The following is a 57,671-nucleotide window of genomic DNA, read 5'->3' as shown; positions in this document are numbered from 1 at the left end:
TTTTTCAACGTACGGTATACTTTCATAGCCGCTTCTAATTCAGCTGCTTCCGGTGAATTTGGAATCACGATATCTGTTTGTTCTTTCTGATCACCTGTTTGAATGAAAGGTGAAGGGAAGCTGTCTAACGTCACGTCTTTCGTTTGAGTTCCTTTGAAAGCCAGCTCACTTTCAGGATATACTTTCAGCCAGTTGGCAGGTGTCTCTTGGTTGATACACACACCTTCTTTTAACACGCCATAAAATGCGAGCTGAATTTGATGAGAACCTTTTTTCAATTGCGATTTGTTCAGTTTGATTTGAATCGACTTCTTTTGTTTTTTCCCTGTTAGAGGAATGGTCTTTTCAATCTCTCCATCGATCATGACTGTGAACGAAGATGGCGAAATGAGTAATGGTGAAGCCTCTATATTCAATGTAAGGGTGCTAGACTCTACTTTTTCTTTTTCTATTTGATAAGAAAATTCAGTGCGGTCTTCTTGTCCATACAAGGTCACTACATCTTCTGATAAGTGCTGCGTTTCTGTCTGGCTTCCTTTAGATGAGCGAATCCAGTCATCTTTCACTTGTACTCGATTTGATTGCGCCATTGCTAGACCTGCCATGAAAAAAGGCTGAATGGCAAGGGATATCACCAATATAAAAATCATCCATTTTACCGATTTCAATTTGTCACCCGCTTTTCTTTTGTTGTTGATCGTAACGCTCAGTTTTGTACCATTTTACTTCTTGTTTGAATAATCGGCTCTTTGCCTCTACACATAAGGAGTACACGACTAGCGCAATCCATACTTGAGAATATGTGAAGTACATGAGCGCCACAATGAGTATATTTTGTTTGGTGAGCTCTGTTTTCTCAATACTTAGTGTAATCATCACTTCTGTTAGAAAGAGGAAGAAGGCCAATCCCCACAGGATCAGTGCAACAGCTCCTACAGATAAGTGAAGGTCAACAAATAGGTTCACGATAAAGATCCCATTTGAGAGCAGGACACCGAAGAAAAATAAGAAATACGTAAAGAAGAAATAAAACAAATCAAAAATCATTCGTTTTCGTTTCAGCTTCATAAACTGTTTTAAAAATTTGAGTACAACATATTGATTGCCTCGTGCCCAGCGCGTTCTTTGCCGCCACCAGACCTTCCACGTCTCAGGCTCTTGTTCCCATGTAATCGCAGCCGGGAAAAATCGAATGACATAGCCAAGGTTATAGACACGAATCGTTAATTCGGTGTCCTCAGCCAGCGCATGAACATCCCAGCCGCCAAGTTCTTCTAAAATGTGCCGGCGGATGGCGAAGTTGGTGCCTGGTATTGTCGCAATACCAAACCACTTCCATCTTCCGCCCTGCGCCATCCATTGGAAGCAGATGGTCTCAATATTAATAAATTTGGTCAGGAGATTTTTGGCTGCATTGATAACCCTGAATTTCCCGACAACAGCGCCTGCCTTCGGATCATTCAATAAACCAAGAACCAAATGATAGACGGCCTTTTGTTCAGGCATGTTATCTGCATCGTATACGCAGATGACTTCTCCTGTTGAAGCCTTTAAGCCTTCATTCAGTGCAGTGGATTTTCCCTTTCCTGCAAATGGCGGCTTCGTTTCAATCATATGGACATGATCATATTGCTCACTGAATGACTGCACGATGTCCCCTGTGCCATCAGAGGAATTGTCATTAATCACAATGATTTCAAGAAGATGTTTAGGATAGGATAGCTGGACCATTGCTTTTAGCGTTTGCCGGATGACAACTTCTTCATTATGAGCAGGAATTAGAATGCTGACAGTTGGCAGCTCTTTCCCTTGTTTCGTCCATTCAGGCAGCACTTTTTCGTAGGTCAGGTAGTGCTGAAAGCCGCCCTGCATGAGAAACATGTGGTATAGGAGCATGATCCAAATCAATATTAATGAAAGATAAAATAAGACATCAGCCACCTAATTTTCTCTCCTTAAAAATTCGTTTTTTCATTGTCAGCCTTAAATACAATGTGTAAAAAGCAAATGCCGCAATAAACAGCATCACCACGACGGTGAGAATTCGCAGCATATTTTCCATGCCGCTTCGTTTAACTGTTTTGGTTTCTGCTCTATTGGATTGTTCTACTTGAATATGTCCATTTCCTGATGTTTTGATTTGTACATGTGGTGTTTGGACTGTTTGTTTTGTTTTCTTTAAATCCAGCCATTCACTAGAAGGAATTGCATCCATCAGCGTCATCAGATTCTGCAATCCAGTTATTCCGGATTCCACATCATAGGACAGCCCGATTGCGGGTGATTGAAGATGCTGGATGGATTGAATCTTTTGCTCTGTTAAAATATTTGAACCTTCTTGGTCAGACGCTGGCTCTACTGATTGCTGAGGATATAAGGTCATGCCATGAAGCATAGCGGGCTTCGTCACGAGCGGCGGAGCACCGGCTGTTTTCCACGTATGGTCCGACAGCTGTACCTGTCCAAACAGACTGGACACATGCCTTGATATCACTTCATAGCCTTGTTGAGATATGGCATCATGCGGCACCTCGAATGCCAGTGGATAGAGACCTTGCTGCGCAAGAAGCTCAATGCCTTTTGTCAGTTTTTCTTCTGTGTAGATGATTTCTTGCTGCTTAATCGAATTCGTATAAGCATGGAAGTCTTTTTCATTCGAGAAATGACTTGCACTTTGCTTCTTCTCGGCTTTTTTTGGGTCATTTGACGTAATGGACTGATCATTCTTTGCATCCCAGAACTCAAAGTCCTGACCAGAATCCTCTGTTCGATACGTACGGCTAAATCCATGAAGAATAATGCTGGCTCCATTACTTTGCAATTGTTTTAACACTTTTACGAGCTTCGGGCGGTCACTCAGTATCACTTCATCGCCTGTTGTTCGATCCACCCAAACAGGGGTTACCGCTATCAGAAACGGGATATGCCGAGTGGATACATATTGTCCAAGCTCAAGCAGCTTCTTTTCGTCAGTGACAGGACTGATGTTCCCAAGCCTTAAGTACTTTATGGTCAGCTGATTAGAAGAAGGCAGGTTTTTTTCTAGCACTTCTGCAAGTAGCTCGCTGTGCTGCACGACATTTAAGATTCCAATATAGGCGGCACCTTCCTTTGTTTGAATCACAAATGGAAGAGCAGCTTTATGTTTCTTCAATAAAAATTCCTTTTGCAAGTCTGCCCCTTGAACCGTTAACGCACTGATTCTTTTCTCTAGCTGACGGTAAGTGGGATCATCTGTATATTTAATTTGACTTGTATGATCTTGTTTGTGAAAAGTAAGCTTGGAGAATGGGCGAAGCTGTTCCGCATTATATCCAATAGCTATTACCTTCTGTGCTTCGTTCATCATACGAAGGGTCTGCTTCGGTAAGGTTCTTTTTACTTCCCCTAGATAGATGACTTGCTGAAATTCGCTGATCTTCTTTTCAGCCAAATGTTCATCAGATACAATCGTCGTCTGTTTGGAAAAATGTCCGGCGAGTAGATCCAGCATATGCACTGCTGGAGTCGCTTCTCCCGATTCTGTTGAATAAACGATCAGGGTATCTGGCTTGGCAAGAGCGTCGGCTGAAGCCATGTATTGAAACGAAAGAATCAAAAAAAGAGCCATCATCAAACAGCATTTCATCAAAGAATTAAAGTTCATTCATCATCATCTCTTTTTCTAGTTCTTCTAAAAATTGCTCTGGCGTACGATAATCCGAACTGCTTGTTAAATGACAGACATGAAAAGTCAGGGTGACTTCACGACCGTTTAACAGCACATGCTTTTGCAATTTATCTTTTAGCTTCTCAAGGACGACAGAGACATTCTCTTCTGGTGTGTGAGTAAGCAGCAAGCCTATCCGTTCTTCGGATAATCGAAATTTCTTATCGGTTTCTCTGACACTTTCGCGGATCTTGATACTTAATTGCTGAAATAGGTGCTGCATTTCTTTTTCTCCATATAACGATTTGAATTCCGCTGCATAATGGATATGAAGAAGGATAAAAACGAATGGCTGTTTGTAGCGTTCTGCCCGTTTCATTTCCTCGGATAATTCCAGCTTCATCCGATCTGCATTGTCAAATCCAGTTGTCGAGTCAATCGCCACAAATTGTTTCATCGCCTGCTTTTGTTGTTCTATGGTGTGACGCATCGTCTTGATTCGCTCATGCAAGCTTCCTGCTGAAATCGCGAAAAAGAGAAGAGCTGCGCCCCAAATCACCACATCCTGCAATGTTTGTTTGGAAAAGAAGGGATTTGTGTGACCAAGCTCTGTAAAGAACATAGCGCTTCCTATAAAAAACAACATCAGCAAAGTAAAAATTAATGCTGGTAAGATGCCAAATAAAATCCCGCATCCTAACACGACAAAAGTCAGTGTGATCATCAAAAAGCTCTCTGCATCATGTACACCAAGGTAGCCCATAAATAAAATAAGACCTGCAAACGTGAGGAGCAGAGAATAATATAAACGATACGTATTACTGAATAACCGATTCATTAAAAAGCTCCCTTTCTGCAATGAGAGGCAATAAGTTGTCAAATGAGTGTGTGTCTTTTTCGTTCATGTACCCTCCATAATAATCCTCGAGAGGATCTTGAATTTGTAATTCTTTCATGCGGTCATACACCTCTTTTGCGAATTCCGGTTCGTTTCGTTTAAGAGCATACAAGATGACCAGCGCATATACAGAAGGCGATTCATACGTCACTGATGGCTGCAATGTGCTCAGTTTATATCTACCGTACAGCTTTCCTTCTTTTTTAAAAGTCGTTTTAAGCCATTTCATGATCGCGGACGTATTCACCTTTGCACGATCGGCATGTAAAGCCGTATAGAGTTGATCAATCATATTGATTTCTCGATCAAATGAATAGGCTTTTTTCTTTATGTCATAGGATTTAGGAAAGAATCCTTTTTTTCTCGGTGCTTGTTTTAGAATGGTCAATTGGTTACTCGTCATTTGTTTCGTGAATATTTTGAGGGATTCCAATTCTTTGATTGCTTTTGGGTCTAAATATGAGAGTGTGATTGTGTGTGAAGTTCGATTTGTTGATGCATCATAATAATCGGACAAGATGCCCCTATACATATTCTTGTCTTTTAACGCTTGTGCGATTTCTTTTGCTGTGGTTTGATACGCTGCATTCTTCCATAAACGATCTGCCTTTTGAAGTGCCGCCACTATCCGTAAATCATCAACTAAGGCATTGGCCTTACTTTTTTGATCAGATTCGATTTGCCAGCTGAGAAGATGATGGTCTAGTAAAAATTCATCTTGCAGGACACCAAATTGTTGGTCAAAAGAATTTTGGTCTTTTTTTCGAACAAGATAATCCATCCAAAGCCCAAGCGATTCAGATAAGTAGATATGCTGCTCTGCAAATGAAGTGCGAATCATGCCTTGATCTGTCATGAGGTGATGAGTAATAAAATATTCTCCAGGCAATACAGGCTGTGGTGATACTGGATCAGCTGATTCCTTCTGCTGTTCCCAGGTACATCCGCCTAATAAAAAAACAATGAGTAAAACAATAGCCGTGCGATGTATGGCTGTAACCATTCGTGTCCCCTTTCAACTCCCGTTCTCTTAGCATTCCAACGATTTATTATAGATTGTTTCTGTTTAAATTTAAATAAATATTTTATACCAAATTACGAGTCTTTTCGCATAGACATTCCCATTTTCAGAAAAACAGTATGTCGATATGCTTGATTACATTGGAAAACCCATGCGTTTCCGCATGGGTTTTTATAATACTATTGATCTAATTTTAATTTCTTTAATTGCTCAGCCAGTGCGTTATTGATTGGTTCTTCCACTTTCTTTTGTTTCTTCATATATTTAGACACATCATGCTTACTGGCTCTCTTTTGATTGGATTGTGATTTACGTTTTTCGAAAACAGACAGTTTTTCTCTATGACCGCACACACAAGCAAAGATTTTGCCATCGCCTTCTCCGCGCAGCTCGAGCTTTTTATGGCAGTTCGGGCAGCGTGCGTTTGTTTTCTTCGCCACATTTTTACGGTGGCCGCATTCTCGGTCTTGGCACACGAGCATTGTGCCATGTTTTCCGTTCACTTTCAGCATAAGTTTTCCGCAATCCGGACAATGGGTGCCAGTGACATTGTCATGCTTAAAGGTTTGGTTCGTCTGTTTGATTTCAGATACGGCTTGTTTTGCATAGGACTTCATTTCACTCATGAATTGAGAAGCCTTCAGCTGTCCTTTTGCGATTTTAGAAAGCTTTTGTTCCCACTCCGCTGTTAAAGCTGGAGACTTTAAGCCTTCAGGCACTAAGGAGAGCAGCTGCTTCCCTTTCGATGTGATGAAAATATCTTTGCCCTTTTTCTCGATTAAGAAGCTGTTGAACAGTTTTTCAATGATATCGGCTCTTGTGGCTACTGTCCCTAGTCCGCCTGTTTCACCAAGGGTTTTCACTAAGTCCTTTTCCTGATTCTGCATAAATGCCGCAGGGTTCTCCATAGCAGATAGCAAGGTTGCTTCATTAAAACGAGCAGGAGGTTTCGTTTCTCCTTTTGTTTCTTTCAGCTGGCGCACTTCAAGTGATTGCCCTTCGGAGAGTACCGGCAGATGCTGATCTGCTTCGGCTGATTCCTCGTCTTCATAGGATTCATCATACACGGCTTTCCAGCCGGCTGATTGCACGGTTTTCCCTTTTGCTGTGAATGTTTCACTGCCTATTTTGGCGATCACCGTTGTTTCCTCGTATTCAAAAGGATTCATGAGTACAGCAAGGAATCGTTTTGCAATAAGATCATACAATTTACGCTCTTTATCACTTAATGCACCAGGATACAGCTCTTCCTCGGTTGGAATGATCGCATGGTGATCTGACACTTTTGCATCGTTGACGAAGCCTTTGTGCGCTTTCACGCCTGATTGTAAAATGCGGTTCACATGCTGTGCGTACGGTCTGACGTTCATTCCTTTTAAACGATCTTTTAATGTAGGAACGATATCCGCTGAAATAAATCGTGAATCTGTACGCGGATATGTCACAAGCTTATGCTGCTCATACAACCGTTGAAGCGTAGATAATGTTTCTTTTGCTGAGAATCCGTAGCGTTTATGCGCATCACGCTGCAATTCAGTCAGGTCGTACAGCCCTGGAGCAAAAGCTTTTTTCGCTGTTTTTTTCAATGCATCGATCACTGCTGGTTTTCCTTTGCAGCCTGCCAAACGCTCTTTTATAATATTCTCTTGGAATGTGCGGTTTTGCTTTGTTTTGGCATCCTGCCACGTCAAGGTGAGTCCATCTACTTGTGCAGTCATTCCATAAAACGGCTTCGGCTGGAATTGCTGAATGTCTTCTTCTCGTTTGGCGATCATGGCAATCGTTGGTGTTTGTACCCGTCCGCAGGAAAGCTGTGCATTGAATTTGGTCGTCAGCGCCCTTGTTGCGTTGATCCCTACAATCCAGTCTGCCTCTGCACGTGCAACCGCTGAGCGATACAGATTATCATATTCTCTGCCGTCTTTTAGTCGTTTGAAGCCTTCTTGAATGGCTTTGTCCGTAACAGATGAGATCCATAGTCGTTTTAGGGGCTTTTTCACATGTGCTTTTTCAAGAATCCATCTTGCGACAAGCTCCCCTTCACGTCCAGCATCTGTTGCGATGACAATGTCTTTTACATCTTTTCTTGTAAGCTGTGCTTTTACTGCTTGAAATTGTTTACCTGTCTTTTTCATGACGACAAGCTTTAGCGGCTCTGGAATGATCGGCAAATCCTCTAAACGCCAGGATTGAAATTCTTTTCCGTAGCCTTCTGGATCAGCCAGTGTGACCAAATGGCCAAGGGCCCACGTTACAATGTATTGATCTCCTTCTAAAAAACCATTTCCTTTTTTATGACACTTCAGTACACGTGCTAAGTCACGTCCTACTGAAGGTTTCTCTGCTAATACAACTGTTTTTGACACTAAATTTCACATCTCTTTCTTCTATCCATCCTTTTATTATAGCAGACGTGGAGATGTGGTTCTAATGACGGATTATTTCTTCAAGCGCTTGATGATTTCGTTTGTGATTTCTTGTGTTTGATAAGCCCCGCCGATGTCTGCCGTTAAAAAGCCGTCTGCTGTGACTGACTCGATGATTTCAAGCAGGTGTGTACCCAGTTCTTCCTCACCGAAATGATCAAGCATGAGTTTAGCGGTCCAAATTTGACCGATTGGGTTGGCGATTCCTTTTCCTGCAATGTCTGGGGCTGATCCGTGTACAGGCTCAAACATGGATGGATATTTGCCATTCACATTGATGTTGGCGGCAGGCGCCACGCCAATACTTCCCATAATCGCAGCCCCAAGATCAGTTAAAATATCGCCAAATAAATTGCTGGCAACAATCACATCGAATTTCTCTGGTCTTGTCACAAAGAAGGCTGAGAGCGCATCAATGTGCTGCGAGTCTGCTGTCACCTCTGGATAATCCTTGGATACGTCTTGAAACACTTCATCCCAAAATGGCATTGTATGAACGATTCCATTCGATTTGGTTGCACTTGTCACATGCTTTCGTCTTTTTTCTGCTAATTGAAAAGCAAAGCGCATGGCTCGCTCTGTCCCTTTTCTGGAGAAAACAGCATTTTGAATGGCAAGCTGATCTTCCCCTTGATAGATGCGGCCACCGATTTCACTATATTCACCTTCACCGTTTTCTCTTACAACAAGAAGATCGAAATCCTTTGGCTGAGCAAGCGGGGAGCGAATACCGCTCAGCTGTTTTGCAGGTCTAACGTTAATCACCTGCTCAAATTCACGTCTAATTTTAATCAGCAATCCCCAAAGCGATACATGATCCGGCACTAAATTGGCATCTCCGACTGCCCCTAAGAAAATGCTGTCAAAGGCTTTCAGTTGTTCCAATCCATCCTTTGGCATCATTTCGCCATGCTCTAAATAATATTCACAGCTCCACGGAAAATCCTGAAAGGTGAAAGACAGACCGCCATGTACATCTGATATCGCTTTCAAAACTCGGATGGCTTCAGGTACAACTTCCTTTCCAACCCCGTCTCCTGGTATTGCTGCAATTGAAACATGCTTCATTGATTTTTCCCCCTTCGTCATCGGTCGACCGTCGACCATTTAATTCGAGTTTACTAGAGAGTGTCTGTTCTTACAATGGACAAAAGACGCTTTTTTGATCAAAGCGCCTTTTTATCCTGCATCAGCACATGGGGCTTCTGTTTCTTTCTTCCTGTACTTTTTTTATCTGAAAGCAGCAAACCTCCTAAGGTCAGTGCCGTTCCAAGCGCAGACATGAGGGTCAATCTCTCGTGAAGAACGATCATTGAAATGACCATCGTAATAATGGGCACTCCATAAATATACACACTCGATTTCACCACACCGAGCGTTTTCACAGAAAAGCTCCATGTCAGAAAACAAATGGCAGATGCGAAAAGGCCTAAAAACAGCAAGTGGAAGGCAAACGATGGATTCGTCAATCGTTCCCAGTCTAAACGAATTTTAAAATGCCAGATCAGTGGAATCATCCATAGCAGTCCGTAAAAGAAGACACGCCTTGTTACCTGAATGATATGGTAGCCATATTGGTTGATCATCTTCGATAAAATGGAATAGAATGCCCAGACGATGGTGGCCGTTAAAGCTAACGCATCACCGAGTGGATTCAATTGAAACGTGGTCATTCCATTCATGCTGATCAGCACGATTCCCGTCATTGCGATGAAAAAGCCTATGAAAAACCGGCTGTGCAGCGGCTCATCTTTTAATAAAAAATAAGCCAATAAAAAGGAGAAGAAGGGGACAACGGAGCTGATGACACCTGCATTCGAAGCGAATGTATAAGTAAGTGCGACATTTTCTAAAAAGTAATATAAGACCACACCGCATAAACCTGCCAGCGCAAACATCCCTTCATGCTTTTTACTTCGCACCTTCATGGTGACTGGATAGATGATCATCAGAGCCAAGTACCCTATAAAAAAACGGAAAAATAAAATCTCTGTTGGAGAAAAAGCCGTTAATAATATTTTGGTAGAGATAAAGGTAGATCCCCATAAAAAAATGGTGAACATGGCCGCCAAATGACCAAGCAGCTGTTTATTTTTCATCAGCAGTTACCTGCTTTACAAAAATTTGCTGATACTGCCCTGGCGTAAGCCCAATAAATTCCGAAAAGAAATGAGTCAAATGACTTTGATCAGAAAATCCAGCGGCAGCAGCAGCATCTACAGGCTTCACTCCTTGGGCGAGAAGCTCCTTCGCATAGTTCACCCTGACTGTCTGTAAATAACGATACGGCGTGATGCCTCTGAATTTTGTAAAAGCACGCAGCAATGAATATTTGTTCATGGATACAAGCTCACCTAAGTCATCTAACGAGATATTTTCCGTGAGGTGTGTTTCGATATATTGCTGTACGTCTCGGACTTTTTGTTCGTTGGCACGTGCGGGTGATGCTTTTTCCTCTGATGTATAAGCATAGGCTTCAATCAATTGTTTCATAAAGAAATAAAAGGTTTCCTGTTTATTCAAAGCAGGAGCTTCTTCTGTGATCATTTGATGTAGATCATATAATGGCTTTGTTAGTTCACTTTGTGAAAACACAGGGGCTTTAAAATGCGGTTTGTGCTGAAAGACCTTCTCTAGCACCTCTGCTTCAATATTTAAGCAGCGATAATCGAGTGTCCTGTGATCAATTTGTTCACATGCGTGATTATCATACGGATTGAAAAGAAGGATATCACCCTTTTCAATGATGTATTCTTGATTTTGGCAGATCAAACGTCTTTGACCATCTTCAATAAATCCAATCACATAATATGTATGAAAATGATTCGGGAACTTTTGCATGATGCCATGAAAGCGATACGCTTCTATTTGCAAGTTTTGATCAAAATGTACAGTTCGTTCCTCTTGTGTGTTCATATCGATCCCTCTTTTCACTGAACTGATCATAAGTGTAGCACACCCTTTTTCTCTTGGATTGTACGATATTGACTTTTCGATGGAGGCTTGCCTAGAGGGAAGAACTTGGATAACATGAGACAAAAGATGATGTATAAAAGAGGGAACGATGGAATGAATTCATTCGAGTTGGAAAAACCAGCACCGTATCACATGCAATTTTATGAACAGCTGAAGCAAATGATTTTTGATGGCCAGTTTCAGCCAGGCGAGCGTATCAACGAAACACAGCTTGCCAAGCAATTTGGCGTAAGCCGATCACCGGTAAGAGAGGCCATGAGGCTGTTAGAAAAAGACGAGCTTTTAATCGCGGATCATCGCTCAGGCTATTCCGTCTATACGTTAACAGAAAAAGATGTTGAGGAGCTTTATCAAATTCGGGTGGCCTTAGAAACACTTGCTGTTGAGCTTGCCTGTAGGGAAGCCTCGCAAAGAGAAATGGATGAAATTGAGAAGGTTCTCACGCAGGCGGATGAAGCGATCAAGCAGCAGCTGCCATCTAAAGAGATCGTCCAGTTACATGAAGCCTTTCACCAAAAAATCATTTTAGCGAGTCACAATGACCGTTTATCCAAACAATTGAAGCACGTGAATGCACTCATTCACTATTGCCGCATCTTCCATTTTAGCGGCGGGGCCCGTGCTGAAACCATTCAAAGGGAGCATACAGCCATCTATTCTGAAATAAAAGAGCGCCGCTCCACAGAAGCGGTTCAAGCAATGAGGGAGCATTTATTACATGATGTCATGCACTTAAAGCAAGTACTCTCTAAAACAAACAAAGAGTAAAGGACTTTTCCCATTTTTTAAGCATTCCATGAACATATTTTGAATTTTTCGTAGATTTCAGCATGTCCAGACGATCTTTCGTTTATATTAGAAGATGAGAAACTAGCTTTTATACAGGAGGATTTGTATATGCATACAAGTATTAGCCGTCTTCGACAGGCGGGTTTTATTGAGGGTATGTCTCTTTTAACCCTTCTTTTAATTGCCATGCCTCTAAAATATTTTGCGGATATTCCGATGGCAGTCACTATTGTAGGCTCTCTTCATGGCGCATTGTTTGTCATCTATATGCTCATTTTGGCATATGTGACTTTTAAGGTTCGCTGGCATTTGAAATGGTCCATCGCTGGTTTTTTTGCGGCTTTCATTCCTTTCGGTAACTTCGCCTACGATAAGGTGCTCCGCCAATATGATACAAAAGCTTAATCAAAAAGGGCTAAAACGACATTCGTTTTAGCCCTTAGTCTTCACGCTGAAGCGTCCTGATAAAGGAACGCTTTTTTATATTGATGCATATTTCACAATGGCTGCTCGACGCGTCATGTCGTGATACGCCACCCATAATTCATCACCAGGCAAGACGCTAGTGATTGGATCGATTGGCTGCTTCACTTCATACATCATGCCATTTCTCTCAACCTGAATGATCGCTAACGGCAGATTGCCGATGACGCCCGCAAATTCAACATTAGTCACTTTTGCACTTCCTTGTTTCTCTTGCATGAGACCCATTTCTCTATCCAGCTCTTCTTTCTTTGTCTGGATCGTGATTTGAGTGCCCGCTGCGACCTGCATGTGATCAGGGATAAACTGGCTGACCGTTTTTGTGATGGACTCCTCTCCGTTTGAAACCGTCACATCAAGCTGAATAGGCTTTTGTTCATGGATGGCAATTGGATATTGCTTCACACGCTGGATCGTTCCTGTTAACGTCACATCTTTCCACGATCGATTCCGCACTTCATGGCCATAGGCTGCCATTTTGAGCTGGCCGTTGATGTCGACGAGATCGGCTTTTTCTCCTGTTGTAAATTCAAAACCAGCGGCTTGAATCATTGGAATGATATACGTTTTCTGATCCAATTCAAATGTGAGTGATAAGACAGTGCCTCGTCCTACGGTTCCATATGATTCTATATTTCTTAAAACAGCGCCTTTGATGAACTTTGGCTGACTTGTCTGGGAGAAGTCTCCCTCTTTTAAGAGCATTGCCTTTTTCTTCTGCGGATTATAGAGAATGGCGATACGCTGACCTGGCTGTGGTATCTGGGTATAAGATACAACCGTTTTAACCGTCTTCTCGATATTTTGCCCATCATATTGAAATTGCAGCTGCATTTTGATAATCGGCTGTTCGTTGAGGTAGGTGCCTGTTTCTTTGACAGATACAATATTGGCTTCTAATGTGACACTGTCTTTGATTTTGTTGTTTCTTACCAATCTCAAAATCGGCGGCAGGAAGATGGCTAGTACAAATAACAGCAATGGAATAAACAGCCATATTGCCCAGTTGAGAATGAGCGGTCCGCCTTTCATGACATATTGCATAAAGGTGTCAAATGATGTTTGGTGAGCAGGGCTTGCGTTTTCGATTGAGATGACTTTTTGCAAAGGAAATTCCTTTAGCTGTTTGCTTTTCGTCTCAAATGCACCCGTTAATTGATTTTCGAATGAATAATAGATCCAATCACTATTCACATTTTTATGAAAAAATAGTCCTTCTCTGTTTAAAATTTCATATGAAAACGACTGAAAAAGCTTGCTGACAGACGTCGTCTTATTCGTGCGGTGGTTGTAAATATAACCAGTCAGCTTGCCTTTTGCTTCGTCCTTTGCTGTAGAGCCTACAAGAAGAACTTCTTCTTCATTAAGCTGGTAGATAAAGGTTTGATAAATCGGTTTTGGTGTTGGGACGACTTCTCCAAGCCCTCCATCTGCATTCACTTTCCTTGGTCTTTTTGGATAGTTAGATTCGACAGCGACGGCAAAGTTTTGGGATGTTCCGATTGTTTTTGCTAGCTGCTTCTCCACTTTATCTTTAATGAGGCTAAACGGTTCAGCGTTTTTGGAGACATAGACCCCAAGCTGATGCTTATCGTTTGAGACTCCGCTGACATATGCTTTCTGGTCATTTTTTAAAGTCAATTCAAATATAGGTATAGGCGTCTGGCCTCTAAAGGAGTTCATGACGGCATCGATGGAAACGGGTCTTGCTGGCAGCTTCAGTTTGTTGAGATTGTGCACATGAAAAAACTGACCATTCTTTAGCTCACCTAGGACTGTAGCGGCACCTTCCATTTCTCCTGTAAATACGAGCCGTCCATTCCATTGGTATGTATTCGTTTTTAAAAATGAGGGAATCTGCAAGTTTTGTTTAATGAGCTCTTTCTTTTCTCCGCTAGGCGTTAGTTTCTCGATCAAAAGCTGCCCCTCTTTATTTTTTAAAGCAAGTAAGAGATTGTTACCTTGAATGGATGGCACCATTTCATTAAACGTATCGCTTTCCGTGGACCATTCACTGATTATTTTTTCTGATTGAGGATCATACATTACAAAATGGAGTTGCTGGTCTTTTGATACAGCACTCACCACTCGTTTCCCTTCATCAAATGTAAATATTCGTCTGACGTCATATTGCGTCGCTTTCCCTGCTGACAAATCATCTTGGTAGTGGTTCCACACCAAGAAACTAAGAATGATTGCTGGAATAAAGAAGACAATATACCTGAGGAAAATCACTGGTACTCTTTTCACTTGATCGCTTCCTTTCATGAGGTTCCTTTCACTTATACGTCAGTACAGCGAAAATGTTTCATGCTAGAAGAATACCATCAAAGCCTCTAAAATCCATATTTTACAAACTTTGTTGTTTACGATAAAATCCAATCAGATTCAAAAAAGGAGTTATCTCATTGGATAAGCTATCATCAATCATTCTAGCAGCTTGGCTGCGTGTCCCTCGCTGGTTCAAACAATGGGTACTCGTATCCATTTCCATTTTCTTTTTTTATATGTGTTTTGTAAAGGGGCTGACTAGCTGGCACACCTTGCCGCCTGTCACTTTGCTCTCATGTGTGATTGGTTCCTTCATCATTTGGCTGATGTGGCTTAAGGGACAAAAAAATAAGTGAAAAGAGGACAATAATGAAAAAATCCATTCTTTATTTTGTGATCTCTTTTGTTCTGCAATTCGTTTGGTTTGGTCTTGTGCACCCAAATAGAGGCGTGACACTGCTGGATATGTTCATGTTTTCTATTTTGTTTGCGGTCATGTTCTTTTTTATTGAACGAATTTGGCGGTATCAGAAGAAAGGACAAAGTAAATGATCATGAAGCCCGCTTTATTCACTCTGATGATCTGTGCATTTATCGGCCTGCTGTTAGTATCGAACCCTTTTGGAGCGGACGCTATGCGAATGGTTGCGACCTTTGTTTTTCCTTTTCTTGTGCTCATTGGTTTCGGGGTTCTATTGTTTGACCTAATGAAAAAGGCTGCCAAATAGATGGCAGCCTGTTCCTTACTCTTTTCATGCAAATAAATAATCAATGTTTAATCTCCGTTACGGAGTGTATGAATTAAGATTCGATCATATCAGTGTGTCATATGTGTTCCGAGTGAACCTACGTTTGAAAGTAAACGCCATGGAAGTTCTGGATAACAAGACAACGAAAGCCCTACCTCTCATTCGTCCTTACGGCTCCGAAGCCGCGCCAGTGTGAATTGTAAATCAAAACGTCTTTTTTCCATTCTTCCGCTTATATAGGGGGGCGGGTGCAGAAGGAAAAGAATAAGTTTGTTCGCTTTGACAGCGTCTCGTTCTTATCAAGTAGAAGCTCTATTGCTTCTCATTATGTCATAGAAAAAAGAAAGTTTACTTTCTTTATTTATTTGCTTATTTCAACACTTAATATCAAAATATAACACATTCCCCCTGCTTACGCAAGTGTTAAAGTGATAATTCTGCTGGTGTACGGCTTCCTTCATTCATATAACGAATGGAGGTTGGCTCAATCTTCAGAATCACTAGATTCGGATCCTCTTTTCCTTTAAACCATTTCTCCATCTCATCAGACCAAAGACGGTCGATCAGTTCCGGATCGTCGGTTAATGTGGCGTTGCCTGCAATCTCTGCATAAGTATCACCAAATCCTTCGCCTGAATATCCAATGAGAATATGAACATTCGGATTTTTTTCAATTTCTTCTGCTTTATGTGTTTCTTTACTCGTTGGTGTATATAACGTCAGCCCTTCATGAAAAAAAGTCATATAGCGGGTATGCGGCTTATCCTGTTCAACAGTCGCTAGTGTTCCGACCTTTTGTTCATCTAATAGGTTTAATACCTTTTGTTTTAATTCTTCTTGAGACATATCGTTTCACTCCTTCAAAATTTCATCCGTATACGTAGGTTTCCACGACAGCCCATTCATTAAACAAAGAAATGTGTTTTTCATAAAAAGAGACCTTCTGGCTGATGCTATAGAAAACAGGTTCAATGAAGGGAGAAATTGAACATGCATCATGAAACGATGTTCCATTTGAGTTCACTTGTCATTGCGGCAGTTGTTGTAGGCATTATCGTATGGTCTGTCATATCTGTGCAGAAAAATCGCAAGAAATACTAAAAACACCGCCCAATCAAAGCTGGGCGGTGCCGCGGTAGATCATGTATTCATAAAGGAACCGCCGTTGACATGAAGTGTTTGTCCTGTCATATAAGACGATTCATCAGAAGCCAGCAGGACAAAGCAGCCGACATGCTCAACAGGCTGTCCTGGTCTTCCCATTGGGGTTTCTGCCCCGAAGCTTTCCACACTGTCTTCATCAAATGTAGATGGAATGAGCGGCGTCCAAATTGGACCTGGCGCTACACCGTTCACCCGAATCCCATCTTTCACAAGCGATTGTGCCATAGAACGCGTAAAGCCGTTAATGGCTCCTTTTGTCGCCGTATAATCAATCAGCACTGGGTTTCCTCGATATGGGTTAATTGATGTTGTATTAATGATGGAGCTTCCCGGTTTTAAATAATCCAGTGCCTTTTTCGTAAAATAGAAATAGGAATAGAAGTTGGTTCTAAAGGTTTGGTGAAGCTGTTCACTCGAAATATCTTGAATACGTTCTTGCGGATGCTGTTCAGCCGCATTATTTACTAAAATGTCTAATTGACCAAAGGCTTCAACTGTTTTTTCTACTGCTTTCTCACAAAAGGCTTCGTCACCGACATCTCCTGCAATCGTTAAGCATTTAACGCCTTCCTGTTCTACACGTTTTTGCGTATCCTCTGCATCCTCATGTTCATTTAAGTACACAATGGCAACATGTGCACCTTCCTTTGCATAGGCAACAGATACTGCCCGTCCAATTCCACTATCTCCACCTGTAATCAGTGCCACTTTTCCTTTTAGCTTGCCAGAACCTTGATATGATTCATCCTCAAAGATCGGCGCTGGATTCATTTCTCTTTCACTGCCTGGCTGCTGATCCTGCGTTTGGCGCGGAATGCCATTTGTTAAATATTCACGTAAATCCATGTGTAAGCTCCTCCTTGATTTGTTGATGTATCCTTTCATTACCACCTCATTTTTCCACTCAAACATCATGAAGCTGTACAGATGTGTTCCCGAAAATCAGCATGTTTGAAGAGGGGAAAAATCGGTTACATGATCATCAAAAAGGAGCGTTCTCACATGCTGTCTATTTCGAAAACCTTTAGCAGACCAAAAGGCTGGCTCGGAAGCATTGCTGGACTCATTATGGCAAATGAAAATAAAGCATTGAATCAGTGGGCCATCCGCCACTTAGATTTGACAGATGGTGAAAACATTTTAGAAATTGGCTATGGACCTGGCTACAGCATTAAACATATGCTCAAGCATTATGAAGATCTTCACATTGATGGGCTTGATGCTTCTTCCACCATGCAGGAGCAAGCACAGTCACGCGTCAGCAAACGGGCAAAAGACAAACAAGTTCGGCTGTATGTCGGAAAAATCGAGAAAACACGTCTTCCCGGAGAGCAGTATGACAAAGTGCTGTCTGTTAACAATTTTACGATTTGGGATGATCCAAAAACGGGATTACTCAATCTTTATCACACCTTGAAACCAGGCGGAACACTCGTTATTGTGATGCAGCCAAGAGAAAAAGGAGCTGACGCCAAGCGGACAAAAGAGATGGGTGAAAACATATTAAACGACTTGCAGTTTGCCGGGTTTGACCAATTTTCTATTGAGTATGAACAAATTCGTCCTACCCTTGCTGTCTGTGTCACAGCAAAAAAGCCGAGAAGCGAATAAGCTCTCGGCCTTTTTCTTACCACTTTGCCTCTTTGACAAATTGATAGAAAAGCTGATGTAATTTCTGTTCAATGTCTTCCTTTGTCCCCTGTCCATAAAGCGCCATGCTTTCTTCACTTTCAATGATGGATGAACTGATTAGACTAAACATTTCTGATCCTTCCTTGCCAAGCTCTTGCGGCGCAAGCATCATGAGCATTCGTGACATCTGCTGCTGCCCGCCATCCATGCTTTTAACCTCGTATGCCTGATCAAGATCATAAATATGGAAGATTGGTTCCTTGATGAATGTATGCTTTAAATGATAAAGAGCAAACTCAGTGCCAGGTATGCCTAAGCCGCCTTGCTGTTCACGTTCCAGAAGGCCGCCCGCCACATCATCCGCATGTATGATAAACCCTTCCTCTTCAAGCTGACGAAGCAGCTGCCTGATGGTTTCATCATGCTGCGGCATCGTCTTTCTTTTTTCGATGGTAAAATGGGACAGGATGCTGCGAATCACAAACATATAATTCGTCACCTGCTCTGCAACCGCCATCATATCAATGGTTTCTTGCACCAATTCTTTGGGAGATTCTTTTGTTCTTTTTTTCTCGATGATATAAGGAATCTTCCGTTTAATATGAGCCTTCACACGCATGGCATCATCCTCGTTTAAAAGGGGGCTGACCATGATGTAATCGATATGCTCATAGGGAATCGGAACGGTCGAGACAATCATGTCATAGCTCGATGCATCGATTTCCTTTAGCTCCATCAAGGAGGATAGATCGAATTTGGCGATCTCCGGCAATTCTTTTTTCAACCGAGAGGCGAGCATTTTCGAGGAACCGATGCCGCTTGAGCACACAACCAGCGCATGAATTTTTGTTTCTTCTTTTTTGATTTCAAGCACTGAGCCAAAGTGAAGCACAATAAAGGCGATTTCATCCTCTGGAAATTCAATCTCAGGAAAGAAACGCTCGACTCCCTCTTCTATCGCCATAAACAGCAAAAAGTAGTCTTTTTTTATTTGTTGTGTGAGCGGATTATAGATTCTCATCTTTTCCTTTAGACGGTTCATGGCAGGCTCAAGATGAGACACGAGCCCCTCATACAATGAATCATTTTCATTGAGATGATAGCCGGTTTTATTTGAAATAAAATCAATGAGCTTTTTCGTTCTCAGCGCTATATCCAGCTCAATTTCATCAATACGGTATTCTGCCCCAAAGCTGCGATTTGCACTGCGAAGATGGATGGTCATATATCCGACCTCCGCTTCAGGAATCTCCACATTAAACATGCGTTCAAGCGCCCTTGCCATTCGAAGTGATGATTCAAATTCCTTCGTCCGCTTTAATTCCAGCAGCTCTTCCTCTTCCATTCGAATGGTTTCCCCAAGCTGAATACGTTCGATAGCATAGGTTAAGTGAACAACAAGTGCAATATAGGCACTATCAGATAATGAGAGTGACAGTCGATCTTTCAAATGAAAGAGCAGCCTTTCTACCTTTAGCAGCTGTCCTCTGCTGACAACGCCAAACACCTTTTCCGTTGCTTTCGTTCGATGTTTGATATTCATTTCAATCGTTTCTAAAAATAATTGAATATCGAGCCGGTCAACAATGAGATTGCCGACAATTTTTCGTTTTGCTTCCTCCGGCCCTTTTAATTCAATGCCGTACCCGCGCTTGCGGATAAGCTGCAAACCGTATGGAGCAATCCACTCCGTTAGTTCATCTAAATCATAGCTGATCGTCGCATTTGTGACCTGCAAGTCAGCTGCGAGTGTGTATAATTTCACCGGTTCCTTCGCTTCAAGCAGCGCACATAGAATTAAGAGCTTTCGTTCATCTGAGCTATATTCGATTTGATCCTCATTTGACATATGAGCAAGAAGCCGCTGTTTATCCTCCTGTTCGCCGACTGCCTTCAAGCCTTTCCCCGGCTGTTTATCTAACGAAAGATGATAATCTTTCAATATTGGTTTAATGGATTTTAGTTCTCTATGGATCGTTCTAGTACTTACCTGAACAGAATCGGCTATCTCACGAATGGTGACATAACGATTTTGCTGAATGATGTATTTAATGACTTTCTGTTCTCGTGCCGTTATGTACATGAAATGCCTCCTTCTGCATAAATAGGTCTATTGTCACACCTTAATATAAAACGCTTTCAACAAGCGATGCAATCTTAAGTTGATCTGACTTTGGCACAGCGGCTATGACAAAATTAAAAACAAGGGATCATCAGACACTTCTCCAAAATGACGGTCCATAATCCTTTTGATGAAATTGAACCTTTTGTTCTTGAAAAGGCAGTGAACCTCCGGTTTTTAAAGAATAAGTCGGATTGTATACGGGAGAGCCAAAGCAATAATCGATTGTGCCTTCTTCTGGACGGAACATGACGGTTCGCATCGTTCCAAACAGCTCCTCATAATTGTGCACAGCCAGACCATCAGGATATTCTGTCTGGAACAGTTTCACAAGAGAATCACTTGATCGTTGCTCTTTTAAAGCTTCCATTAACATATCGTATCTGACAACAGAATGATGTTTGGTCATCCCTTTTGCTGTTTGATCAACTACCGGATGATTCGTTGCGGCAATATAACCTCTCTCCGGTCTCCTCACCCTTTTTTGACCATCAATGATTTCAATCACAGCCGCCTTTCCTTTTCGATCGGCAAGCATGATATGAACATTTGAGGCAACGGGCATTTCCTCGATACAGCGAATGGCTTCCTCGACCGTTGGACAGGATTCTAGAACAGAGCGAATCACATGATACACCTGCAAACCGGCGACGGCTGGAGGCTTTAAACCGGGTTCATTGCCAACCGGCGGACCGCAAGCAGAGAAAGTCACAGCAAGACCATGCTCATTCATTCCATCAGATCTGCCAAACAACAGCAGCGACGAGCCTGTATGATATGCCGAGCCTTTCACATGTGTCGTCACAAGACGCATATCATCAAAAATCGGGGAGAAATCATAGTTACGCAGCATGACCGTTTGTTGGCCTGCCGCCATATTCCCCTGCCTCACGCAATGGGAACAGCCAGGCTGAAGATGAGATGAATAGAAAAAGGTCAAATAACGCTCATCTAATTGCATTTCATCACAAAATCCAGCAATCTCTTCATCTAATTGAGGAAGAAAGGGACGGATCAACTGCTTCGTTTCTTTCATAGCCTGTTGTGTTACCGGTTCTGTTCGAATATATTGTGTCTTTAGCAACGGGTTCTCCTTAAGCCAGACAGCCTGCTGTTTTCCTACTTCATAAGCCGTTCCTGTCATCTTTTGAAAAAACGCACTGATTTCCTCCATGCCTGCACACCTCTTTCGCCTTCGTTTCTTTTATCATATCGAAACCGTCATATATTGAAAAGGATGAAAAAAACTGCAATCCCACCGGATTACAGCTGTTTACAGTATGCCTTAAACAATGCTTCTGCCATCGCTTCATACCCCTTAGGATTCGGGTGAAATTGATCAATCGATAAGTAGGCTCTTTCATGTCCTTCAAACGCCCGGTACACATCCACAACTTCTACATGTGGATTCGCAGCAAGCAAACGAAGCTGTTGATTATATTGCTGAAGCCACCGACCGGCTATTGGTATTTGCGGAAATGGATTATATAAATTCATGAAATACACGTAGTAGGGCTGATGCTGCCCTCTTTTGATCTGAGCGATTTCTTGAATCATCTTGCTAAAATTCGCCTGGCAATGTATGACTGCTTGCAGCAGTTTCTTTTCATCTTCACTTTCTTCATACTGCTGAACAGCTTGAACAAGGTCATTCCCACAGCCTGTGATGGTGATGATGTCAGCTGCCGCAATCGAACGTCTCACCTCTGACCGTTTGAAGAGTTGTAAAATCTGCTCGGTCGTTAATCCTGATTTTGCAAATACGGACAGTTCGACTGGTGCATGCGTCTTTTTTTCAAGCATCCACCAAAACCGCTGAACAAATCCTCCGCCAAATAAACGTGCCCCCACCCCAACTGTTAAGGAATCTCCAATCGCAACATAGGATCGTCCCACTCTTATCCCTCACTCTCTCCTGCCTTCTCTTATATATACGAAACCGGAGAACAGATGCTTGTAGCAGATGACTTAGGGGCATCCATCTTTTTTTGAGATGCAGCTCCTTTACAAACTCTTTACTTGCGATATCGATCAATTTTTTGTTCAATAAGAGTAGGCTTTTTGCGCTGAAAACTGTGTGTTTACGCGTTCCAGAAAAATTTACAAACTTTTTATCTTGATTTCGAGACTTTTTACCTTGACTTCAAACTACATTGTGATTACAATGAAAATATCAGTTTTCATGTAACTGTGCTTGTTACATCTTTTTCATAGCATTCCAATATGATTAAAGATGCCACATATTCAGTGTACCTTTGGGATACGCTAAAAAAATAACCGAAACAGAAAGGATTGAATGAACATGGCAAAAGTTTTATACATCACTGCACATCCGCATGATGAAACAGTTTCTTACAGTATGGCTACTGCTAAGGCATTTATCGAATCTTATAAGGAAGCAAATCCAAGTGACGAGGTTGTACATATCGATTTGTACAAAGAAAACATCCCTCACATTGATGCAGATGTATTCGCTGGCTGGGGCAAACTTCAATCTGGCGCTGGTTTCGATACACTTTCAGCTGAAGAGCAAGCGAAAGTTGCTCGTCTAAACGAATTAAGTGATCAATTCGTTTCTGCTGACAAATATGTATTTGTTTCACCACTTTGGAACTTCTCATTCCCACCAGTTCTTAAAGCATACATCGACTCTGTTGCTGTAGCTGGTAAAACATTCAAATACACTGAGCAAGGTCCTGTTGGATTATTAACAGACAAAAAAGCTCTTCACATCCAAGCACGTGGCGGATACTACTCTGAAGGTCCTGCTGCTGAACTTGAAGCAGGTCATCGTTACCTTGGTACAATCGCTAACTTCTTCGGAATCCCTTCTTTCGAAGGTCTTATCGTTGAAGGCCACAATGCTGAGCCTGCGAAAGCAGAGCAAATTAAAGCAGATGCAATCGAACGTGCGAAAGCTTTAGGAAAAACTTTCTAATCAACTGCACACAAAAAGCCAATGATCTTTACGGTCATTGGCTTTTTATTTGTTCAGAAAAACCTAATTCTCTCGAAATATCACTGGCGGCTTTTTTCACCTGTTTAATTAAGTAAGGTAAGCGTTCTTTTTGATAGCCTGCTTCAAATCCTGCAATGCTAATACCTGCTGCCACTTCCCCTAGATGATTGAAAATAGGAGCTCCAATCGCAGCTGTATAGTTTTCAAGCTCAGAATAGCTTAGCGTATATCCCCGCGCATTTGATTCTTCCAGCATGTTTCTTAGAACCTCTTTATCTGTGATGGTCCCAATTCCGATCTTCCCCAGCTCAATTGAGTCAATATAGGCAAGTCTCTCTCTTTCTGGCAAAAAGGAAAGAATACTTCTCGCACAGGCACCCGCATATAGGGGAGACCGTCTGCCAACGGCGGTGTAGAGTCGAACAGGCTGCGTACCTTCAATCTTTTCCACGTAAATGGCTTCGTCGCCCTCACGAACAATGAGCTGTACAGCTTCTCCTACTTCATCCCGTAAGCTTTCCATAAATGGTCTTGCAATCCTTCGAATATCAAGGCGGTCCGCCACAAGCTGACCGTATTCAAGGAACATTAAGCCTAATCGATAAACACCTGTTTCTTGCTTCTCTAACAGTCCCATATCGGCTAAAGAGCTCGCCATGCGATGGACAGATGTTTTCGGCATACCGGAAAGCTCAATCATTTCATTTAATGTTAATTGATCGTGAGCGATAAACAGCCGCAAAATCTCCATTGATTTCACAACCGTTTTATTTGTGTTTTGCATCTTCTTCACCTTTTCTAAACGAGAATGCTTCCAGCTTGATTCTTGCAGCCAGCTCCCTCAGTTCTGCTTCTTGCTTAAATAACGCCTGCTCTGCATCCCGATGATCTATTTGTTCAAAATACAGCTTTGCCCCAGGCATCGCCTGTGCAATAAGCGGCAAATCAACAGTCGCTACTTCTCCTATACGCGGGTATCCGCCTGTCGTCTGCCGATCTGCCAGCAGAATAATCGGCTGGCCATCGGGTGGGATTTGAATAGATCCAAAGGCGACCGCTTCTGAGATCAATTCCAGCTTTTCTTTTAAATGAACCAGCTCCCCCTTCAGCCGGCAGCCCATACGATCTGATTGAGGTGTGACCTGATAAGGCTGCTCAAAAAATGCGGTTTGAGATGTTTCTTGAAAATGAGAAAAATGCCTCCCTGCCAGCACACGAATCACTGGTGATTTCCGCAGCGGTAAAAAATGATCATGACTCACTGTCCAATCGGGTGCGCCGTATCCCGCCTGTTTCACTTTATTTTTCAGCCTATCAAACAAATGATCCGCTACGATAGACGGCTCTCCAACAGGCAGAACGTCGCCTTTTTCAAGCGGTCGTCCTTTCAGTCCACCGATCCCTGCTCTGACATAGGTGCTTTTGCTCTGCATGACTGGTTCCACATCAAATCCACCTGCCACAGCAAGATAAACGCGGCAGCCTCTCTTACAAAGACCAAAAGTGATCGTGCTTCCTGATCGAACAAAGAGCGGCTTCCATAATGGTGCCCGCTCTCCATCAATATCAATCTCAACATCAGCACCAGTGAATGCAATGAGCTGATCCCTCTCACATGTGAGCACAGGCCCCGGCCCCATCAACGTCACTTCCAGCACTGCTTCATTTTCTTGGTTGCCGGTGAGAATGTTGGCGATTCTAAGTGAGAGCGGGTCCATGCCGCCGCTCGTTAAGACACCATACTTTTGATAGCCTTGCCGCCCTTTATCTTGAATGGTTGTGTAGATTCCTGGCTTGATGACATGAATACTCAACGTTCTGCCTCCTTCATGCTGAAAAATTCCTTTTCAGACATTTGGACAAATCTGACCTCGTCCCCTGCTTTCAATAGACTCGGAATTTCCTCGTCTGGGCGAAAAAGCGGCAGCGGGGTTTGTCCAATGAGCTGCCAGCCCCCGGGTGTGGAAATTGGATAAACGCCTGTCTGCTTTCCTGCAATACCAACAGAGCCTTTTGGAATGGACATCCGTGGTGTTTCTCTGCGTGGTGCTGCGATCTTTTCAGACAGCCCGCCTAAAAACGGAAACCCTGGGGCAAATCCAATCATATAGACAAGGTACGTGCCGGCAGTGTGAATACGCACGACTTCTTCTGGCGTTAAACCATTGATACGGGCAACCTCTTCTAAATCAGGGCCCAGCGCTCCCCCGTAACAGACTGGAATGTCAACGATGCGGCGCTTTACCTGAACTCCCTCCTGCCATTTGTCTTCAAGAAGTTCTTCAATATAGCCTTTGACCCATTCATATGGAGACAGGTCTTGTGTTTGAAGCTGGGCCGATTGATGTACGGTATAAGGCTCGTAAAAAACAGTCACGCTTGTAAAGGCTTGAACTGCTTCTACATACCCTTCAAATGGGTGCTGTTCAATACATGCAAACAGCTGCTCAACACGTGCATGAATCTCCTCACGTATGTCAGCTCCAGCTTGGATGACGATCGCTGCATCTCCCAACGGGTGGTAGGTGATGGAATCTTTTATCGTTGAAAAAGCCACTTGAGGACACCTCTCTTTCTACAGTACACCTAGCTTTTGATCTCTTCGATCTGTGATGAACATATGCCCGGGTGCATGAGTGATCGCAATGTCGGGTTTTGTATGCATGACAATGGCTTGCGGCGTCACACCACATGCCCAAAACACCGGGACTTCTCCTTCTTGGATCACAGATGGTTCTCCAAAGTCAGGCTGATTCACATCGGAAATGCCAATCACCGCTGGGTCCCCTATATGAATTGGACCACCATGGACTGATGGAAATCGAGATGTCACTTGAACACTTCTTGTGACTTGATGCGCCGGAATGGGTCTCATGCTGACCACCATCGGGCCATGAAAGACTCCTGCTTTTTCACAAGCTATATTCGTTTGATACATGGGTACGTTATGACCGTCTTCAATATGGCGGACAGGAATGTCATTCAGCATAAGCGCGTGCTCAAACGTAAAACTGCATCCAATGAGAAAGGCAACCATATCATCCTCCCAATAAGCAGTGATATCTGTCACCTCTTCTTCAAGAATCCCTTTTCGGTAAATACGGTACTTAGGAAAGTCCGTACGAATATCCGCTTGAGGCGCCGACCGTCTTGGTACTGGATCACCTTGGTCCAATACATCAAGCAATGGACAGGCAGCCGGATTCCGCTGGCAAAATAAAAGAAAATCAAAGGCAAGTTCCTTTTTGACAATCATTAAATTGGCTTGAGCAAACCCTTCCGCAAAGCCAGCCGTTGGTTCTGTGATCTTTTTTTCGCGAATCAATTCTCTCATCTGTGATGGTTCATATGTTTGATAAGTATTCATCTGAATCAGCTCCATAGTTTTGGAATTTCATTGATAATGGTATACCCGCCCATCAATGCCATGATGACAACGACAAATGCGCCTGATACTGTCAAAAAGAATGGATGTCGATAATCCCCGACAATGTCTTTCTTATAAGCCGCTACAAGTAAAGTGCCAAGTGCGATCGGTAAAATCAATGCATTGAGCGCCCCCACTAAAACTAATATGTTCACTGGTCGTCCGATCGTAATAAAACAAATAGTCGAGAGAGCAATAAAGCCGATGATAATCCCGCGCTGATTTTGTTCAATTTTTGGCGAGAAGGTTTTAAAGAAGGAAACAGACGTGTAAGCCGCGCCAATAACTGATGTAATGGCCGCAGCCCACATAATGATGCCGAACATTTTATATCCAACATTTCCAGACGCCAATTGGAATACAGAAGCAGGCGGATTGGCTGGATCAATCTGTAAGCCCTTTGAGACCACTCCTAGAACGGCTAAAAATAAAGCGACACGCATCACAGATGTAATGAGAATGCCGAAAACAGAGCTTTTTGTCACTTGAGGAAGTGCATCCTTTCCTTTAATGCCAGCATCCAATAGACGATGCCCACCAGCAAAAACGATATAGCCGCCAACTGTCCCCCCGACAAGTGTCACTATTGATAAAATATCAATTTCTTCTGGGACAAATGTTCTGAGCGCTGCTTCTCCAACTGGCGGAGCTGTTGAAACCGCCACGTACAGCATCAGGCCAATCATGACAAAACCTGCTATTTGTGTGAAACGGTCCATTGCTTTCCCAGCTTCTTTAATCACAAAGATCAAAATGGCAATGACAGCACTGATGGCTGCACCGATTCGCGGATCGACGCCGAAGATCACCTGAAAACCGAGCCCAGCTCCAGCGATATTTCCGATGTTAAAGGCAAGTCCTCCAATGACAATCAAAAAGGCCAGCACATAGCCAAGACCCGGGAGCACCATATTCGCTATATCCTGACCTCGTTTTTCTGAAACGGCAATGATGCGCCATACATTTGTTTGTGCAAAAATATCTAATAAAATGGAGATCAAAATGACAAACCCAAAGCTAGCCGCAAGCTGCTGTGTGAAGACGGTTGTTTGTGTTAAAAATCCCGGTCCGATCGCGGACGTCGCCATTAAAAAGGCAGCGCCCATGAGCATAGACCGATTCCCCTTTGGAGCCTTCATGTGTTTGACTTTCTCTGTTTTCATGCTGTTTCCCCCTTTGATGACAATTTTTATTGAAATGCCTTGAGATGAATACCGGCTTCTTTTAGCTCCGCTGTAATGGTTTTCGCAAATTGAAGCGCATGGCTGCCGTCTCCGTGAATGCAGACCGTATCTGCTTTGAGCTCGATATCTTCTCCTTGAACTGTACGAACCTTGCCTTCTCGCACCATACGAACAACCTGCTGGACGGCCCGTTCATCGTCTTCAATGAGTGCATGTGGTTCACGGCGTGATGTCAGCGTCCCGTCTGTTTGATACGTCCGATCAGAAAAAACTTCATGTGCCACTTGAAGACCTATTCGTTCACCTGCTAACGCAAGTTCACTGCCTGACAGACCAAATAACACTAGGTTAGGATCCACATCATACACTGCCTTCGCAATTGATTCAGATAATTCAGTATTTTTAGCCGCCATGTTGTAGAGGGCGCCGTGTGGTTTGACATGCTGCATCGTACCGCCCTCGGCCTTGAGAAAGGCTGATAGAGCGCCAATTTGATAGATGACAAGATCATAGGCTTCCTCTGCGGAGATAGCCATTGGACGTCTGCCAAAGCCGGCCAAATCTTGCAAACCAGGATGTGCACCAATTTTGACCCCTTTATCCAATGCCATTCTGACCGTCTTTCTCATAACCGTTGGATCTCCTGCATGAAAACCGCAAGCAATGTTGGCTGAGGTGACATATTCTAAGATTTGTTCGTCTGCACCGATTGTGTATTGACCAAAGCTTTCTCCCAAATCACAGTTGATATCCACTTGATACATAGAATCCCTCCTTGTTGTTCCGAAATACGGAATATAAAGTCCGAATATTCGAATTTATATTGATTATACCAACTTTGGATAGACTGCACATGAAATTGTCAGAAAATATAACAATCGAACTAGGAGAAAACAAAAAAAGCGAGAGGCAAAATCCTCTCACTTTTTCTGTCATGAAATGCACCTTATTTAGACAGCACCCAATGTTGGATGGCTTTTGCCACGCCGTGTTCTGTGTTAGGAGCCGTAATCCAATCAGCGGCCTCTTTCACCACTTCCTGGGCATTTCCCATCGCAATGCCTAACCCGGCTTCTTGAATCATGGCCATATCATTGAGGCTGTCGCCAAGTGACATGACGTTGTCCATCGTACAGCCAATGCGTTCTGCTACTTTTGCAAGAGCTGCCGCTTTGTTAATGCCGGCTGCATTGACTTCAATATTCGTTGGACTTGAGTTTGTGATCTCTAGGTGCTTATTTGTTTTCAATGTATTGAGTACTTCCTCACGAACGTCATCATCATGAATATCAAAGCCAAATTTCAGCCATTCATGGTCATGAATTCGTTCAGGAAATTCACCTCTCCACACCTTATCCACAGTTGAAGCCCAGTAATCGGTTTCGTACCTATTTTTTAAATCCCACATCATTTGGACATGATCAGGATGCAGCAGATCCCGTTCGATCAGCTGGAAGTTTGAATCCCAGATTTCACTTCCGTTTGCTGTCACAAGGTAAGACGATAACTTGAGCGGCTCAACCAGCTCTCGGCATGTCATCAGTGTCCGCCCTGTGCTAATGACCACATGGACCCCTTTTGCTTCAGCCTCTTTAATGGCTTGTTTATTTTCCTCTGGAATGATGTGCTCACTGTTTAACAGCGTGCCATCCATATCAATGGCAATCAATCGGATGTCTTTCTTATGAGCTTGTGTTGACAAATTGAGTACCCCACTTTGTATCGATTTTTGAAACTATCTTTATTTTAATATAAAGAGGAAGAAGGCACAAAGGGACGAGTTTGATCCCATAGAAAAAAGACCTTGTTGCAGGTCTTTTTCACATGTGCTTAGCGTTCACACGCAATGCCGTCTTTATCGCGGTCAAGGTGCTTATTTTTTTGATAAAGTGCTTTAGATACATAAGGCTTGTATTTTGTTTTTCCGCCTTTGTTTTTCGTGTTTTTGCTTTTTGCTACGCCGCCTTTATACACTTTGTTCAGCGCTTTGCAGTTTTTGTAAGACTTGACCGTTTTTGCATCTGCTGTGTGGGTGTCGACTTGTGTAAAAGACCTAAAGACAAGACAGACATGTACCCCCCCCAACTTTTAAACTTTTATCATATTTAGCCACTTTTTGTTTTTCGATATTATTGAGCTAAATATTTTGAAATGAATTACACCTTATATTCTATATGGTACAATGAGTGGGAAACCTTTCCGTTTTTGACACGTATATGAAGAGAGGAGTTTTTCACATGAAAATGAAATATACCATTCTATATGTAAACGATGTTGAGGCGAGTATTCATTTCTATCAGCATGTCCTTGGTTTTCCTATAAAACTCAGGGTTGAATCCTATGTTGAGTTTGACACTGGAGACGTGACGTTATCGATTAATTCACGTCAGGATGTCAAAGAAGCACTCGGATTGCCTGTCCCGGAAACAAATCAAGCGTCTCAAACGTTTGAGATTGGCTTTGTTGTGCATGATGTGGATCAAACGATTGCATCAATAAAAGAAAAAGGGGTTCCGATCATCAAAGAACCTGCCAAAAAACCATGGGGTCAAACCGTCGCTTATGTGTCTGATCCTGATGGTCATTTCATTGAAATATGTGATGCGGTCTCCTAATTGTCTTTGAAGGGAGTAAACCAGAATGAGAAAAAAACATGCCTTTTTCGCTGGTGTTTGCTCAATGATTGTGATGTGCAGCGCCGCTATGATGTTACAGCACCTTGAATGGATTGGGTTTGTCAGCGGCGGGATCTCTATTATTGGATTCGTGATGTCTGGGGTGCTAATGGGTGTTTGGACAAGTGGAGAAGAGACACGAGCAGCCTATCATTCTGAAACAAAAGAGCACCGCATGTGGCGTCTTGATACGGCTTTTCTTGTGATGACTTTTGCACTTCCGCACATGGCTGCGGCGATCTTTTATATTTTTATGCAAATAATAGATTTTAATTAAGAAGAGCTAGAAATTTGGCGGTCTTCTCTTTATTGAACGCACTTGTTTTTCCTATCATTTGCATACTGAGACTCTGTATTAAAACATTGGAATTTCTACGTTGATTGTACTGTCATGATTGTCATTCTGGAGATTATATATTTTGATAGTTATGAACCCTTACTTATCTACATGGTCTTTAAGTTTTTTCTCTGAAATTAGGAATTGGAGAAAGATTTATAAATATTATAAAAAAGTAATTTGTTAGGACATTTCATGGTTGGTATAATAGAAAATTATAAATAAGTATAGGAATAGGAGGAAGCATGGACTATATTCATCATATACTTGATAATGCAGCAAGTAAATGCAAAACAAAAACTGCAATAATAACTAGAGATGAAATTATTACATACCAGCAGGTACAAGAAATAAGTTACCAATTTGGGAATTTTTTGTTGGGTAAAGGTTTAAAAAAAGGAGATAGAATACTATTAAAACTACCAAATAGTATTGATTTAATCTGCTTATTAATAGGTATCTCTCGTGTTGGTGGGATATCTGTGATTATAAATCCTGAAACCACAAAATATAATCTCGACTATATCATTAGTGATTGTAGACCCAAATTAATAATATGTGAAGAGAATAATCCCTTCAAAATATCTAATAGTTCAATAATATTTATGAACTCTATCAAAAAAGAAATCAAAAATTATGATAAACACAAATTGTTGTCTGATGAAATTGAGAAAATAGACTTGGCATTATTGATTTATACTTCTGGAAGTACTGGGAGGCCTAAAGCTGTTGTTTCCACACATTCTAATGTCAAATTTTGCACCAAAGAAATATCTGAAGTTTTAGAAATTAATGATCGTGATGTAATTGGGAATTTTTTACCCTTCTCCTTTGATTATGGCCTATACCAAATATTTTTAAGTTTTTATAATAAAGCAACTTTAGCATTGGGGGAAGTTTGTCTTGCTGGAGTCCAATTTGTAAAGTTCCTAAAAGAATGGAAAGTTACTGTTTTACCTTCTATGCCACATTTAACAGAGGGACTAATTAAGCTATTGCCTAGATATTGTAATTATATTCCTCTAAGAATTATTACTAATACTGGTGAGAGTCTGCCTTTATCATATATTTCAAAACTTGAAGAGTTGATCCCTAATTGTGAAATTTATCCTATGTATGGCCTAACTGAATGTAAAAGGGTTTCAATACTAAAGCCAGATGAAATTGCTAATAAACCAGGTTCGGTTGGAAAACCCTTACGAGGTGTCAAGTGCTATGTCGTTAATGAACAGGGAAATAAATTAAAGGCAGGAGAAATTGGTGAGTTAGTGGTAGAAGGTCCTAATGTCATGGCAGGATATTGGAACAACAACACCCTTACTAATGAGAAATTTAAAAAAAACATCCATGGAGAAATTAATAAGCTTTATACAGGAGATTCATTTAAAATAGATGGTGATGGTTATCTATATTTTATAGGAAGAAAAGGTGATTATTATAAACAAAAGGGTTTTAGAATTAGTTCAAAGGAAATTGAAGATGCAGTTTATAATTTAAATTTAGCAGAAATAGCTATATTAATCCCACCTGATGATCTGGTTAATAAATCCGTTCTTTTTTTAAAGACAGAAAAATCTTTAAGTTATGTTAAGGAAAAACTCATAGAAAGAATAGAGCCTTATAAGATGCCAGATGAAATATTAATTTTAAAAAAAATGCCTGTATCTATGAATAAAAAAATTGATAAGTCAAAACTAAAAGAAATTAGGAGTCAGATTTAGATGGTTGATTACAATTGTTTAGTTGAAAAATATGGTAGTCCATTGTACGTTTATAATTTAGCGGAATTAACTCAATCATATCAAAAATTAATAAATTCACTTCCAAATGGAAGTATAATTTATTACTCTTTAAAGGCAAATCCTAATCCTGAGATCACTAAACATTTAATCAATCTTGGATGTTTTGCTGAAGTCTCTTCTATTGGTGAACTAGACACTGTATTGGCTATTGGTGCCCCGCCAGAGCATTGCTTATATACTGGCCCAGGAAAAACTAAAAAAGAGATAGAATATGCACTTTCAAAAAATGTTAGTCATTTTTCTGTTGAATCTTTTAATGAATTGGAAATAATTAATGATTTAACGAAGAATAATAATAAATTAATAAATATTACTTTAAGAATAAATCCTTCATTTAATGTTGGTAACGCTAGTATTAAAATGACTGGTCTTCCCTCTCAATTCGGTTTTGATGAAGAATATCTTAATAGTGATATATTAAAATCTTTTAAAGATAATAGAAATTTAAAGATAAATGGTTTTCATATCTATAATGGATCTAATTTTAATAATATAGACATACTTATAGACAACTATACTAATACACTAGAAACTATATTGAACTTGAAAAATAAATTATCCATTGATATTGAGTTCATAGATTTTGGAGGGGGATTTGCAGCACCTTTTGGAAAAAATTTAGACCTACCAGATTATAAAGAATTGAAAGATAGTTTAGAGGCTTTATTAAATAAGCACTTTAAGGTTAATAGTAGACCAATTATTGCGTTTGAATCAGGTAGATACTTAACAGCGACAAGCGGTTGTTTAATAGGTACTGTACAGTCTGTGAAGGAAAGCAAGGGGAAAAAATATTGTATTTTAGACTTTGGTATTAATCATCTTGGAGGAATGTCTGGATTACGAAGAATACCTACCATAGAACTTAATATACTTAAATCAGGTTTATCGGCAGAAGATTACACAAAGATGGAAAATGTTACTATTGTTGGCCCTTTATGTACACCTTTAGATTATTTAGCAAAGAATGTTTGCATAAGTAAATTACAACCAGGCGATGTTGTATTTGTACCTAATGTAGGGGCATATGGATTAACTGCAAGCTTACTTGCTTTCCTAAGTAGAGAAATTCCAAGAGAAATAGTAATAAATAATAAAAGTGTGATAAGTTCCCACACTTTAAGTATTGTTAGAGGAGTAGAGAATAATGGATAAAATTTTTATAGAAATTATGAATACACACCTTCAAGAAGAATTAAATAATAATAATAAAAATAAAGATTTAAAAGAATTAGGATTAGACTCCTTATCCTCTATTGAATTATTATTAGAAATTGAAGCAGCTTATGAAATAACCTTTCCTGATGAATTATTAACTGAAGACACATTTTCAAGTAGTCATAACTTATGGAGTATAGTAAGAAAGTTAAAAGGAAAGGCGGGATCAAAAAGGTGAAAATTAACGAAAAAGAATATTTGATAGATAAAGCATGGAAGATAAGAGATTTATTGGTTGGTGAATCTGAAGAAATAGATTTGTATAATAAATTCCCTGTCAAAGGATTGGACTTTCTAAAAGAAAATAAATTCATGAGCTTATTAATCCCTAAAGAATATAATGGGGATGAGTTTAGTATAAAAGAAATATCTGAGGTAGCTCAAATTCTAGGTAGCGGTTGTTTATCAACTTCAATGATATGGGGAATGCACTGCCAACAGGTAATGACATTAGTTAAATATACAGATAATGAATCGAAAAAAGCGATACTTAATGAAATAGTTAAAGAACAGTTATACATAGCCTCAGTAACCTCTGAATATGGAAAGGGTGGACATTTATTAACGTCTCATTCTCCTTTAAATTGGATTTCAAAAGATGAATTTTATATGAATAGAGACGCACCTACGGTTACTGGTGGTGCCTATGCAGATGCTTATTTAATTACTTCAAAAGCATATGAAGATGGTTTAGATTCTGAGGTTTCTTTAATTTATGCACTTCGTACGGCATTAAAAATCAGCCAAGTTAGTAATTGGAATGCAATGGGGATGAAAGGAACCCAAAGTACCGCAATACATATTGGTGGTTTATTAAAAGATAAAAATATAGTAACAACAGTTAAATTCGAAGAAGTTGCTCAATACACATTAATTCCAATGGCTCATATTATGTGGGTATCAAGCTGGTTAGGTGCTGCAAAAAATAGTTTTAAACAGTTAATAAAGGCATTTAGAAAAAATAAATCGATGAAGAAATATAATTCTGATATTATGATTTATCGGTTATCAGAAATCCGTTTATTGTTAGATACAGTTGATATATATCTAAATCATGTAGTAGATGTTTATGAAAAAAATCACAATAATAAACAACTAGATATATTATGTTCAAGGACTTTTAATATTCACTTAAATAATTTAAAAATTATAGGGTCAGAAAACCTTTTTAAAGCGGTGGATAATTTAATTGAAGTAGCAGGTTTATATCATGGCTATCTAAAAAATTCAGAGACTACATTAGAACGTACTTTCAGGGATTTAAGGGCAGCCTCTTTAATGTATCATAATGATCGTTTAAAGATTGCAAATGGAAAGATGTCGTTATTTGATTCGAACCTACTGCCCCATAGATTAAGCTAGACAATTACTAAATTAAGTGCTTTATTCACTTTTATAAAAGAAAATTAAATATAACCTAAAACATGAAAGGCTGCAAAGCTTAATTAAAAAATGCTTTGCAGCTCTGCTATTTTACACCTTAATATTTTTAAAAAAGCAATTCCTTTTTATTTTCGCATATGTTCAAGTGAATTATTCCAATTCCTTAAATAAATCCCTAAACTTGTTTTGATTTTTATATTAGCTGCTGTATTTAATGCCTCCCTACAATTAGGAACAGCAACTCCTAAACCACATTTTTCTACCAAAGTTATATCATTTTCTGCATCTCCAAAGGCAATTACACTATTTAGATTAATTCCAATAGGTTGAATTATTTTTTTTAAGCCCTCAGCTTTGCAAGAATTAGCTGGATATAATTTGATTCCGTTAAGATATCGGATGTTATAACCCCTTAAATCATCGTTTTGAAATAAAATTTCTTCTATGCTAATTTTATTAGCTTCATAGAATAAATATATTTCTGTAACTTTATTAAGTTCGCTTAGTTCTTTAATATCTAAGATCTTTATAACATTTCTCGGAATTCTATAAATTAATTTGTATTTCATTAGAGCTCTTTTAGAATTTGAATAAAGTAAGCCATTAGATTCAATTACAAATGATGCATTAGCACAATAACTGTGCACTATAGATTTAACTGTAACACTAGGTATGGGATTTAAAATCTGTATTTCATCTTTAAAATAATTATAAATTACATTCCCATCATTAAGGACGAGATTACTATTAAATAAGTTGAAGAAATTTTGAGAAATCCTTAAATTTTTAATCGATTGAGCATTTCTCCCTGTAGCTATAAATAAACTTACACCGTTTAATTTAAGTAAAGTTAGCCCTTCCAAAACTCCTTCAAATAAATTTTCATCTTTGTCAAGTAGTGTACCATCTATATCAAAAACAGCTGTTTCATACTTATAATTCTCATTCATAGGCACTCTCTCTTTTAAAAGATTTTAAGGGGTAACAAATAATAGGCAACTTAAAACTTTCCTCTCTATCAACTTTTAGGGTTAATTAGTTCTTTATTCACCTTATAGATATCGAACATTCTTTCTATTAAATTTTCATTATCATAAACGAAAGCAAGACTATCACTGTCATAGTGATAAACATTATTTAAAATTGTATCTTCTTTTACAATTAAGTTGTTTAAAATCCTATCAAAAGAGGTGGTATCAAAAATTTTTTGAATATATTTAAGCGCAAAAAATATTTGGTTTTCAAAATTGTATTTCTTTGAAAATTCAAGTACCCAGTTCCAGTCTATTTCTTTTTTAGCAAGTAAATAGTAGATATCAGCTAACTTATATAAGAGCAAATCTTTATGCATCTTAACATCTCTGTAACAAATGGCTTCTTTATAAAAATGTTCTGCTAGAAAAATTAGTAAACTTTCCTTATTCAGCATAAATATCTTCTGATTATTAATTTCAAATTCAATTTTTCTCCTAAATAACTCATCAATAATATTAATGTTGTGATTTTTAGTCATTAAATTTACAGAAAAATGAAGATCAATTATGTGTTGAGTCAGGAATTGCTCGCTATCCACAACATTTTTTACAAGTGGAACTATCTCGTGTGAACTAAGTTTTCTTACCAATATTTCTTTACGATTAGGCTTTATTATTTTAGAGTGATGTTTAGATTCTCCTTGTTCATATCCAAGTGATAATATTAAGCTTTTAGCTCGTTCAGTATCATCGGGATGAACCAAAATATCGTTATCATTAAAGTCACGAAGCCCTAAATCTTCATAAACATATTCAGATAAACTGATACCTTTTAATAGAACATATTCTATCTTATTCTCCGTAAGCGATTGACAGATCACAGAAGTATATTTAAACTGTTCGTCGGCCCTACATTTTTGTATGGAATAAGCATTCTTAAGATATTTGTATAATCTCGGGAAAGCACATCGGTTACTATCATCGTTAAAAAAGTATTGTTTTAAATTTAACCAAGCTATTCCAGCGACACGATGCACTTCCAACATACCAATAATTTTATCCCACTCTAGGTTTTTATGAAGTAAATCCACTAAATGTTCTTTTTCGTATAAGTTTAGATCTTTTTTTGTTAATAATATAATCAGTTTATATTCATTTCTTAAATCCTTATTATTCATATATATATCTCCTTTATTTTTACATACTAAATCTCTTTTTGTTAATATTACATTTTTATTATTTAATCATAACAAGAAATAAAATTAAAACCTAACATTTGAGCAATCTATATATTGATGCTGTTTAGATAACGGCAGCTATAAATATCCTCGTTGGGATATCTAAACCATAGAAATTTCCACTGTTTTCACTTAGATGGTTGGGCCTTTAGCGATTTAGACTGCAGTGATTAAATATATACCACGATAAGCCAATGGGATAGTATTATCGGTTGCATATAGATTCACTCCTGAATATAAATATCTTATTCCATTAGAAGACTGTTATACTGCACCTTTCAGGTGGTAGTGAAACTTGTCAAATGCTCATAACTCCCTGATAAACTACCATACTGAACTTATGATAGTAACTATAATTTAAAAAAGGAACAGATGAAGACCCTTAGTAAACATTATTTAGAAGATGAAAGACAAAGTCAAGGGTAGAACATCTCCCTTTATATCAAAAACAGGTGACTTACTTTCTACTCTCATTTTCTCCGCTGAATTAAATCCCCAGATTGTATGTATTACAATTAGAGAAGTGAATGTCTCATTTTAATTCCATTGTTTTAATAACTAGTTCCAAACTTCATTCATATTGTAGGAATATTTAAACTTGTTAAGGAAGCACAATACACACTTTTGTATATTTTAACAGCAATTTCAAAAATTTGATTGAAAACGGCATGGTTATCTGTATAATTAGTTGTGTATTTAGAAGATTGCATATCATCCACTCATTTCTTGGTCATTTTGAGTTTAATATAAGCAACTTGTTTACTTTTTCAGTATATATCCATAAGTAAGGATTAGAAAAAATAGATTTAAGGAGTATAATAATAATGCCAATAGATTCTCAAGTTCAACAACTGTTAAATGAAATCAACAAATTAATGCATGACTTAAATCATCCACCCTTAAGCCAAACGTCTCCAGAGGATGCTCGGTATTATTCAAAACAAGGAAGAACTTTGTTTTCAAAAGTTAAAATTACAGATGTAAAAAAGGAAGATATCCTGATTCCAAGTTCTAATTTTGAAATACTAACCAGAATTTACTCTCCTAACGGAACAGGCCCTTTTCCTGTCCTTATCTACTTACATGGAGGAGGATGGATAATGGGAAGTATAGATGGTGATGACGACGTTTGCTCGTATATTAGTAAGCTATGTGAATGCGTGGTTGTCTCAGTAAATTATAGGCTATCCCCAGAACATAAATATCCAGTACCTCTAGATGATACAATGGCAACAATAAATTGGGTAAAATCAAATATAGCGTTTTTAAATGGAAATATAGAGCGAATTGCAATTGGTGGCGAAAGTGCTGGGGGTAATTTGGCGGCGGCGGCGACAATAAAAGCTAAGGATTTAGGATGGCCTCCCTTATTTTGTCAACTGTTAATATGTCCTGTGACACACCATTCGTTTGATACAGATTCATATAAAAATTATAAATATAATTTAAGCGAAGAAGCAATGATTAGATTCTGGGATTGGTATCTAAAGAGTCCAAATCAAGGTCTTGAACCTTATGCGTCTCCATTGTTAAATAAGGATTTTAGTAGTTTACCAAAAGCCCTAATAGTTACAGCTGAGTTTGATCCTTTAAGAGACGAGGGTGAAGCTTATGCTACATTACTCGAACAAGCAGGGGTCCCAGTAGAAAAAGTTCGCTATACACAATTAGTTCACAGCTTTATTCATATGACAGAAAGAAGTGAGTTAGCAAAGAAAGCTTTATACGATATATTATCAAGATTTAAGAGAATCCTTCACGGATCTTCAGTACACTTAAATATAGATTGAATTCATAATTTCTACACCATAACTTTATAAGTGTCGAACTTAAATTATAGGTTTCTTTTTTTATTTATTAACTATTTTTCACTTTAATTAGTAGATTATATAATAACAATTATAACTATGAAAAAGTCTTTGAAAAATAAATCAATATTTTTTCATAGTCATGCAAAAAAGTAGAATCAAATGTAAGATCTTATCCCAGAAGATTACTTAAAGTGCAGAAGGTATTTATATAACAGATATGAATGATAAACAATATATAGATTGTTTATCAAGAGCAGGGACATTGGCTCTAGGTCACATTGTTGTGCGTGAAGCAATACAAAACGACCTGCAATCATATATGAATTTACATACACTAGATATAACAATACCAATTAAAGAAGCATTTGTGGATGAATTATTTGCTTCTTTACCAAAATCGTTTTCTAAAAAAGCGAAAGTTCATTTTTAGAATAGATCTATTCTTTCCTTCCATGGAGGTACCAAGTTCAAAAAATGGTACGTTAAGTATCAGCAAGGACACTTATTCCTAAAAAATATCCATGGGCATGTATTGGGTTCACATTTTCTCTCTTATCCTTAAGAGTATGGTTTTCCATTTCGTTTAGACAAAGATGAACAGCAAATTGGTACTACATATATTGAGAACTTTCTCTACAGAATTAGCTTTGATACGATTAATGATATTTACGATTTATTGTACGAACGAACAGTAACCAATGAAGAACAGCATGTTCATTTGCAGGCATTAACTGAAAACTCGTATTGATTGAGCAACATGAGAATCGTTACCTTCTTTCTCGCTATCAGTCTGAGCAAGAACAATATAAGAATATTGAAATTATTATTGTAATTTTGGCAACAGACTATCATCCATATGTACCGGTCTCTCATGAATTTTCATAAAACCCATTCCTAAATTCATTTCTACATCACCGAAAAAAGCAGATAGCTCTCTTTTCGCAAAAATGATTCAAGTTAATGTACGAAAAAATTATTAAACAAATATTTGAATCGGCAGACAAAAAAGGAATAGTTTATTGCTATCAAGCTAAGCCCCGTTTTTTGGTAGTTTTTATGTATTACCCGAAAACATTGAAGGTGTGACATCGAGATTCCAAATTCAATGTCCTTATTATAAACATACATGCAGAAGGGAACATGCTGGTTTGACAGCAGGACTTTTGATCGTCCACATCAAATGAATGTGGTAAAATTTCTAAAGTACTTCGTGATGAAGCATTTAATGAAAAAATAACCATAATAAAGATATTTAAAAAAGAGGTATTTTTATAGCCAAATACCTCTTTTCTTAAGGGAATGCTTTTTAATTAACACCTATTTTAACTATTTTTGGATCATCAAACTCTTTAAAAGCGTTTCTGGTATCTACTATTAACTTACTATAATTAAACAAAATATTATTATCATATGCCTTATGATTAGTAATTAAAATTATACAATCATATTCTGCTAACCTTGAATATTCTAATTTAACTGAAACAATTTTTTCTCCGTATTTATCTGTAAATGAGTGCGCATGTGGATCATTATATTCAACATTAGCCCCACCATTTCTTAATAACTCATAAATTTCTAAACCTGGCGATTCACGTAAATCATCAATATCCGGTTTATACGCCATCCCTAATAACAATACTCTTGAACCCATTATAGGTTTTTGATGGGTGTTTAAAGCATAACTCACTTTGTTATAAACATATTCTGGCATATGTTTATTAATTTCTTGTGCAGCTTCAATGAATCTACTAAAGAAATTAGAGCTTTTTGCCTTCCAAGCCAAAAACATGGGATCTAGGGGAATACAATGTCCACCAATTCCTGGACCAGGAGTGAATTTCATAAATCCAAATGGCTTTGTATTCGCTGCATCAATTGTTTCCCAAATATCAATCCCTAATTTGTCAGATAACATAGCCATCTCATTAATGAAAGCTATATTAATACTTCGAAATGTATTTTCAAGAAGTTTACTCATTTCCGCAACTTTTGGGGAAGAAACAGGAACTATAGTATCAATAAAACTACTGTATAACTCCACTCCTAATTTTGTACATTTTCTAGTAGTTCCACCTAATACTTTAGGTGTATTCCTTGTATTATAGCATGTATTTCCCGGGTCTATACGTTCAGGAGAAAAGCATAGGAAATAATCTTCTCCCACTATATAGCCTTGATTATTTAATTCTTGTTCAATTAGTTCTTCAGTAGTTCCAGGATATGTAGTGCTTTCTAATGTAATTAGTAAACCTTTATGCATATACTTCTTAAGTTCATTCATAACAGCAATAATATAACTTATATCAGGATCTTGAGACTTAGTTAAAGGAGTAGGTACACAAATGCTCACTGCGTCTAAATCTTTAATGATTTCAAAATTACTAGTAGGAGTAAATTTGAAATATTTGGTAATATATTTAATTTCTTCATTACTAATGTCCATTATATAAGAATCACCATTTAAAAGTTGATCAATCTTTTTATTATCTAGGTCAATCCCATATACAATGTAATCAGATTTTGATAACTCCACAGCTAATGGTAGTCCAACATAACCTAACCCAATAACCCCTACTCTAGCATTGCGATTTTTTATTTTTTCTCTTAATTGGTTATAATAATTATTCATATTTAATTCTAAATATCTCCTGTTTATAGTGATTGGATTGGCACTACAAAATCTAAGTTCTATACAAATTAGCTATAATAACCGGTATCGTAGTAGTTAATTGGATTGCTTCATCTATAGTTAGTTTAGATTTTAAATCACTTGTATGAATTTCTTTAGAAAGCATTCCAATTAATTCATATGCATATGAAGGTAATTTTCTATGTTTAAAAAAATATTGAGTTGATTTACACTAGGTATGTAACATACCACCATAACAAACATACAATTTCTTTAGAAAATCTCATTGCTAAATCATTGAAATAATATCCTCTTTGTAATTAATCCGTCTCTTCACCATTAATTACTTAATTGTCTTAGTAGCCACAACGTTTTAAAAACTCTTGAAGCATTTCTTTTTCATCCTTTATTAAATATTCTTGAGTCTTTAAAAAACGAAAATAGAAGCCGAATTTTCTTGGAGTAGAAAAACCGGCTCATTTAAGTCAAAAAGGGCAATATTAAGTGGGCTCTTTAATGAGAAAACATCTAAAAATAATTAAAGAAATTTTTAAATTAGGGAAACTATTTTATTTAAAGTGTCAAAATGCGTAGAAATAAATTTCATTCTTATTAACCTTTTTGTCTGAAATGGGACATTGTCTGTTTCATAAACAGAATAGTCTTTTAACAATACTGAGAAATAAAAAGAAATCATCCACCTTTTCTCTTTAATAGAAAATTGCTGGCGTTTGTTATATGATCTTAAATATATTAATAAGTTTTGAAAAATATTCTCTTTAGTATCTTGCCCAATATTGATTGATTCGAAAAAAAAGCGCAGCACTTCATATATTCTTGGGAAAGAGGAAGCTTGGTCATAATCAATAATAAATAATTTATTTTCATTTTGGATTATATTATTGAGATGCATGTCACCATGAATAACACCCTCTGTAAATAATATATTTTGAACAGCGACAATTTTTTCTTTATTTAACATGAATATTTTTTTATACTCATTAGTATAAAAGTTCTCTTTGAGGTTATTTAAACCTTTAACAGCCATAGGAAAATCAATGTTTTTGATTTTATTAATCAATCTATCTTTTGAATAATTTTTAACTTTTCTATGAAAATCACCTAAAAAATCACCTAAAGTAATATACTCCTTTGTATTAAGCATAGATATTTCTTTTATATTTCCCTCTATAAACTTATATATTATTTGACATGTACCTTCATTATTATAGTTTAAGGTAGCAAAGTTACAAAATCCTTTTTCAGCACAATAATTAGTAAAATCCAGTATTTTTTGTACTGTTTCAACAGTGCTCTTTTTATAAGTTTTAATTACTTTATTACCTTTTTTCTCCAATGAATTACCTGAATAACCCTGATTCATTTTGTTTCGTATTCATAAACATCTAATGCTTCATTAATACTTTTCGAGATATCGTCACTTTCTGTTATTACATCTAAAAGGTTATTAGCTCTAGTTTTGAAAGGATCACACATCCTAGGACATAATTCTTTTATGTCAAAATCTTTATTAGCATTTTCCCAAATTGTTTCAAAATCATATTTTAAGACATTGTCATATCTAACACCATCTATAGGTGGGTGATAATTACATGCGTAGACATTGCCATCAGAACTTACGTTTGAAACTAGTTTATTTATTGTACATTTATTAAAAGTTCTAATTTTATCATTCTCTTCTAATTTATGTATTGTTACTAATTTAAAGTAGCCATCTTCAAAATCTTCTCGAATACGTTCAAAATCTCTCTTAATTTCTTTAATCATTTCATCGTCTACATTTAATCTTGAAGCAATATCTGTCTTAATTCTAAAATTGTGTACTCCAATTGACTTTAATATTCCCGCTAAATCATACATTTCTTTGTAGTTGTATGCATTAACAATGAACCCTATATTAACATCTAGGTTGGAATTATATTTCTCTCTGTTATCTATTAACATTTTTAAATTGTTTAGTATTGTTTCAAAATTCTTAGTTTTTTTATCCTCAGTTTTTAAGAAATCATATGTAGAGCCATTACCTGCGTCTAAACTAACTAGTATATAATTCATCTTAAGTATAGTTTCCATATTATTTTTATTAATTAAAAGACCATTGGAAAACATACCTACTTTTATATCGTTTGTAGCTAAATATTCAATTGTTGGGATTAAAGCTTTTGCAGCCATCATGGGTTCTCCTGTTATTCCAGAAAAGCTTACTTTTTCAACGCCAAATGTTTCTTTCTTTCCATCAATAACATATTCTTTTTTATAATTAACAATAGACTTTGCTAAATTCATTAAGTTCTCTGGTACAGTTAAGGCATTTTGTACGTTTGTTGTTTCTTCATTATCAACATTTTGTCCTATGCACCATTTGCAAGATAAATTACACGTTGCTGTAGGATGAATTAACACTTCATAAGGTGGTAAAACTTCTCCTTGAAGTATTAATTCTAACCTTTTACGATGCTCCATTAATATTTTCATCTCATTAAATTCATGGGGAATATCATTTCTAATCATTTGTTTTAATTTAGTCATTATATAATTCCTCCAATCTCATTTTTAACTCCCATAATGCAGTTTTATTACTATCAAAATTTAATAACTTAATAGCTTCATCATAGGCTACCCACTTAAATTCACTGTGTTCATCACTTAATCTAATTTCTTCATTCAATAATTTTACTGCAAATGTATATTCAGGTACAACATATAAACCATTCCATTTATCATTATCCTTAAAATATTTTTTAGGGACACTGCAGCAAGTATCTAAATGCATTAATTTATTGTCCAAAAGATTGATCCCTGTTTCCTCCTGAACTTCTCTGAGTGCACTTTCAGCTAAGCTTTCTCCATACTCGGCTCCTCCGGATACAAATTGCCAACAATTCATATCCTCCCTTTTTAGTATACAAAACTTAAAACTCCCTTGATCTATGATAAAAGGAATAACAAGAACCTGTTTGGGCTGCCTATACATACAACTTACCCACCTTTATAAGAGAATCTGTAATATAAATTTCCTGCTCTTCTGTAAGATTAGGATGTATAATCACGCAAAAAAGTCTATCTGCTATCCCTTCGGAATTTTCCAAACCATCAAAGCTTGCATTTTGTTTAATAAAATTATTTGTTTTATATGTAACATTATTAGCTATGCAACTTCCTACTCCATATTTTTTAAATAGTACGTTCATAATATTATCCCTATCATCTTTACTCATGTAATTTGGGAGTATTATAGAATACAAATAGTACGTATTAAAATATTTACTATTATTTAAAGGCAAAGTCCAGTCGGGAAATTCTTTTGATAAAATTTCAGTTCTTTTTATAGCTAAATTTCTTCTTAAACAATTATTAAAATCAAGCTTTTTCAACTGTTCTATTCCAATAGCAGCTTGAATATTGGTCATTTTATAATTACTCCCCCATATTTTCCCCATACCAAAACTTCTGTACGATTTAATTTTTTCTGCTAAAATTAAATCGTTAGTTGTAACCATTCCTCCCTCCCCAAGGGTATTCATTTGTTTTTTTCTTTGAAAACTAAAGAACGTAGCCCACGATAAATTCCCTGTTTTTATACCATTTACTGCACTTCCACAAGATCGCGCAGAATCACTAATTAATTTTATTTGTTTACCTGTTTTCAAAGAATAATCATTTAATACTTTCAGTATCTCATTCTCATCACAACCTAGCCCATTCATATGAGTTATAACAACAGCTTTAGTTCTCGGTGATAATCTTCTTTTTAAACTATCTATGCAGATATTTAAATTAATAGTTGAGTCGCATAGAATTAATCTTGCTCCCGTATTGATTATTGCAGAATGTGTTCCATGAAAATTGATTGCTGGTGAAATTATTTCGTCAGTGGATTTACAATTCAAAGCTTTTAATATCAAGTCTAAGCCTGTACCACCTCCATTTATGGCAATTGCATAATTACACCCTATATATTTTGAAAAAGCGCTTTCAAATTCTGAAATTTTATCTTTGTAATCATGCAGATTCCATGAATAAAATTTTTCTAACTCCTCCAAAACAGCTTCTTTTTCTTCGTTTCCATATATTGATCCTGGTGAGGGTTCTCCTATATTTAATTGCTTGTCAACAATCATGGTTTAATAATTTCCCTTCTATAAAATCCCGAAATTCACTCTCTAATGATTCGTTATAACCTAACATGTATATTGGTACACTTTCTTGAACTTTCAAATTATTACTATTTGTTCCTAATAGTAGCTTTTTTTCCAAAAATAAATATTCGCTACAAATAGTATCAAGAATTTGAGAATTAAGGAATTGATCTCTTTGTTTTCCTTTTAGCTCATTGATCGATATTTTTTTTAATTTTCTATTATAACATGGATTTATAATCACATCAACTTTTGACTCAAATTTAAAGTTAACATTTAAGAGTTGTGATATTTCTTTAATACTTAAATACAATTTAATATCACACTTATCAATTTCCTCGTCCATTGCTTTTTCCTTCTGGGAAAGAGGATCAAACTTAGAAAAGAATTCTTGATTATCTGTTCTATTATTAGTTAATCTAACACTATTAAATTTTTTTAATATTGTTCCCACACGAAACCCCGCTGCTATAGGAAAGCTAATAACATTCATTCTACCATCTGCATTTCCTTTAATCGCTAGTTTGTCATTAGATACGAAAATACCTGTAAACATTTGAAGTAAGTTAATTAACGTAGTCGATTTTCCAGCAAACTTATCGCCAGTAACTGCGATACCTTTACCATTAATTTCAGCAAAAGCTGCATGAAAGAATGTATATCCATCATTTTTAGCAAAAATTTGTATTAGTGTCCTGATAATTCTCATAACAAAATAATCAATAGTATTATTTATATTATGAGAAAGATAATCACTTGAAACTATGTTTATAACCTTTTGTCTTTTTCTTATAGATACGTAAAACACTTGATTTTCTACTGTTACTTTATGGTACTCTTTAATATTTTCAGTTAAATAATCATATATAGTTTGATTATCATCATAAGTAATTATCCATTTATTTTTTAATTTTACTTGCTCTACATCCCTTATTATTTTTTCATTTGAAAAATAATCCTCAATCCAATCAACTAATGTGGGATATTTAGTTTGAAAGAGGACTTCCCAATAGAGATAAGTAATATTATAAGTATTCATTAATGTCTATCTCCCTCTGATATCGTTTATTATGAATAACATATTTACTTATTATAACCTTATAATACCAATATTCAATACGATTCTTAAAAAATATTTGAGAAAGATTTTCTAGAAAAGAAAGGACTGATGTTTTTGTTTCTTTTCTGGAAATCTTGAAAACGATTTAAGTAACATGGCAGCTATTCTTTTTTAGAAAAGGTTTTAATAATTTTGCATGATGTATACGGACATTATTTAATATCATCAAAATATGTTTATTAGGATTTCCAAGTAAAAAATATTGTAAGAAGTTCTTAAAACAGATTATATTTCAATACGAGGCCTCCGTGCAATGCAATCTGCCATTTTGTATGTTAACAACACCAAAAATGTAAATAATAATGGCCTGGCATGACGGGCCATCTTATGAATCTGTTTTTGCTTTCCTAGAAGAAACCAAGAAGCATATAGTGCTTGATAATCAAATATCTCTTTCTTCTTCATAGAAAAGAATCATATAGTCGAAAAAAATTTTGTCCAATCTAGTTTTGTAGGAACTTTTTCTGTATAAAGGGGGCCTCTTTCATTAAACGATAAGTATGCCTAGTATAATTAAATTTTAGCGTCGTAGCATATCACATATCTCACTTCGAGACATAGAAAGATAATAAGTTTTTTGAATATAGTTTGAATAACTTGATTATCCCTATATGTCTCAGATCCGATGCCTTCTTAGGAAGCCGTGTTAGAAATAAAACCTATGACGATCCTTATCTGCTGATACAGAAGAAAGTATAATCACGCTCCGGGGAATCAAACCTTTATAATAATTCATTAAAATTAAAAATATGTCCATAAGCAAAAAGAACTATCTAAATATTCCTAAAATTACAGAAATAGATGTATCATAATGTAATTATTTAACTAAATGAACAGTTACATACTTCAGAATTTAAGAACATTCCATCACTTCATCAAACACTTTTCACAAGTCGACTATATATCGAATCAATTTCTAATAATTGATTATGTTTTCCATATTCAACTATCGCTCCTTTTTCAAAAACATATATAATGTCTGCATCTTGGATAGTAGAGAGTCTATGGGCAACAATAATTGTTGTTTTATTAATTCTAAATGCATCAATGTTCCTCATTACTTTTGATTCAGTTGCAATATCTAGAGCTGAAGTTGCTTCATCTAAAATAAGGATATCTGGGTTTCTAACTAAAGCTCTTGCTAAAGCAAGGCGTTGTCTTTGTCCCCCTGAAATTGTAAATCCTCTTTCACCTAAAATTGTATTATAATTATCAGGCAAATTGTTAATGTCATCTTCCAAGCAAACTAGTTTACAAATTTCCTTTAATTTATCATCAGAAACTAAAACACCTAGAGTTATGTTGTTTCTTACAGTATCTGCGAATATGTAGGGTTCTTGAAATACTATACCGATATGTTTAAACCATTCATCACTGTAAAAATTAGTTAGTGACCTATTATTCACCTTTATGGATCCCTGTTTAGGAACATCAAATTTTAATAACAAGTTTAGTAATGTAGTCTTTCCAGATCCACTACGACCTACAAAGGCTATCTTTTTCCCAGATGGCAAATCTAATGATAATTTATTTAATGTATAATTATCATTATTTTCATATTTATAATAAAGATTAGAAATTTTTAAATCTAAAGGTGATTTAATTGTAAAGTTTGTGTTCTTTTTAATAATATTTCTATTATATTCTTGTTTAATATTCTCAACAGAAGATGTACGCCTGATTGCCTTTATAACTAAATCATATGTGTATTTTATAGAGTCGGTTAACTGTAAAGCGAGTTGATAAATTACTACTAATGATCCGATTGACATTGCTCCAAGGTAAACATTATATCCGCCTATCCCCAAAACAACTATGCTTGTTCCCCATTTTAATAATTCACTTCCAATTATTTGCTTACTTCGAATTTCTTCCTCTTTTAAGGTATAAGAATGGTAACGATTAAATAGTTTTCTAAGTACCTGTTGTTCCCATTCAATTCGGTTAAAAATTAGAATTTCTTTAGTCGACGATATACATTCTTCTAAACGTACTAATATCTTAGATTGCTTTTTATTAATTATTTTTGCTATCTTCCTCAACTTATCAACATAATATTTACTTAATATATAAAATATAATATTGAGTAATATTGTTGAACTAATAACATATATGCTATTAGTTCCTATGACAATGGATAGTATTAATATTGTAAATATTTGTTGTATTATTCTAGGAATATCCCAACCAGCTAAGCCAGCAGTATTTTCTATATCAACAGAAAAATGGTGAACGTATTCTCCTTTACGTTTTTTTTGAAATGTTACTGTTGGTAACGTATAAAGATGATTTAATGACCTTCTTGATAAATTCAACAAATAGGAAGCGATGTTTTTATATAACATATAAGAACATATAGTGAAAAATAGTGAATAACCAATGTAAGCAATAGCAATTAATACTACCACATATGTAATTTTTTCATATTGTCCTTTTATAAAAACATCATCTATAAGCTTTTTTTGTAATACAGTTGAAGATATATAAGTCAAAGTTTCTAGTAATAGCAGTGAAATAGTGAATATATATGTAAATTTATTTTTAATCACTATTCTCCAAATCCAAAATAAAGTACTCATTTAAACCTCCGAATAGTGATTTTGTTGCTGCTTTATTATTTTGGTGAAAGTGCCCTGTTTACGTACAAGCTCATCAAAATTTCCGCATTCGACTATTTTCCCTTCGTCTAAGACAATAATCTTATCGAATTTTTTAATAGAAGAAATGCGATGCGCAATAGTTATAACAGTCTTTCCAATCCATAAATTCTCTAGAGAAGAATATATGTCAGTTTCAGTTGTACTATCTAAAGAAGCAGTAGCTTCATCCATTAGCATTATTTTAGGTTCTTTTACTAACATTCTAGCTAAAGAAATGCGCTGTTTTTGCCCTCCTGATAACTTTATTCCTCTTTCTCCAATAAGTGTGTTATATCCATACGGTAATTTACTAATAAATTCATGAGCTTCTACTTTTTTAGAGGCCTCAATTATTTGTTCTTCTGTAATTGAGGAATTACCAAATCGAATGTTCTCAAATACAGATGAACCAAATAAATATGTTTCTTGGGGGACGTATCCAATAAATTCTCTTAAGCTTGATACTGAGAATTCATTTATGGGTTTACCATCAATATTGATTAATCCAGAATCAGGGTCATAAGCCCTTAAAAGAAGTTTAAAAATGGTGGTTTTTCCAATCCCACTTTTACCAACTATAGCTATGCGATCTCCTTTTTTAATGCTTAAATTAAAGTCACATAGTACCGGTTGATCTGAAATATAGCTAAAATTCACATTTTTAAATTCTATTTTATTAAACGATTTAAGGCCATTTTCAATAGCTTGGTCATCTTCTTTAAATCTTGTTTTCTCATGACAAAATTCAAACAAATTTTTGGCTTGATACATCAATACTTTCTGTTCAGTAATGAATGTTATTACTGAAGTGATTTTATGCATAGCATTAAAATAGTATAAGAAAAAAGCTACAAAAGCGCCTAAAGATATTGAATTATTTTTAATTAGATAAAATCCAGTTAAAATTAAAACAATCCCCCCCGCATAATAGGATACCCTTCTAATAGAGCCCCTTAAAAAGGCATAAAAATATGTTAGAACCATTGACTTATTGAATTTTTGTTGTTCTGATAAAATTACTTCCATACTCCAATTAGGAGAGCCATTAACTTTCATTTCAGTAATTGAATCTATGCTTTCATTTATTTTTTGATTTAGTTTAATCCGAGTATCAGACATATTTTTCCCACTTAAAGATGCTTTTTTTTCAATATGAGGTCCAAATAAGTAATAGATTAATAATGTAGGAACCGTAATTAAAGTAAGTTCGATACTAATCGTTAGCAAAATGATAAATGAAAGCACTGAAAATATTAACTCTTGAATAAATAAAGGTAATAACCAGTTGTATAACTGTTGAACATTTCTTACCTCCGTACTCAATAAAGATAAAATTTTTCCAGAAGAATTTTTTTCATAGTACTGAATGTCTAACCTCCTCAAGTGTCGTACTACATGTAACTGTAAATCTCGAGAACAATATTCTTGTAGCTTCCTTTGGCTAATATTTTTTTTAGGTATAGCTATTAAAATCACCAATAATATCAAGATAATCAATGTCATCAATAATAAATAAAATTTTGATATATCTTCTTCTGTTAATAAATTATCTATGGAATACTGAATTACTTTTGGTACCAAGAGGTTAGTAACAGATATTAACAATCCACATAAAATTAAAATAAATAACTCTAATTTATATGGTGTTAAAAAAGAAAGTAACCATTTATATGTCCGAAATGAATCAGAGAATAAAAAAGTTCCTTTTTTTTTAAATTTCATTATGTAATCCTTCCCCACAAGATTTCTTAAATAATTTATATTTTCTAATATAAATGATTTAAATTACATCGCAGTAACTAATCAATTTTCTGCAAAATGTTAAAAACAAATCTAAGAACTATCAAATGTCAAATATAACATTGAAAAACGTTATGTATAGGAGTTACAATTTATTCAAAAATTTAAATATTGAATCTGTTGCTTCTTTTTCTAGTAAATATACCTTCTGAAGTCTATTTGTTAGGTTTTTTTGAGTATCTTTTTTTAAGTCTGTAAAATATAATTTCAATATGTGATTTGCTACAATTTTAAATTCTTGAGCTATATCTTCGTATGTTTCAATAATGTTCTCTAGTACAGAATAATTATTTAAAAACCCTTTTAAATAATTTGCATAGTTATTTCTAGAACTGCCGAATACATACAGATTCCGATAAGCTATTGAAATATTCTTTTTGTTTATTAATACCTCGTTGGAAACGTATTCTTTGAAATCCAAGAAATGATTAAGGCCTATCGCATAACTTTTTTCTTCATGTTTAAGAATATTAATACCAGGGAGCATTTCCCCGATATTTATCATTGCGTTAATCTTTAAAATATTTTTAATATCTAATGAATTAGATAAATCGATATTCCCAAGGTTAAATGTATACATTTCAAATTTATTCAACATTTTTTGATTAATTAAGGAAATAATTGCATTAGATATTGTTTCTTTATTTATTTTCCCCTTATATTTATAAAAGTGGTCACATATGAAATAGTAATCATCTTTAATCCCTACCACCTCTATGTAATGTAAACTATGTCTTTCTTTGTAATATATATTGTATGGTAATTCATAAACATCTAAACAAATTATAAATGAAGTTGCCTCTTTAATAATATCTACACATTGTCGATGAAGGGCATCGAAATTATCAAAATGAAATCTATACATATCTATGTTTGCAACCCTTTTTAAATGATCCTCTAATGACTCATAATAGGGTGTTAATCTAATGATGTCATTATTCTTTAAAGTAGCTATACCAGCTTGATTCCATATAAATTCGATTTTTTCAGGGATTTGTCGAGATAAAATAGCATTGGCACTTAATCCGAAGCAATTATGATTTTTATTATAAATAATATTTTTTTTTGAACTCATTTATCCTTCCCCTCCTAACGTAATAGCGAATATGTGTATAAATGGATTTTCTTCCAGTGTCAAGGAGTCTAATAAAAACTCCTTACTGAATTGAATTCTCTCTACCCATAAAGAAATAGTAGTATCTAACTTCCCGTTTGGAGTATATACATAATCAGATGTTACAAACTTTTCATTCCTCTTATAAGGAATTTCTTCCATTAAATCTGTAATGTGTATTTTCTCGCTAAAAATCAAATTTTCCTCACTGTAAAAATGAATATTATTAGAGAAGTTCCCATTATTACAAGCTCCTAAAATATAAACATCAGTAAAGTTATTTCTTTCAAAAGAGACCTTTAATTCATCGTCTATTGAAATATTATCTAATATACTATCCAGTTCTATTTTAAAAGGAATATTATTGAAATACATATTTTCTTGAAAGTACTCTTTTGGAAATGACAAATTTGCAAATATATCCAGAGATCCCTTTGATGCCTCATCTAAAGTAGTAATGCCTGTACTATTAAAATACTCTTTCAAATTTAGTTGATAAAACATTTTCTTTTCTCCTTAATTTACGCATGTTTTTAAAAAATTGTTTTTAACAATAAAACAGGTTAATTTAAAGAAATTTATCCAACACTTCAAATAATAAAAAGGTAGTTTATTGATAATAAACTGTAATTTAATCCAATACAAGTAAAATGATTATTTTATCTTCATACATTAATTAGATAGATAAATACCGGCACATTTAGGTAAGCAGAACTACCAACCGCCTTCACAACATATACAGCACCCGTACTAATTTATGAATTCAAAGGAACTAGGCAGTAAGACATTTGAAAAACCTCATCGAACAAGACAATAAACATGCAAAAGCATTTTATCATATCCACAGAATTTCAAAATATTCGCTACTTCGAAAAACATTGAAACCTTTCATTCTATAAATAAGTAACCTTCGCCTTTTCGCCTACAATGTACCTCAATTGCTAGCAATCGTATAATTATACTGCTTTTTATCTGTTAAGAAATAATGCAACTGAGTCCGTTCCTAGTATATCCCTCACACCCGTTTATTTCTCTGCTAGTTTCTTCGTTTTGTAGAGAGACTTCACCAATTTCTATCTATCTAAAAGAAAACAGTAGTGAAGTATCCAGAGCCACAAGGTAAGAACAGCAATATCTTCTTTTTCACGACCGAAACGCTCCTTTTGGTTGCATGAGCAGGTTTTAATTAACTCCATCGTACCTGACCAGTGACACACTGTCAAAATGATTTATAGACGATAACGCGCAATGTCCTGATTCAATCGCATGCTTAGTTCATTGTGTCTTTCTGCTTTCGCCACATTGGAGATAGCTGTCACTTGTTCGTCTGTGGATGCAGTGATCTCTTCGATAGCTGCGGCATTTTCTTGAGAAATATGTGCTGCGGCGAGCATGGCTTTAGTAATGAAGTCGTTTTGCTCCATCAATGTATTCAGCTCTTTTGCCATAGCGTTTGTTTCAACGATGGTTTGTGAAATCAATGTAGAGATAGCATTGATCTCATTTTCTGTTGCATGCACCGCTTCATCTAACTCGGCAAAACGAGCCATTGTGCTCGACATGATACCGGCTGTTGCAGCCATTTCTTCTTTAATGCCTTGGATCATTTGCTGAATTTGAACAGCTGGCAGCTTCGGTTTTATATGTTTTGAAGTAAACACTTGTTAAAAGGAGTTAGTCATATGGCTGTTTTTATTCTATTCATTGTATTTGGCTTTCCTATTATCTCTGTGCTGATTGGCATTTTTGGCACACTCCTTTTGAAGAATGTTTGGATGCCTACTTTGATTGTGCTGTTAGCGAGCATGATCTTCATGTTCACCTCTATTGGCGGGAATAAATCCTTTCTCATTTGGGTTATTGTCTATACCGTCTTTACATTCTTTGCTGGATGGATTACAAAGCGACTCAGCGTGTAGACAAACCCTCGCATTCGGTGTCAGGTCTGCGCTCCGGTGCTCACGAATGTCAAATTCGCTCCGCTCCGGTACTCGTCCTTCCTAGACTTCAAAGGTTTTCTATCACGCTGAAAAAAAGAAGACAAAGGGCTAAAATAAAAATCATTTTAGCCCTTTGTCAACAATTTGAAAGAACAGCATCGCTGTTCTTTTTTTAGATCAAATATCCGCACACCATAGTTCAATTTCAATTTTCAGCTCCGGCCATCCTAAAGCTGATACATAAGCAACCGTCATTGATGGGTAAGCTGTTTTGAAGATCGTATCCCACTGAGGATATAGATGGTCCCAGTCGATTTCTTCTGTTGCCCATATATTGACCTTGATCACATGTTCTTCATTTAATCCTTCTGAATCAAGGATTTTTTTGATGTTTTCAAACGTATTCGTTACTTGGTCTTTTAAGCTTGATGGGATTTGCCCATCTATATCTGTCCCTACCTGACCCGATGTAACAAATAATCCCGCGCCCTTTGGCACCCTTGTGATATGACTGTAGTGACCAACAGGTTTCGGCATACTTTCTGGGTTTTTTCTCGTGATTTTTTCCATGTTATGTCCCTCACTCACGTTTATTTTTCTGCTAGTTTCTTCGTTTTGTAGACAGACTTCACCAATTTCTATCTATCCTAAAAGAAAACAGCAGTTGAGTATCCATAGCCACAAGGTAACAACATCAATATCTTCTTTTTCATGACCGGAACACTCCTTTTGTTTGCGTGAGCAAGGTTTTGATTAACTTCACCGTACCTGACAAGTGATACATCGTCAAAATGATTTATAGACGATAACGCGCAATGTCCTGATTCAATCGCATGCTTAGTTCATTGAGCCTTTCTGCTGCTTTAGCCACATTAGAGATGGCTGTCACTTGTTCGTCTGTGGATGCAGTGATTTCTTCGATCGCCGCAGCATTTTCTTGAGAAACATGTGCTGCGCCGTGCATGGCTTTTGTGATGAGGTCGTTTTGCTCCAGCAATGTATTCAGCTCTTTTGCCATCGCGTTTGTTTCAACGATGGTTTGTGAAATCAATGTAGAGATGGCATTGAATTCATGTTCTGTTGCATGCACCGCTTCATCCAGCTCGGCAAAACGATCCATTGTGTTAGACATGATACCAGCTGTTGTTGTCGTTTCTTCTTTAATGCCTTGGATCATTTGCTGAATTTGAACGGCTGATTGTTTTGTCTGCTCAGCTAAATTCCGCACTTCACTCGCCACAACTGAGAAGCCTTTGCCATGCTCTCCTGCACGTGCTGCCTCAATACTTGCATTCAGCGCCAGTAAATTCGTCTCATTTGAAATGCTTTCAATCGTATCTGTGATTTGAGAGATATCCTGTACTTTTGTACTTAACTGCTCGATTCCTGCTCTAATGCCTTGAGACGCCTGAATCGATTGTTCATTCGATTGTTTTAATTGCTGTACGATTTGCTGGCCCTGCTGTGATGATTGACTTGATTGGTCGGAAATCCGTTTAATTTGATCACTCTGTTCTTTGACATTCTCAATAGATTGATTAAACTGGGTCATTTGTTGATTGGCGACTTCAAGATCAGATGCTTGATGAAGCGTTCCAGTCGAAATGTCTCCGATGGCTCGTCCAATTTCTTCACTGCTGGCTGAGGTTTCTTCAGATATTGCCGATAAATCTGTCGCTGATTCAACAAGCTGACTGCTCGTTTCCTGTAAACCGCTCACCAGTGTTCTAAGCTCTCCTGACATATGGTTAAAGCCTTTTGCCAGCTGTCCGATTTCATCCGTTGTTTCCTTTAAGTTCGTGCGTTCAATATTCCCTGCCGCAATTTCCTTTGAAGCAGCAGTGACTTGCTTCAGCAGTCTGACTTTTCCTCGAGCAGCTAAATAAAAGACGCCTAGGCTCAGAAGGGCGACACCCGCTGTAATGAGAATAATATAGAGCTTCATCTGCTCTAATTCTTTATAAAATTCGTCTTGGAAGACAGCGATGCCTACACTCCAATTCCACGGCGTAAACTGGCTCATATAGGCGAGCTTTTCTTTTTCTTCGCCGGTTGCATCGTCCTTATCCATATAGCTCACATAGTGTGCATCCTCGCCTTTTGCATTGGCGCCAGCGACCATTTTTTGACGATTGGTCGTGTTATCTGGAATGACGCCGATGTCGTTGACTGGATGAACCTGGGTTGAATAGTCAGTGCCATAAGCAATTAGATAGCCTTTATTTTTATAGATAAAATCTGATTTTTGAGATTGGTATCCCTTCCCGTTGTCATTTTTGGGTCCGCTCAAGTAAAGCCGGGCTTGTTCTTGCGCCTGCTCAAGCGTCAGTTCTTTTTTCTCCACACGGTCATTCAACTGTTCAAGTGTGGCCATCGCTCCGCTGACGATGTGCTTTAAATCTGCTTTCCCTGCATCAATTAATACATGTTTCGCTAACAAATATCCCGTTGTTCCAACTAGTCCGCCCGTTAAAATCGTAATCACGATAATGGCAGACATTAATTGAAAAAAGACACTTCTTGACGCAAACGCTTTCTTTTTCATGTACAAATTCCCCCTTACTTTATATATCGTCAAGCAGGGAAAAGTATTAAAAAAGTCATAGAAAAAATCCCTTTCGCACGTTGGAAAGGGATTTTTCTCATTATCGAGCTGTTTCTTTAAGAATGGCTTGATAAAGATCGTCTGCTGGCGAGAGTCCACATACCTCTTCCAGCACACCTTCAATGCCTTTTTCTTTTCTTAATGCCTGCAAACGAACAGCTTCTTCGTCTCCAGTAAAGTCATAAGACAAAGCTGCCACAATACCTTTAATTAAATACTGTGGCTGTTTGATTTTTTTCGCTGGACCGATTAAACGGTCATCTGCTCCAAGCTTTCTAAGCGGGGAACGTGCGACGCGCGTGACTTCATCAGAGATAAAGGCATTTTCAAATCGTTTGATGATTTTTTGAATATACGCATCATGTTCTTCTTTTTGAAAGCCATATGTGTCGATTAAATAACTGCCCGTTTCGTGAAGTGCACCTTCGACCACTTGACGAATCTCTGGTGTATCGACGGCTTCTTTAATCGTTTGC

55 protein-coding genes (2 of these 55 only partly in view) are annotated in these 57,671 nt (G+C 37.2%); 16 read left to right on the top strand and 39 right to left on the bottom strand.

Annotated elements, in window-relative coordinates; translation table 11 throughout:
• From NSS76_RS02465 to NSS76_RS02425, 9 genes are all read right to left on the bottom strand, one after another.
• Positions 1 to 668: the start of a cellulose biosynthesis cyclic di-GMP-binding regulatory protein BcsB gene (locus NSS76_RS02465; RefSeq protein ID WP_341080560.1), read on the bottom strand. It extends 1,420 nt beyond the left edge of the window; the window shows 668 of its 2,088 coding nt (coding positions 1-668); it begins with the start codon at positions 666 to 668; its stop codon lies beyond the left edge, outside the window.
• Between the two features lie 4 nt (positions 669 to 672).
• Entirely contained in the window at positions 673 to 1,896 is a 1,224-nt protein-coding gene (locus NSS76_RS02460; RefSeq protein WP_175579069.1) for a glycosyltransferase family 2 protein, read from the bottom strand.
• Between the two features lie 37 nt (positions 1,897 to 1,933).
• Positions 1,934 to 3,646: a DUF2334 domain-containing protein gene (locus NSS76_RS02455; protein ID WP_285707250.1), complete on the bottom strand. Its 1,713-nt coding sequence runs from the start codon at positions 3,644 to 3,646 to the stop codon at positions 1,934 to 1,936.
• Positions 3,636 to 4,487: a GGDEF domain-containing protein gene (locus NSS76_RS02450; RefSeq protein ID WP_198457072.1), complete on the bottom strand. Its 852-nt coding sequence runs from the start codon at positions 4,485 to 4,487 to the stop codon at positions 3,636 to 3,638. Before NSS76_RS02450 ends, NSS76_RS02455 begins: the two co-directional genes overlap by 11 nt.
• Complete coding sequence (locus NSS76_RS02445) at positions 4,468 to 5,550, bottom strand: glycosyl hydrolase family 8 (protein ID WP_341080556.1); 1,083 nt, start codon at positions 5,548 to 5,550, stop codon at positions 4,468 to 4,470. Before NSS76_RS02445 ends, NSS76_RS02450 begins: the two co-directional genes overlap by 20 nt.
• 197 nt (positions 5,551 to 5,747) lie before the next feature.
• Complete coding sequence (locus NSS76_RS02440) at positions 5,748 to 7,934, bottom strand: DNA topoisomerase III (RefSeq protein ID WP_341080554.1); 2,187 nt, start codon at positions 7,932 to 7,934, stop codon at positions 5,748 to 5,750.
• A 72-nt stretch (positions 7,935 to 8,006) separates the two neighbouring features.
• Positions 8,007 to 9,062 (bottom strand): tartrate dehydrogenase, encoded by a 1,056-nt coding sequence (locus NSS76_RS02435; RefSeq protein WP_024425569.1) that lies wholly within the window; start codon positions 9,060 to 9,062, stop codon positions 8,007 to 8,009.
• A gap of 98 nt (positions 9,063 to 9,160) precedes the next feature.
• On the bottom strand, positions 9,161 to 10,093 hold the full coding sequence (locus tag NSS76_RS02430) for a DMT family transporter (RefSeq protein ID WP_024425568.1): 933 nt from the start codon (positions 10,091 to 10,093) through the stop codon (positions 9,161 to 9,163).
• Positions 10,083 to 10,910 (bottom strand): AraC family transcriptional regulator, encoded by an 828-nt coding sequence (locus tag NSS76_RS02425; RefSeq protein WP_341080551.1) that lies wholly within the window; start codon positions 10,908 to 10,910, stop codon positions 10,083 to 10,085. Before NSS76_RS02425 ends, NSS76_RS02430 begins: the two co-directional genes overlap by 11 nt.
• Before the next feature lie 153 nt (positions 10,911 to 11,063).
• Here NSS76_RS02425 and NSS76_RS02420 point away from each other — a divergent pair, with 153 nt between their 5' ends.
• Both NSS76_RS02420 and NSS76_RS02415 read left to right on the top strand, forming a co-directional pair.
• Entirely contained in the window at positions 11,064 to 11,738 is a 675-nt protein-coding gene (locus NSS76_RS02420; protein WP_073208260.1) for a GntR family transcriptional regulator, read from the top strand.
• A gap of 129 nt (positions 11,739 to 11,867) precedes the next feature.
• Positions 11,868 to 12,164 carry a DUF3817 domain-containing protein gene (locus NSS76_RS02415; RefSeq protein WP_008347156.1) on the top strand — a complete coding sequence of 99 codons (297 nt, stop codon included), beginning with the start codon at positions 11,868 to 11,870 and terminating at the stop codon, positions 12,162 to 12,164.
• Positions 12,165 to 12,239: 75 nt separating this feature from the next.
• Here NSS76_RS02415 and NSS76_RS02410 read toward each other — a convergent pair whose 3' ends face one another.
• Positions 12,240 to 14,492, bottom strand: coding sequence for a hypothetical protein (locus NSS76_RS02410; protein ID WP_341080548.1), 2,253 nt, complete (start codon positions 14,490 to 14,492; stop codon positions 12,240 to 12,242).
• 158 nt (positions 14,493 to 14,650) lie between these two features.
• Here NSS76_RS02410 and NSS76_RS02405 point away from each other — a divergent pair, with 158 nt between their 5' ends.
• Genes NSS76_RS02405 through NSS76_RS02395 form a run of 3 tightly spaced genes read left to right on the top strand, consistent with a single transcriptional unit; the run spans position 14,651 to position 15,241 of the window.
• Complete coding sequence (locus NSS76_RS02405) at positions 14,651 to 14,869, top strand: hypothetical protein (protein ID WP_034283837.1); 219 nt, start codon at positions 14,651 to 14,653, stop codon at positions 14,867 to 14,869.
• A gap of 13 nt (positions 14,870 to 14,882) precedes the next feature.
• Positions 14,883 to 15,065, top strand: a complete 183-nt coding sequence (locus NSS76_RS02400) for a hypothetical protein (protein ID WP_073203874.1) — start codon at positions 14,883 to 14,885, stop codon at positions 15,063 to 15,065.
• Complete coding sequence (locus NSS76_RS02395) at positions 15,062 to 15,241, top strand: hypothetical protein (protein WP_024427341.1); 180 nt, start codon at positions 15,062 to 15,064, stop codon at positions 15,239 to 15,241. The genes NSS76_RS02400 and NSS76_RS02395 overlap by 4 nt, the downstream gene beginning before the upstream one ends.
• Before the next feature lie 444 nt (positions 15,242 to 15,685).
• Here the strand turns inward: NSS76_RS02395 and NSS76_RS02390 are convergent, their stop codons facing one another.
• Both NSS76_RS02390 and NSS76_RS02385 read right to left on the bottom strand, forming a co-directional pair.
• On the bottom strand, positions 15,686 to 16,108 hold the full coding sequence (locus NSS76_RS02390; protein WP_341080542.1) for a pyridoxamine 5'-phosphate oxidase family protein: 423 nt from the start codon (positions 16,106 to 16,108) through the stop codon (positions 15,686 to 15,688).
• Positions 16,109 to 16,402: 294 nt separating this feature from the next.
• A complete protein-coding gene (locus tag NSS76_RS02385) occupies positions 16,403 to 17,272 on the bottom strand; it encodes an SDR family oxidoreductase (RefSeq protein WP_024425561.1) in 870 nt (289 codons plus the stop codon).
• A gap of 129 nt (positions 17,273 to 17,401) precedes the next feature.
• On the opposite strand from NSS76_RS02385, the gene NSS76_RS02380 reads away from it, so the two are divergent.
• The gene (locus tag NSS76_RS02380) at positions 17,402 to 18,037 is read left to right on the top strand and encodes a class I SAM-dependent methyltransferase (RefSeq protein WP_341080540.1); all 636 of its coding nucleotides are present in this window, start codon (positions 17,402 to 17,404) and stop codon (positions 18,035 to 18,037) included.
• Positions 18,038 to 18,053: 16 nt separating this feature from the next.
• Here the strand turns inward: NSS76_RS02380 and NSS76_RS02375 are convergent, their stop codons facing one another.
• From NSS76_RS02375 to NSS76_RS02365, 3 genes are all read right to left on the bottom strand, one after another.
• Positions 18,054 to 20,141: a BglG family transcription antiterminator gene (locus NSS76_RS02375; RefSeq protein ID WP_341080537.1), complete on the bottom strand. Its 2,088-nt coding sequence runs from the start codon at positions 20,139 to 20,141 to the stop codon at positions 18,054 to 18,056.
• 130 nt (positions 20,142 to 20,271) lie between these two features.
• Positions 20,272 to 21,354: a C45 family autoproteolytic acyltransferase/hydolase gene (locus NSS76_RS02370; protein ID WP_073203862.1), complete on the bottom strand. Its 1,083-nt coding sequence runs from the start codon at positions 21,352 to 21,354 to the stop codon at positions 20,272 to 20,274.
• 89 nt (positions 21,355 to 21,443) lie between these two features.
• Positions 21,444 to 22,076, bottom strand: coding sequence for a GDSL-type esterase/lipase family protein (locus tag NSS76_RS02365; protein ID WP_044335074.1), 633 nt, complete (start codon positions 22,074 to 22,076; stop codon positions 21,444 to 21,446).
• 406 nt (positions 22,077 to 22,482) lie between these two features.
• Between NSS76_RS02365 and NSS76_RS02360 the strand changes: the two genes are divergently transcribed.
• Positions 22,483 to 23,118 carry an FMN-dependent NADH-azoreductase gene (locus tag NSS76_RS02360; protein WP_024425558.1) on the top strand — a complete coding sequence of 212 codons (636 nt, stop codon included), beginning with the start codon at positions 22,483 to 22,485 and terminating at the stop codon, positions 23,116 to 23,118.
• 34 nt (positions 23,119 to 23,152) lie between these two features.
• Here NSS76_RS02360 and NSS76_RS02355 read toward each other — a convergent pair whose 3' ends face one another.
• The 8 genes from NSS76_RS02355 to NSS76_RS02320 all read right to left on the bottom strand — a co-directional run bounded on the left by NSS76_RS02355 (position 23,153) and on the right by NSS76_RS02320 (position 29,835).
• Entirely contained in the window at positions 23,153 to 23,923 is a 771-nt protein-coding gene (locus NSS76_RS02355; RefSeq protein WP_073203860.1) for an IclR family transcriptional regulator, read from the bottom strand.
• Positions 23,907 to 24,953: a 5-oxoprolinase subunit C family protein gene (locus tag NSS76_RS02350; protein WP_206534086.1), complete on the bottom strand. Its 1,047-nt coding sequence runs from the start codon at positions 24,951 to 24,953 to the stop codon at positions 23,907 to 23,909. Before NSS76_RS02350 ends, NSS76_RS02355 begins: the two co-directional genes overlap by 17 nt.
• Positions 24,950 to 25,696: a 5-oxoprolinase subunit PxpB gene (gene pxpB, locus NSS76_RS02345; protein ID WP_206534087.1), complete on the bottom strand. Its 747-nt coding sequence runs from the start codon at positions 25,694 to 25,696 to the stop codon at positions 24,950 to 24,952. The genes NSS76_RS02350 and pxpB overlap by 4 nt, the downstream gene beginning before the upstream one ends.
• Positions 25,697 to 25,714: 18 nt before the next feature.
• Positions 25,715 to 26,506 carry a putative hydro-lyase gene (locus NSS76_RS02340; protein ID WP_341080525.1) on the bottom strand — a complete coding sequence of 264 codons (792 nt, stop codon included), beginning with the start codon at positions 26,504 to 26,506 and terminating at the stop codon, positions 25,715 to 25,717.
• Between the two features lie 5 nt (positions 26,507 to 26,511).
• Positions 26,512 to 27,729: an NRAMP family divalent metal transporter gene (locus NSS76_RS02335; protein WP_341080523.1), complete on the bottom strand. Its 1,218-nt coding sequence runs from the start codon at positions 27,727 to 27,729 to the stop codon at positions 26,512 to 26,514.
• A gap of 26 nt (positions 27,730 to 27,755) precedes the next feature.
• Positions 27,756 to 28,514, bottom strand: coding sequence for a LamB/YcsF family protein (locus tag NSS76_RS02330; RefSeq protein ID WP_341080522.1), 759 nt, complete (start codon positions 28,512 to 28,514; stop codon positions 27,756 to 27,758).
• A 182-nt stretch (positions 28,515 to 28,696) separates the two neighbouring features.
• Positions 28,697 to 29,452, bottom strand: coding sequence for a Cof-type HAD-IIB family hydrolase (locus NSS76_RS02325; RefSeq protein WP_024425552.1), 756 nt, complete (start codon positions 29,450 to 29,452; stop codon positions 28,697 to 28,699).
• A gap of 128 nt (positions 29,453 to 29,580) precedes the next feature.
• Positions 29,581 to 29,835 carry an excalibur calcium-binding domain-containing protein gene (locus NSS76_RS02320; RefSeq protein WP_341080519.1) on the bottom strand — a complete coding sequence of 85 codons (255 nt, stop codon included), beginning with the start codon at positions 29,833 to 29,835 and terminating at the stop codon, positions 29,581 to 29,583.
• 152 nt (positions 29,836 to 29,987) lie between these two features.
• On the opposite strand from NSS76_RS02320, the gene NSS76_RS02315 reads away from it, so the two are divergent.
• From NSS76_RS02315 to NSS76_RS02290, 6 genes are all read left to right on the top strand, one after another.
• A complete protein-coding gene (locus NSS76_RS02315; RefSeq protein WP_206534089.1) occupies positions 29,988 to 30,365 on the top strand; it encodes a VOC family protein in 378 nt (125 codons plus the stop codon).
• A 25-nt stretch (positions 30,366 to 30,390) separates the two neighbouring features.
• Complete coding sequence (locus NSS76_RS02310) at positions 30,391 to 30,702, top strand: DUF5316 family protein (protein WP_311165045.1); 312 nt, start codon at positions 30,391 to 30,393, stop codon at positions 30,700 to 30,702.
• Positions 30,703 to 31,007: 305 nt separating this feature from the next.
• Positions 31,008 to 32,483: a class I adenylate-forming enzyme family protein gene (locus NSS76_RS02305; RefSeq protein ID WP_311165044.1), complete on the top strand. Its 1,476-nt coding sequence runs from the start codon at positions 31,008 to 31,010 to the stop codon at positions 32,481 to 32,483.
• Positions 32,484 to 33,719, top strand: coding sequence for a decarboxylase (locus NSS76_RS02300; RefSeq protein ID WP_311165043.1), 1,236 nt, complete (start codon positions 32,484 to 32,486; stop codon positions 33,717 to 33,719).
• On the top strand, positions 33,712 to 33,960 hold the full coding sequence (locus tag NSS76_RS02295; protein ID WP_311165042.1) for a phosphopantetheine-binding protein: 249 nt from the start codon (positions 33,712 to 33,714) through the stop codon (positions 33,958 to 33,960). The genes NSS76_RS02300 and NSS76_RS02295 overlap by 8 nt, the downstream gene beginning before the upstream one ends.
• Entirely contained in the window at positions 33,957 to 35,144 is a 1,188-nt protein-coding gene (locus NSS76_RS02290) for an acyl-CoA dehydrogenase family protein (protein WP_311165041.1), read from the top strand. Before NSS76_RS02295 ends, NSS76_RS02290 begins: the two co-directional genes overlap by 4 nt.
• 146 nt (positions 35,145 to 35,290) lie before the next feature.
• Here the strand turns inward: NSS76_RS02290 and NSS76_RS02285 are convergent, their stop codons facing one another.
• A complete protein-coding gene (locus tag NSS76_RS02285; protein WP_311165040.1) occupies positions 35,291 to 36,115 on the bottom strand; it encodes an HAD-IIB family hydrolase in 825 nt (274 codons plus the stop codon).
• 68 nt (positions 36,116 to 36,183) lie between these two features.
• The gene (locus tag NSS76_RS02280; protein WP_311165039.1) at positions 36,184 to 37,317 is read right to left on the bottom strand and encodes a nucleotidyltransferase domain-containing protein; all 1,134 of its coding nucleotides are present in this window, start codon (positions 37,315 to 37,317) and stop codon (positions 36,184 to 36,186) included.
• 884 nt (positions 37,318 to 38,201) lie between these two features.
• On the opposite strand from NSS76_RS02280, the gene NSS76_RS02270 reads away from it, so the two are divergent.
• Positions 38,202 to 39,167: an alpha/beta hydrolase gene (locus NSS76_RS02270; RefSeq protein WP_311165038.1), complete on the top strand. Its 966-nt coding sequence runs from the start codon at positions 38,202 to 38,204 to the stop codon at positions 39,165 to 39,167.
• Positions 39,168 to 39,405: 238 nt separating this feature from the next.
• Positions 39,406 to 39,618 carry a hypothetical protein gene (locus NSS76_RS02265; protein WP_073980008.1) on the top strand — a complete coding sequence of 71 codons (213 nt, stop codon included), beginning with the start codon at positions 39,406 to 39,408 and terminating at the stop codon, positions 39,616 to 39,618.
• Between the two features lie 876 nt (positions 39,619 to 40,494).
• On the opposite strand, the gene NSS76_RS02260 is transcribed toward NSS76_RS02265, so the two are convergent.
• From NSS76_RS02260 to NSS76_RS02210, 11 genes are all read right to left on the bottom strand, one after another.
• Positions 40,495 to 41,817, bottom strand: a complete 1,323-nt coding sequence (locus tag NSS76_RS02260; protein WP_311165037.1) for a nucleotide sugar dehydrogenase — start codon at positions 41,815 to 41,817, stop codon at positions 40,495 to 40,497.
• A 550-nt stretch (positions 41,818 to 42,367) separates the two neighbouring features.
• The gene (locus NSS76_RS02255; protein WP_311165036.1) at positions 42,368 to 43,201 is read right to left on the bottom strand and encodes a phosphotransferase; all 834 of its coding nucleotides are present in this window, start codon (positions 43,199 to 43,201) and stop codon (positions 42,368 to 42,370) included.
• A complete protein-coding gene (locus NSS76_RS02250) occupies positions 43,198 to 44,367 on the bottom strand; it encodes a radical SAM/SPASM domain-containing protein (RefSeq protein ID WP_258954561.1) in 1,170 nt (389 codons plus the stop codon). Before NSS76_RS02250 ends, NSS76_RS02255 begins: the two co-directional genes overlap by 4 nt.
• Positions 44,360 to 44,812, bottom strand: coding sequence for an NUDIX hydrolase (locus tag NSS76_RS02245; protein ID WP_073979310.1), 453 nt, complete (start codon positions 44,810 to 44,812; stop codon positions 44,360 to 44,362). The genes NSS76_RS02250 and NSS76_RS02245 overlap by 8 nt, the downstream gene beginning before the upstream one ends.
• Entirely contained in the window at positions 44,805 to 45,959 is a 1,155-nt protein-coding gene (locus NSS76_RS02240) for a DegT/DnrJ/EryC1/StrS family aminotransferase (protein WP_258954560.1), read from the bottom strand. The genes NSS76_RS02245 and NSS76_RS02240 overlap by 8 nt, the downstream gene beginning before the upstream one ends.
• A complete protein-coding gene (locus NSS76_RS02235) occupies positions 45,949 to 47,016 on the bottom strand; it encodes a hypothetical protein (RefSeq protein WP_341080487.1) in 1,068 nt (355 codons plus the stop codon). The genes NSS76_RS02240 and NSS76_RS02235 overlap by 11 nt, the downstream gene beginning before the upstream one ends.
• A gap of 956 nt (positions 47,017 to 47,972) precedes the next feature.
• Complete coding sequence (locus NSS76_RS02230; protein WP_073979308.1) at positions 47,973 to 49,676, bottom strand: ABC transporter ATP-binding protein; 1,704 nt, start codon at positions 49,674 to 49,676, stop codon at positions 47,973 to 47,975.
• Positions 49,677 to 51,458: an ABC transporter ATP-binding protein gene (locus NSS76_RS02225; RefSeq protein WP_073979307.1), complete on the bottom strand. Its 1,782-nt coding sequence runs from the start codon at positions 51,456 to 51,458 to the stop codon at positions 49,677 to 49,679.
• A gap of 163 nt (positions 51,459 to 51,621) precedes the next feature.
• On the bottom strand, positions 51,622 to 52,611 hold the full coding sequence (locus tag NSS76_RS02220; RefSeq protein WP_341080484.1) for a hypothetical protein: 990 nt from the start codon (positions 52,609 to 52,611) through the stop codon (positions 51,622 to 51,624).
• On the bottom strand, positions 52,612 to 53,154 hold the full coding sequence (locus NSS76_RS02215) for a hypothetical protein (protein ID WP_311165033.1): 543 nt from the start codon (positions 53,152 to 53,154) through the stop codon (positions 52,612 to 52,614). It lies immediately after the preceding gene.
• A 725-nt stretch (positions 53,155 to 53,879) separates the two neighbouring features.
• Positions 53,880 to 54,311, bottom strand: a complete 432-nt coding sequence (locus NSS76_RS02210; RefSeq protein ID WP_241258004.1) for a hypothetical protein — start codon at positions 54,309 to 54,311, stop codon at positions 53,880 to 53,882.
• A gap of 21 nt (positions 54,312 to 54,332) precedes the next feature.
• On the opposite strand from NSS76_RS02210, the gene NSS76_RS02205 reads away from it, so the two are divergent.
• Positions 54,333 to 54,569: a DUF2651 family protein gene (locus NSS76_RS02205; protein ID WP_206534093.1), complete on the top strand. Its 237-nt coding sequence runs from the start codon at positions 54,333 to 54,335 to the stop codon at positions 54,567 to 54,569.
• Positions 54,570 to 54,767: 198 nt separating this feature from the next.
• Here the strand turns inward: NSS76_RS02205 and NSS76_RS02200 are convergent, their stop codons facing one another.
• The 3 genes from NSS76_RS02200 to NSS76_RS02190 all read right to left on the bottom strand — a co-directional run.
• Positions 54,768 to 55,160 carry a RidA family protein gene (locus tag NSS76_RS02200; RefSeq protein ID WP_206534094.1) on the bottom strand — a complete coding sequence of 131 codons (393 nt, stop codon included), beginning with the start codon at positions 55,158 to 55,160 and terminating at the stop codon, positions 54,768 to 54,770.
• A gap of 226 nt (positions 55,161 to 55,386) precedes the next feature.
• Positions 55,387 to 57,135 (bottom strand): methyl-accepting chemotaxis protein, encoded by a 1,749-nt coding sequence (locus NSS76_RS02195; RefSeq protein ID WP_095407756.1) that lies wholly within the window; start codon positions 57,133 to 57,135, stop codon positions 55,387 to 55,389.
• A gap of 100 nt (positions 57,136 to 57,235) precedes the next feature.
• A protein-coding gene (locus NSS76_RS02190; protein ID WP_341080455.1) for a mannitol-1-phosphate 5-dehydrogenase crosses the window boundary here: on the bottom strand, positions 57,236 to 57,671 show its 3' end. It continues 686 nt past the right edge of the window; the window shows 436 of its 1,122 coding nt (coding positions 687-1,122); its start codon lies off the right edge, out of view; the stop codon is at positions 57,236 to 57,238.

Origin of the sequence: Bacillus sp. FSL R5-0654 (assembly GCF_038008745.1) — a bacterium.
GTDB lineage: Bacteria > Bacillota > Bacilli > Bacillales > Bacillaceae > Bacillus > Bacillus safensis.
The sequence above is the reverse complement of the archived record's forward strand: the minus strand, read 5'-3'. Positions and strand labels throughout refer to the sequence as shown.

Coding starts and splice junctions, on each gene's coding strand:
- NSS76_RS02250 (WP_258954561.1), bottom strand. CDS start 44,367: ATGACTAAATTAAAACAAATGATTAGAAATGATATTCCCCATGAATTT.
- NSS76_RS02335 (WP_341080523.1), bottom strand. CDS start 27,729: ATGAAAACAGAGAAAGTCAAACACATGAAGGCTCCAAAGGGGAATCGG.
- NSS76_RS02230 (WP_073979308.1), bottom strand. CDS start 49,676: ATGAGTACTTTATTTTGGATTTGGAGAATAGTGATTAAAAATAAATTT.
- NSS76_RS02420 (WP_073208260.1), top strand. CDS start 11,064: ATGAATTCATTCGAGTTGGAAAAACCAGCACCGTATCACATGCAATTT.
- NSS76_RS02375 (WP_341080537.1), bottom strand. CDS start 20,141: ATGTACATAACGGCACGAGAACAGAAAGTCATTAAATACATCATTCAG.
- NSS76_RS02355 (WP_073203860.1), bottom strand. CDS start 23,923: ATGCAAAACACAAATAAAACGGTTGTGAAATCAATGGAGATTTTGCGG.
- NSS76_RS02205 (WP_206534093.1), top strand. CDS start 54,333: ATGGCTGTTTTTATTCTATTCATTGTATTTGGCTTTCCTATTATCTCT.
- NSS76_RS02285 (WP_311165040.1), bottom strand. CDS start 36,115: ATGAATGAGAATTATAAGTATGAAACAGCTGTTTTTGATATAGATGGT.
- NSS76_RS02450 (WP_198457072.1), bottom strand. CDS start 4,487: ATGAATCGGTTATTCAGTAATACGTATCGTTTATATTATTCTCTGCTC.
- NSS76_RS02310 (WP_311165045.1), top strand. CDS start 30,391: ATGAGAAAAAAACATGCCTTTTTCGCTGGTGTTTGCTCAATGATTGTG.
- NSS76_RS02295 (WP_311165042.1), top strand. CDS start 33,712: ATGGATAAAATTTTTATAGAAATTATGAATACACACCTTCAAGAAGAA.
- NSS76_RS02280 (WP_311165039.1), bottom strand. CDS start 37,317: ATGAATAATAAGGATTTAAGAAATGAATATAAACTGATTATATTATTA.
- NSS76_RS02455 (WP_285707250.1), bottom strand. CDS start 3,646: ATGAACTTTAATTCTTTGATGAAATGCTGTTTGATGATGGCTCTTTTT.
- NSS76_RS02235 (WP_341080487.1), bottom strand. CDS start 47,016: ATGAATACTTATAATATTACTTATCTCTATTGGGAAGTCCTCTTTCAA.
- NSS76_RS02265 (WP_073980008.1), top strand. CDS start 39,406: ATGAATGATAAACAATATATAGATTGTTTATCAAGAGCAGGGACATTG.
- NSS76_RS02215 (WP_311165033.1), bottom strand. CDS start 53,154: ATGTTTTATCAACTAAATTTGAAAGAGTATTTTAATAGTACAGGCATT.
- NSS76_RS02390 (WP_341080542.1), bottom strand. CDS start 16,108: ATGTCTCAAGAAGAATTAAAACAAAAGGTATTAAACCTATTAGATGAA.
- NSS76_RS02370 (WP_073203862.1), bottom strand. CDS start 21,354: ATGGAGGAAATCAGTGCGTTTTTTCAAAAGATGACAGGAACGGCTTAT.
- NSS76_RS02255 (WP_311165036.1), bottom strand. CDS start 43,201: ATGAATCAGGGTTATTCAGGTAATTCATTGGAGAAAAAAGGTAATAAA.
- NSS76_RS02340 (WP_341080525.1), bottom strand. CDS start 26,506: ATGAATACTTATCAAACATATGAACCATCACAGATGAGAGAATTGATT.
- NSS76_RS02220 (WP_341080484.1), bottom strand. CDS start 52,611: ATGAGTTCAAAAAAAAATATTATTTATAATAAAAATCATAATTGCTTC.
- NSS76_RS02360 (WP_024425558.1), top strand. CDS start 22,483: ATGGCAAAAGTTTTATACATCACTGCACATCCGCATGATGAAACAGTT.
- NSS76_RS02260 (WP_311165037.1), bottom strand. CDS start 41,817: ATGAATAATTATTATAACCAATTAAGAGAAAAAATAAAAAATCGCAAT.
- NSS76_RS02425 (WP_341080551.1), bottom strand. CDS start 10,910: ATGAACACACAAGAGGAACGAACTGTACATTTTGATCAAAACTTGCAA.
- NSS76_RS02270 (WP_311165038.1), top strand. CDS start 38,202: ATGCCAATAGATTCTCAAGTTCAACAACTGTTAAATGAAATCAACAAA.
- NSS76_RS02315 (WP_206534089.1), top strand. CDS start 29,988: ATGAAAATGAAATATACCATTCTATATGTAAACGATGTTGAGGCGAGT.
- NSS76_RS02245 (WP_073979310.1), bottom strand. CDS start 44,812: ATGTATAGGCAGCCCAAACAGGTTCTTGTTATTCCTTTTATCATAGAT.
- NSS76_RS02330 (WP_341080522.1), bottom strand. CDS start 28,514: ATGTATCAAGTGGATATCAACTGTGATTTGGGAGAAAGCTTTGGTCAA.
- NSS76_RS02380 (WP_341080540.1), top strand. CDS start 17,402: ATGATCATCAAAAAGGAGCGTTCTCACATGCTGTCTATTTCGAAAACC.
- NSS76_RS02395 (WP_024427341.1), top strand. CDS start 15,062: ATGATCATGAAGCCCGCTTTATTCACTCTGATGATCTGTGCATTTATC.
- NSS76_RS02195 (WP_095407756.1), bottom strand. CDS start 57,135: ATGAAAAAGAAAGCGTTTGCGTCAAGAAGTGTCTTTTTTCAATTAATG.
- NSS76_RS02415 (WP_008347156.1), top strand. CDS start 11,868: ATGCATACAAGTATTAGCCGTCTTCGACAGGCGGGTTTTATTGAGGGT.
- NSS76_RS02225 (WP_073979307.1), bottom strand. CDS start 51,458: ATGAAATTTAAAAAAAAAGGAACTTTTTTATTCTCTGATTCATTTCGG.
- NSS76_RS02400 (WP_073203874.1), top strand. CDS start 14,883: ATGAAAAAATCCATTCTTTATTTTGTGATCTCTTTTGTTCTGCAATTC.
- NSS76_RS02385 (WP_024425561.1), bottom strand. CDS start 17,272: ATGGATTTACGTGAATATTTAACAAATGGCATTCCGCGCCAAACGCAG.
- NSS76_RS02445 (WP_341080556.1), bottom strand. CDS start 5,550: ATGGTTACAGCCATACATCGCACGGCTATTGTTTTACTCATTGTTTTT.
- NSS76_RS02200 (WP_206534094.1), bottom strand. CDS start 55,160: ATGGAAAAAATCACGAGAAAAAACCCAGAAAGTATGCCGAAACCTGTT.
- NSS76_RS02460 (WP_175579069.1), bottom strand. CDS start 1,896: ATGCTCCTATACCACATGTTTCTCATGCAGGGCGGCTTTCAGCACTAC.
- NSS76_RS02305 (WP_311165044.1), top strand. CDS start 31,008: ATGGACTATATTCATCATATACTTGATAATGCAGCAAGTAAATGCAAA.
- NSS76_RS02240 (WP_258954560.1), bottom strand. CDS start 45,959: ATGATTGTTGACAAGCAATTAAATATAGGAGAACCCTCACCAGGATCA.
- NSS76_RS02435 (WP_024425569.1), bottom strand. CDS start 9,062: ATGAAGCATGTTTCAATTGCAGCAATACCAGGAGACGGGGTTGGAAAG.
- NSS76_RS02300 (WP_311165043.1), top strand. CDS start 32,484: ATGGTTGATTACAATTGTTTAGTTGAAAAATATGGTAGTCCATTGTAC.
- NSS76_RS02430 (WP_024425568.1), bottom strand. CDS start 10,093: ATGAAAAATAAACAGCTGCTTGGTCATTTGGCGGCCATGTTCACCATT.